Here is a 57,034-nt window from a genome sequence, read left to right on the forward strand (position 1 = left end):
CGTCGTCCTGGTCAACATCAACCCGGCCTACCGCACGCACGAGCTGTCCTACGTGCTCAAGCAGGCCGGCATCTCCGTGCTGGTCGCGGCACCGGCGTTCAAGACCAGCGACTACCGGGCGATGGTCGCCGAGGTCCGCGGCGACTGCCCGGACCTCCGCGAGGTGCTCTTCCTCGGCGACCCGGCCTGGGACCGCCTGATGGACACCGGGCGGGCCGCCGACCGCGCGCTGCTGGCCGAGCGCGAGACGCAGCTGTCCGCCGACGACCCGGTCAACATCCAGTACACGTCGGGGACGACGGGCTTCCCCAAGGGCGCCACGCTCACCCACCACAACCTGCTCAACAACGGGTTCTTCGTGGGCGAGGGCTGCAGCTACACCGAGGCCGACCGGGTGTGCATCCCGGTGCCGTACTACCACTGCTTCGGCATGGGCATGGGCAACCTGGGCTGCACCTCGCACGGGTCCACCATGGTCATCCCGGCGCCCGGGTTCGACCCCGCGCTGACCCTGCAGGCGGTGCAGGACGAGAGGTGCACGTCGCTGTACGGCGTCCCCACGATGTTCATCGCCGAGCTCGCGCTGCCCGACTTCGCCTCCTACGACCTGTCCAGCCTGCGCACCGGGATCATGGCCGGCTCGCCGTGCCCGGTCGAGGTGATGAAGCGGGTGGTCGACGAGATGGGCATGGCCGAGGTGACGATCTGCTACGGCATGACCGAGACCTCCCCGGTGTCCACCCAGACCGGCGCGGACGACGACCTGGACCGCCGCACCTCCACCGTCGGGCGCACCCACCCGCACCTGGAGAGCAAGGTCGTGGACCCCGAGACCGGCCTGACCGTGCCCCGCGGCACCACCGGCGAGCTGTGCACCCGCGGCTACTCGGTGATGCTCGGCTACTGGGACGAGCCGCAGAAGACCGCCGACGTGCTCGACCCCGCCCGCTGGATGCACACCGGCGACCTCGCGGTCATGGACGCCGAGGGCTACCTCAACATCGTCGGCCGGATCAAGGACATGGTGATCCGCGGCGGGGAGAACGTGTACCCCCGCGAGATCGAGGAGTTCCTCTACTCCCACCCCGACATCGCCGACGTGCAGGTCATCGGCGTGCCGGACCAGAGGTACGGCGAGGAGCTGATGGCCTGGGTGCAGCTGCGGCCCGGCGCGGAGGAGATGACCGCGGCGACGCTCAAGGAGTTCTGCACCGGCAAGCTGGCGCACTACAAGGTGCCCCGCTACGTCAAGGTCGTGGAGAGCTTCCCGATGACCGTGACCGGCAAGGTGCGCAAGGTCGAGATGCGCCAGGTGTCCAGCGCCGAGCTGGGGCTGAGCGAGGTCACGACCGCCTGAGGCGCCTCAGGCCTTCGCGCGGGGGGCCAGGCGGGTGACCGCCTTGGACAGCAGGTTCCCGCCGACGACCCAGACGATCGCCGCGATGAGTGCGTTCACCGTCGCGGCGATCTTCGGGTCGTCGGGGGTGAACAGGTCCCGGGTGAAGCCGCCGAGGTCGTCGCGCACCCCGGCGGTGAACTGCACGATCGGGTTGTCCGGGTTCGCCTCGAAGAGCACGAACACCGCGTAGAGCACGATCAGCCCGCCGACCACCGAGGTGATCAACCGGATCGCCGCGGCGAGGGACGTGACGACGCGGGACGCAGCGGTGCGGGCAGCCATGGGGGCAGCATCCCATCCGCCCCGGAGCGGGGCTACCCGCCGGTAACGTCGTTGCGGGAACTCGGCGGACCGGAACCCGCCCGCGGGCTAGCCTGGGCCGCGGCGACCCGGGTGGGTCGCCGTCCGTGCGTGATGCAGAACGAAGGATCCCCTCGTGCCCAGCGGCAAGGTCAAGTGGTTCAACCCGGAGAAGGGCTTCGGCTTCCTCTCCCAGGAGGACGGGCCCGACGTGTTCGTCCACCGGGACGCGTTGCCGGACGGGACGACGGAGCTCAAGCCGGGCCAGCGGGTGGAGTACGGCGTGGTCGCGGGCCGGCGCGGTGACCAGGCGCTGCAGGTCGTCGTCCTGGACCCGCTGCCCTCGGTCGTGGCCGGCACCCGGAAGAAGCCCGACGACCTGGTGCCGATCATCGAGGACCTGATCCGCCTGCTCGACGGCATCGGCAACGGGCTGCGGCACGGCCGGCACCCCGACAAGCAGGCGGCCGGCAAGGTCGCCTCCGTGCTGCGCGCCGTCGCCAGCGACCTGGAGGGCTGAGCGCTCGGTAGCGCTCAGCTGGTCGGGGCGGCGGCCTCGGCGCGGATGAAGCCGACCGGCCAGGCACCGGACAGCCCACCGCACTCGGAGTCGTCGGAGTCCTCCACGACCACCAGGTAGAACGAGGGCGGGACGACGTCGGAGCTGTTGATGCCGGTGTAGACCGTCGTCCCGTCCTCGACGTCGATCTCCCCGATCGGCGTCTCGAGCTGGTCGTCGTAGACCTGCACGCTCCAGCCCTGGTCGGCGACGGCCTGGCTGACCGTGAGCGCGATCGTGCTGTCCGGTGAGACCTCGACGACCGGCGGCGTGCCCGCGTAGCGCTCGCCGGACCCGTCCAGGCAGTACTGGGTCGGCTGCACCGCGACGTCCTGGGTGCCCGACCGCACGCGCACCGTCGGCGCGCTGTCGGTCGAGCTCTCGGCGTCGCTGCTGCCGCCGGCGTTGCAGCCGGCCAGCAGCGCCAGGACGGCGATGCCCCCGGCGACGGTCGTCCGTGCGCTGCTCATGTCCACTCCTGGGCCGGCGTCGTCCCGCGTCCCCGGGCGGGGCGGCGGTGCCCCAGCCAAGCAAGCAGACCTGTGGCCACCACCAGCAGCCCCGCGGTCACCCCGAAGGCGAGCATCGGCCGGTCGGCGGGCAGCGCGATGCCCAGCGCGCCGCCGAGCACCCAGGCCAGCTGCAGCAGGGTCTCCGAGCGGGCGAACGCCGAGGCGTGCTGGGCGCCGGGCACGTCGCGCTGGATGATCGCGTCCAGCGAGACCTTGCCCAGCCCGGCCGCCAGCGCCGAGACGCCGGCGGTGACCGCGAACAGCGCGATGGAGAAGAACCCGGTCGCCACCGCGGCGGTGGCGACGGCGGCGACGGTGGCCCACAGCACCAGCACGTCGGGGGTGGCCCTGTGCAGCCGGGAGCCGATGCCGGTCCCCAGGAAGCTGCCCAGCCCGGCCGCGCCGGCGATCGCGCCGAGGGCGGCGGTCCGCTCCCAGCCGCCGGGCACCTGCGCCTGGACCAGGAACGCCGCGTAGATGGTGAGGAAGCCGCCGAGCACCCGGAGCAGCGCGGCGCTGCGCAGCGCGTCGACCACGGCCTGGCGCACCGGACGCCGGCGCCGGCCGCCGACCGGGATCTCCATGGTCGTGGTCAGCAGGTCCGAGGACTCCTCACCGGCCGGGACGTCCACGTGCCGCGGCAGGCGCACCGCGAGCACCGCCGCGCCGAGGAAGACCGCCGCGATCGTCCACAGCAGCGGCGGGAAGCCGGCCACCAGCGCGACGCCGGCGCCGACCCCGCCGAACACCCCGGAGGTGACCAGGCCGAAGACCGACGTGCGGGCGTTGGCGCTGGTCAGCGACATCGTCGGGGGAAGCACCCGCGGGATGACCGCGGCCCGCAGCACGTTGAGCGCCTTGGACAGCACCAGCACCCCGAGCGCCGCCGGGTACAGCCACAGCCCGTCGTAGTTGGCCGCCATCACCAGCGCCAGCACCGCACGGCCGGCCAGGCTGGCGGCCATCGCCCACCGGCGGCCGCGCTGCAGGCGGTCCAGCAGCGGACCCAGCAGCGGCGCGACCACCGCGAACGGCGCCATCGTGACCAGCAGGTACAGCGCGACGTTGCCGCGCTGGGCGTCGGAGGAGGCGGCGAAGAACAGCGTGCCGGCCAGCGAGACGGCGATCATCGCGTCGCCCGCGGCGTGCAGCGCGTTCACCCACAGGAGGTGGGACAGCCCGCTGTCCCCGGCGCCGTCGGCCCGGCTGGCCGCGTTCACCCGGCGGACGGCGGCGACCGTCAGCTCGCGGGACCGGCGCGCGGCCACCCGGGTCACGGTGATCTTCGGCGGCCGGGCGCCCAGCCCCGGCGGGGGCACGGGCGCGGTCGGTGCGGCGCCGGCCGGACGGGTGTCCTGCGGGGGCGGTGGTGCCGGGCGCCAGGTCCGCGGGCGCGCCGGGTCCGCCGAGGCGGTCACCACGGTGGGGGAGTCGTCCCCGGCCGGCGCGGACGCCTGCGGCATCGGACGGGTCTGCGAGCGCGGCACGTGCAGCGGACCGGTGCGCTCCCGGTCGGCGTCCGCGCGCCCCGACCGGCCCCAGCGCCGGGCACGGCTCACCGGTGCCGGCCCGCCCGCCCGCTCGACCGCTCGCTCACCCGACCATCGTGCCCCACCCGCGGGTGGCACCCGCGCGCCTGTCGCAGACCCACGGGTGCGATGTGAGGCACCATGGGAGGCGTGTCCGCTCCCGATCCCGCTCCCGTGACCGCACCCGAGACGTCCTCGGTCGACGTCCTGACCGCGGCCGTCGAGACCGCGCGGACCGCCGCGGTCGAGGTCGCCGGGCTCGCCGCCGAGGTCGGGGAGCACCTGGGGACCTCCCGCGAGGCGGTCCCGGACCCCGCCCTGCTGGGCGAGGTCCTCACCCACACGTTCGCCGCCCAGCTGCCCGGCTACGTCGGCTGGCACTGGGCCGTCACCCTGGCCCACGTCCCCGGCGACGAGCACGTCACCGTCGACGAGGTCGTCCTCCTGCCCGGCGAGGACGCGCTGCTCGCGCCGTCCTGGGTGCCGTGGCACGAGCGGATCCGCCCCGGCGACCTGTCGGTCGGCGACGTCCTGCCCGTCACCGAGGACGACCCCCGCCTCGTGCCGTCCTACCTGGCCGACGACGACTCGGCGTCCGACCCCGCAGGCATGGTCGTGGCCCAGGAGATCGGCATCGGCCGCGAGCGCGTGCTGTCCGCCGAGGGACGACGGGAGGCCCTGGCGCGCTGGAGCACCGGCGAGTGGGGCCCCACCGCCGCCATCGCCCGGCACGCCCCCGGGTCCTGCGGCGACTGCGCCTTCCTCATGCCGCTGGCCGGGTCACTGCGCCTCGAGCTCGGCGTCTGCGCCAACGCCTACGCACCCTCCGACGGCCACGTCGTCACCACCGACCACGGCTGCGGCGCGCACAGCGAGGCCAGCGTGGTGCCGGTCGACACCACCGAGATCACGAACATCCCGCTCTACGACACGCAGGCCTACGACAGTATTTGATGTCGTCCTTCGGACTCCCACCGCGGCCAGGGGGGCTGGGCACTCTGCGCTGAGCCCTCCCTTGCACCGCCTCGGGGAGGGGACGCTCGTGCCTCGGCCCCCCCGCCTCGGCGGTGACCCTTCGCTGCGCTCAGGGTCCGTATCCGGGGTGTGGTGTGGGTTGTGCTGCTCTCAGCGCTGGTGCTGCCAGCGCATGAGGGCTATGCCCAGGACGGCCAGGACGAGGCCGCAGAGGCAGGTCCAGGTCCAGACGCGGTCGACGCGGTCGCCGAGGAGGAGGACGACGACCAGACCCAGGGCCCAGAGCGCCGCGCCGACGAGGACGACGCGCCTGGTCTCCACGCGGAGCGGGGGAGGGGACGGGCGGGTCGGGGCGGGCACCGGACGAATGTAATCGAGCAGAGACCTGCGCACGGCCCCGCGCGTGGCACCCTGTCGCAGTGCCGGACGACATCGAGACCACCGACGCGACCCCGACGGGCGCCACCAAGCGCCGCAGCCAGGGGCCGAAGGTGAAGCCCAAGAACGGGCTGGACCGCTACTTCTCCATCAGCGAGCGGCGCTCCACCGTGGGCCGCGAGGTGCGCGGCGGGTTCGTCACGTTCTTCACGATGGCCTACATCGTGGTGCTCAACCCGATCATCCTGTCCGGCGCGGACATCAGCGGGAACACCCTGGACTTCGGGTCCGTCGCCGCGGTCACCGCGCTGGTCGCCGGCGTGCTGACCATCGCGATGGGCATCGTCGGCCGGTACCCCTTCGCCCTCGCCGCCGGGCTCGGCATCAACGCCGTCGTGGCGGCCTACGCGGCCACCCAGCTGAGCTGGCCCGAGGTCATGGGCCTGGTCGTCCTCGAGGGCCTGCTGATCACCGTCCTGGTGCTCACCGGGTTCCGCAAGGCAGTCTTCGAGGCCATCCCCGACCAGCTCAAGACGGCCATCGCGGTCGGCATCGGGTTCTTCATCGCGCTCATCGGGCTGGTCGACTCCGGCTTCGTCCGCCGCGCGCAGACCGGCACCGTGCCGATCACCTTCGGCATCGACGGCAGCCTGGCCAGCTGGCCGCAGCTGGTCTTCGTCGTCGGGCTGCTGCTCACCGCGGTGCTCGTCGTCCGCAAGACCCGCGGCGCCCTGCTGATCGGGCTGGTCGCCACCACCGTCCTGGCCGTCGTCATCGAGGCGATCGCCAAGGTCGGACCGACCTTCCTCGACGACGGCAGCGTCAACCCCAAGGGCTGGGCGCTGCAGGTGCCCACGCTGCCCGACCAGGTCGTCGGCCTGCCCGACTTCTCCCAGATCGGCCAGTTCTCGCTGTTCGGCGGGTTCTCCCGGATCGGCGTCGTCGCCGCGCTGCTCATCGTCTTCGCGCTGATGCTGGCCGACTTCTTCGACACCGTCGGCTCGGTGACCGCCGTCGGCGCCGAGGCCGGGCTGCTCGACGAGCACAACAACCTGCCCCGCTCGCAGCCGGTCCTGCTGGTCGACTCGGTCGCCGCGGCCGCCGGTGGGCTGGCCAGCGTCTCGTCCAACACGACCTACGTGGAGTCCACCGCCGGCGTCGCCGACGGTGCGCGCACCGGCTTGGCCAGCGTGGTGACCGGTGCGTTGTTCCTGGTGGCGACGCTGTTCTCGCCGCTGGTGGACGTCGTCCCCTCCGAGGCGGCCTCGCCGATCCTGGTGATCGTCGGCGCGCTGCTCATCGCCCAGGTGAAGAACCTGCACTGGGACGACCTGACCCTGGCGATCCCGGCGTTCCTGACCATCGCGCTGATGCCGTTCACCTACTCGATCACCAACGGCATCGGTGCCGGCACGGTCAGCTACGTGGTGCTGATGGCGGCCACCGGCAAGGCGCGGCGGGTGCACCCGCTGATGTGGGTGGTCGGCGTGCTCTTCGTGGTCTACTTCGCGATCGAGCCGGTGCAGCAGCTGTTCTGAGCCGCCGGCCCGCGGGAGTATGCTTACCGGGGCTAATCAACGGGTGGAGTGACACGTGGCGCGGACGACGCTGGACACCGCCGCGCTCGCGCACGACCTGCGCCTGGCGGTGATGCGCTTCTCGCGTCGGCTGCGCAACCAGCGGGTGGACACCTCGGTCACGCTGACCCACCTCGCCGCGCTGTCCACGCTCAAGCGGCACGGCGCGATGAGCCCGGGTGAGCTGGCCGGCCACGAGCGGGTCCAGCCACCGTCGATGACCCGGGTGGTCGTCGCGCTCGAGGGCAAGGGGCTGGTCTCCCGGACGCCGCACCCCACCGACCGCCGGCAGGTGGTCATCGACCTGACGCCGGCCGCGGAGGCCCTGCTGACCGAGGAGGCCCGGGCCCGCGAGGCGTGGCTGTCGGGTCAGCTGCACGCCCTCTCGCCCGAGGACCGGGCGACCCTGCGGGAGGCTGCCCGCATCATGGACGACCTCGCCTCCGGGTGAGGGTGGAGGCGACACACCACGGCTGAACCGACCAGCACCGCGCCCCGCCGGGCGGGCATGTTCCGTGCCCTCGCCGTGCACAACTTCCGGCTCTACGTCGGCGCCAACCTGGTCTCGATGACCGGCACCTGGATGCAGCGGATCGGCCAGGACTGGCTGGTGCTGCAGCTGTCGGGGGGCAGCGGCACCGCGCTCGGCGTGGTCACCGCGCTGCAGTTCGCGCCCACCCTGGCGCTGAGCTTCTACGGCGGGCTGCTCGCCGACCGCTACGACAAGCGCCGGATGCTGATGGTCACCCAGGCCGTGCTCGGCGTCCTGGCGCTGGCCCTGGCGGTGCTGGTCGCCACCGGCGGCATCGCGCTGTGGCAGGTGTTCGCCCTCGCCCTCGCGCTGGGGGTGGTGAGCTCGCTGGACACCCCGGCCCGGCAGTCGTTCGTGTCGGAGATGGTCGGCCCCGCGCTGCTGGGCAACGCGGTGAGCCTGAACTCCACGGTGTTCAACGGCGCCCGGCTGGTCGGGCCTGCCGTCGCCGGCGGCGTGATCGCGGCCTCGGGCGGCAACACCGCACCGGCGTTCTTCGTCAACGCCGCCAGCTTCGCGGCGACCATCGTCGCGCTGGCCCTGATGCGGGACGCCGAGCTGCAGCACAGCGTGCCCGTGGCCCGCGCCCGCGGACAGCTGCGGGCCGCGCTGAGCTACACCCGGGCCCACCCGGACCTGCAGCTCGCCATGGTGCTGGCCTTCGTGGTCGGCACCTTCGGCTTCAACTCCCAGATCACCATCGCGCTGATGGCGCGCGAGGTGTTCGGGCTGGGTGCCGGCGCGTTCGGCCTGCTGTCCACGGCGTTCGCGGTGGGCTCGCTGAGCGGGGCGCTGGTGTCCACCCGGCGGGATGCCCGCCCGCTGCAGCGGTTCCTCCTGCTGGCCGCGATCGCGTTCGGCGCGCTCACCGTGGTCAGCGGGCTCATGCCCACGCAGTGGTCCTACGCCCTGCTGCTGGTGCCCTGCGGGGCGGCCGGGCTGGTGTTCAGCGTCGCCTGCAACAGCTTCGTGCAGCTGGGGGTCGAGCCCCAGATGCGCGGCCGGATCCTGGCGCTGTACTTCATGTGCTTCATGGGCGGGACGCCGGTCGGGGCGCCGCTGATCGGGTGGATGTCCCAGCACCTGGGTGCCCGGTGGGGCCTGGTCTCCAGCGGGTTGGTCGTCGTCGTGGTCGCCGCCGCCGTGGGCGCCGTCCTGTCCCGCGGCCGGCACGTGCGGGTCGAGGCGCACGTGGCCCCGCCCAGCGTGCGGCTGCACGTGGACCCGCTGCCGGTCGCCGCCGTCGCCCCCGCGCGGGTGGCGCCCGCGGTGGAGGAGGCCGACGCCGAGGCGCCCGGGGCGTCGACCGCAGCACGGCGCTGACCCGCCGTTGTGGCGGGGGTCACCGGTGTCCTACGGTTCGGGGGTGGCCTCCGCCGTCCTGACCGCCTGGTGGGCCCAGCTCGCCGCCGTCGTCGCCATGACCGTGGGTGCCGCCTGGCTGATGGACCTGAGCCTGCGGGCGTTCACCGGCACGCTGCGCCGCCCGCGCCGCCGCCGGCGCCCGGTGCGCCCGGCCCGGGTCGCGGCCCGTCGTCCGGCGCGTCGTCCGGTCCCCGTCGCGGTGCCTGAGCGCCGGTCGGTGCAGGCGATCGCGGCCGACCTCCGCCGGCTGCGCCGCGAGCTGGCCCTGGTCTCGATCGGGTCCGCCGCCCACCGGGCCGGCGTCCTCGCCGCCTACGACGACGTGCTGGTCGAGGCCGCCCGGTCGCTGGAGGTGGCCCACCGGCTGCCGGAGACGTGCCCCGGCGAGGAGCGCGAGGTCGAGCGGCTGCGGCTGGCCGCCGCCCTGGCCGACACCGGCCTGGTGATCAGCGACCGCCAGGACCGCGGCTGAGCGTCGGTCGGCTCTTCCTCGGCGTCGCCCCGCCCGCTGCGGCGGTCGCGGCGCTGGTCGCCGCGGTGGACCGCGTCCGCGACGACCCGGGAGCGCCGCGCTGGTCCGCGCCGACCGACCTGCACGTGACGCTGGCGTTCCTGGGCGACGTCCCGCGGGCCGGGTTGTCGGGCCTGCTGCCGGCGCTCGGTCCGGCCGTCGCCGGGTCGCCGCCGGTCACGCTGCAGCTCACCGGGGCCGGCCGGTTCGGCAGCCGACGCCCGCGGGTGCTGTGGGCCGGGGTCGGCGGGGACGTCGACGCGCTCACCGTGCTCGCCGACCGGCTGGCCGCGGCCGCCCGGCACGCGGGGGTACCGGTCGACGAGCGGCCCTTCCGGCCGCACCTGACCCTGGGCCGCTGGCCCGGTGCCGGGACGCCGGACGCTGCCCTGGTCGACCGGCTGGCCGGTGACCACGGGCCGGCCTGGCCGGTGACCGAGGTGGTGCTGTGGCGGTCACCGCCCGGCCGGCCCTACGAGCGGGTCACCGGCTGGCCCTCACCTCACCAGGCGTAGTCCTCCGGCGCGGTCTTGTGGCCCGGGAAGACCTCGTCGAGGGCGGCGAGCTGGGCGTCGTCCAGGCTGATCTCCACCGCGGACAGCGAGGACTCGAACTGCTCCATCGTGCGCGGGCCGATGATCGGCGCGGTGACCGCCGGCCGGCTGAGCAGCCAGGCGATGCCGACGTCGGCGGGGGAGAGACCCCACCCGCCGCACAGGTCCTCGTAGCGCTGCAGCTGCGGCCGGACCTCCTCGACCCGCTTCTGGTTCCGCTCGCTGGTCCGCCGGTTGCCCTCCTGCTTGGCCAGCACCCCGGCGAGCAGGCCGCCCTGCAGCGGGCTCCACGGGATGATCCCGATGCCGTAGTGCTCGGCGGCCGGGATCACCTCGCGCTCGATGTCGCGGACCAGCAGGTTGTAGATCGACTGCTCGCTGACCAGGCCGGTGAAGTGCCGGTTGCGGGCGGCCTCCTGCGCGGCGGCGAGCTGCCAGCCGGCGTGGTTGGAGGACCCGACGTAGAGCACCTTGCCCTGGGCGACGAGGGTCTCGCAGGCCTGCCAGATCTCCTCCCACGGCGTCCTCAGGTCGACGTGGTGGAACTGGTAGAGGTCGATCCAGTCGGTCTGCATCCGCTGCAGGGAGGCGTCGCACGCCCGCACCAGGTTGCGGGCGGACAGGAAGGTGTCGTTGGGCCAGTCGGTCATCGAGCCGTAGACCTTGGTGGCCAGCACCGTCTTCTCCCGGCGCTGCCCGCCCTGGGCGAACCAGGTGCCGAGGATCTCCTCGGTGCGGCCCTTGCCGGCGGCGAAGCCGTAGACGTTCGCGGTGTCGAAGAAGTTGACGCCCTCCGCGTGGGCGCGGTCCATGATCGCGTGGGAGTCGGGCTCGGAGGTCTCGGGACCGAAGTTCATCGTGCCGAGGCACAGCCGAGAGACCGACAGTCCGCTGCGGCCGAGGTGGGTCTGTTCCATGCCTCCCACACTGGCACCCTGGGGCGCGTGCCGCAGAGCTTCGAGTCCGCCACCGCCCTGACGCCCGTGGACGGCGGGTTCGCCGTCGACCTGGACCCGGGGTGGGACGTCGGCGGCGGCATCCTCAACGGGGGGTACCTGCTCGCGGTGGTCGCCCGGGCGGCCGTCGAGGCGTCCCCGCACGCGCACCCGGTCGCGCTGTCGGCGAGCTACCTGCGGGCGGCGACGCCGGGCCCGGCCACCCTCGCGGTGACCCCCGGTCCGGCCGGGCGGACCCTGCAGCACGCGGTCGTCGTCCTGTCCGACGCCACCGGGCCGGCGGTCTCGGTCCAGGTGACGACGGCGACGCTGCACGACGTGCCGGCCGACCACCAGGTGCCGCCGCCGGCCGCGACCCCGGTCGAGGACTGCTTCTCCATCGCCGAGAACGCCCACCTGGCGCCGGCGGGGATGCCGGTCCCTGGCATGTCGCAGCGGGTGGAGACCCGGCTGGACCCTCTCACCGCCGGCTGGGCGCTCGGCGAGTTCACCGACGAGCCGGTGATCCGGGCCTGGGTGCGGTTCACCGACGGCCGGGACCCCGACCCGCTGGGCCTGGTCGCGTTCACCGACGTGCTGCCGCCGACGTCCTGGGCGACCGGCCGGCTGGGCTGGGCGCCGACGGTGCAGCTGCAGACGCTCGTCCGCGCGGTCCCGGCGCCGGGCTGGTGCCTGGTGGAGGCCCGCGGCGGGGAGGCCTCCGACGGGTGGGTGGACGAGGACTACCGGGTGTGGGACTCCACCGGCCGCCTGGTCGCCCAGTCGCGCCAGCTGGCCCGGCTGCCGAGGTCCTAGGCGTCCTCCCGGAGGACTGTGGCGGGGTCGGCGCGGTCGGCGGCGTGCTGGGCGTAGAGCGCGGCGACCACGGCCACCGCCAGGGTCGCGACCGCGGTGCCGGCCACCGCGGGCCAGGGGACGTCGAGCAGCGGCGTGGGCGGCCGCACCAGGTCGACGTCCAGCCGCCGGTAGACCGCCGCCACGGCGCCCACCGCGAGCAGCCCGCCGACGGCGACCCCGGCCACGGCGACCCCGCCCAGCTCCAGGACCAGGGACCGCAGGTGCGCCGCGCGGGACAGCCCGAGCCGCCGGGCCATCACGTACCCGCTCACCCGGGCCCGCGACCGCGCCTCCAGGTACAGCAGCAACCCGGCCGCCCCGATCACCCCGCTGAACACCGCCAGCGCCGACAGGTAGCCGAACGTCCAGGTGACGCCCAGGAAGTTCGCCGCGCGCTGGACGTCGGCCGGCTCGGTCTCGGTCACCCGGACGGCGCCGGCGTCCCGCAGCTGCGCGCCCGCCGCGGCGACGTCGCCGTCGGTCCAGCGCTCGACCGACTGGTCCGAGCCGGCCGACGGCGGGACCTCGGGCAGCCGGGACCGGTCCACCAGCACCACGGGGTCGGCGGTGCGGCGGCCGGGCAGCACGTCGGCGGTGCCGACCACCTCGACGTCGACGGGCACGGAACCCAGCCGCAGCTCGTAGCTGCCGGCCGGGACGCCGCTGGCCACCACCGGGACCACCGCCGAGTCCCGGGTCAGCCGCCCCACCAGGTCCTCCAGCGACGACCCGGCGAAGGAGTCGACCCAGGTCGCCGCGCCGGCGAAGGTGGTCGGGTCGATGCCCAGGACCTGCACCGGGGTGCGGTCGGCCGACCCGGTCAGCGTGGCGTCGGAGAACCGCAGCACGGTCGTGCCGTCGGGGCCGGTGATCGCGTCGGGGTCGACCCGGGTGGCGGTGGCCGCGTACGCCCCGGCGCCGAGCTGGACGCCGACCTTGGCGTCGAGGGTGGCCCGGGAGCTCGCCGTCAGCGTCGCGGTGTACCCGAGGACGGCGACCGGGAGCGCGATGGCCACCAGCAGGGTGGCGGTGGCGGCCCGGGCGGCGGTCCAGCGGTTGACGGCCAGGAACAGCGGCGGACGGCGGCGGCCGGCCCAGCGGCGGAGCCGGGGGAGCAGCGCGGTCAGCAGCCGGGCCGCCAGGACGGCGGCACCGGCCACCGCGAGCAGCGGGAAGGCGACCAGCAACCCGTTGACCTGGGCCACCCCGCCCTGCGAGACGACGGCGTCCCGGCCCTCCAGCAGCAGCCAGCAGGCGCCGGCCGCGAGCAGCAGGGCGACCTCCCAGGGCACCTGCGCCGGCCAGCGCGGTGCGGCGCCCAGCGGCCGCTCCACCGTGCCCCGGGCCCGCAGCCCGGCGACGACCGCGGCCGCACCGAGCCCCCCGACGAAGGCCGCCACCCCCGCGCCGACCGCCGCGGCAGCCGCGGCGGGGTCCAGCTCGGGCGCCGGTCCGAGCGCGCCGATCAGCAGCCGGGACGCCGCCCAGCCGACCGCCGCGCCGACCAGCGCCGGCAGCGCCAGCTCCAGGGCGGCCTTGCCGGCCAGCGGGACGGGGCCGACCCCGCGGGCGGCGAGCAGCCGCACCTCGGTGGCCCGGCGGTCGGCCCAGAAGCTGCCCGCGGCGGCGACCAGGACCAGCGCCAGCAGCCCGCCGGCCACCGCCACCGGGATGACCGGCCCGCGCAGGCCGCCCTCCAGCACCTGCGCCCGGTCCGCGGCCTCGGCCAGCCGCGGGTCCCGGGTGGCGCCGGACCCGCGCAGCGGCGTGGCGTCCAGCGCCGCGGTGGTCAGCTCGTCGAGCTCGGTGGCCCGCGAGGTGGTGAGGGTGCTGCCGTCGACCGGCACCGAGGCGGTGGCCGACAGCGACCCCCGGGCGGCCACGGCCAGGTCGACCAGCGTCGTCGCGTCGGTGGTGAGCACCAGCGCCGGCGGCGGGGTGTCCGCGCTGCTCGCGTTGGTGAAGTACGGCTCGTAGTCGCACCAGTAGGCGCCGGGGACGGTGTCGAACAGGTCGGTGTAGACCCCGACGACCGGGGTCGGGGTACCGCCGACGTCGACGGTGCCGCCCGCGGTGGCGCCGGCGGCCTGCGCGTAGGACGCCGGCAACCACACCCCGGTGCCGGCGACCTCGTCCACCACCTCGACGTGGGCCAGGGCGTCCGGCCGCCACAGCAGGGTGGCCGGCTGGCTCAGCCGCGCGCCGTCGGCCGCGGTGACCGGGACGCCCTGCTGCACGTTGCCGCTGGCGTTCGCCGTCGACCCCACGGTCAGGCTCGGCTCCGCGGTGCGGCCGACCGCGGCCCAGGCGTCCACCGGGGCGCCGGCCACCTCCTGGGCGGCGTCGCCGACCGGGGCGTCGGCCGAGGCCGTGACCGCCGGCCAGGCGGCCTCGGCGCACTGCGGGGCGAGCTGCTGCTGCAGGGCCGCCGAGCGGGCCGAGGACAGGAACAGCGGCGCGCTGGCCACCGCGCAGGCCAGGATCGCGGTGGTCACCAGGACGGCGACGACCGCGGCGGGCTGGCGCAGGCCCAGCAGCGGCGCCCGCGACCACGGCGGCAGCAGCCTCACCGCGGTGCTCCCTCGACCAGCAGCCCGTCGCGCATGGACACGACCCGGTCGGCCCGCGACCAGGCCACCTCGTCGTGGGTGGCCAGCAGCACGGCGGTGCCGTCGGACGCGGCGTCCCGCAGCGCGTCGAGCAGCCGGTCGGCGTGGCCGCGGTCCTGGTGCGCGGTGGGCTCGTCGGCCAGCAGCAGCGCCGGTCGCAGCACCAGGGCGCGGGCGACGGCGGCCCGCTGCTGCTCGCCGAGCGAGGCCTGGTGGGGGTAGCGGTCGGCCAGGTGCGCCAGCCCGAAGTCGGCCATGAGCCGCTCGGCCAGCGGAGCGGGGTCGCCGGGCCGGTCGGACCGGCCGCCGCGGAGGCGGGCGGGCAGCAGGACGTTGTCGGCCAGCGACAGGTCCGCGACCAGGCCGAGGGCCTGCGGGACGACGGCGAGCTCGGTCCAGCCCTGGCCGCCCGGGTCGGTGCCCGCGCCGACCTGCAGCGACCCGGCGTCGGGGGTCTCCCAGCCGCACAGCAGGGCCAGCAGGGTGGACTTGCCCGACCCCGACGGGCCGACCAGCGCCACGAACTCCCCGCCGGCCACCGCGAGGTCCACCCCGGCCAGCGCGGTCACCGTCTCCACCCCGCGGCGGAACCGCTTGACCAGCCCGGTGGCGGCGAACCCCGTCACGCGGTGCGGCCCTGGTCGAGGCGGACGAACCCGTCGGCGATCGCCATCACCCGCGGGTCGTGGCTGGAGACCACGAAGCCGACGCCGCCGGCGGCCAGGGACTCCATCGCCTCCAAGACCCGGACCGCGGCGGCGGTGTCCAGCTCGGCGGTCGGCTCGTCGGCCACCACCAGCGCGGGGCCACCCACCACCCCGCAGGCCACCGCCAGCCGCTGCTGCTCCCCGCCGGACAGCTGGGCCGGCCGGTGCCCGGCCCGGTCGGCCAGGCCCAGGCGGTCCAGCAGGTCGAGCAGCTCGTCGGCGGGCACCGGCACGCCGCGCAGGTCGGCGGCCAGCCGCAGCTGCTCGGTGGCGGTCAGGTAGGGCAGCAGGTTCTCCCCGGGCCGCTGGAACAGGTAGGAGACCTGCCGACGGCGGAGCCGCCGCCGGCCCCGGGCGCCCAGGTCGTCCACCCGCTGCCCGCCCACGGTGACCGTGCCGGAGTCGGGGGAGTCGATGCAGGCCAGCAGGCGCAGCAGGGAGCTCTTCCCCGACCCGGACGGGCCCACCACGCAGGTCACCCGGCCGCGCGGGATCTGCACGCTCACCTCGGTCAGCGCGGGCACCGACTCGGTCGCCGTCCGGTAGGTCTTCACCACCCGCTCGCAGGACGCGGCGGGACCGGGTGGGGCGGACGTCATCGCCGGCAGCCTAGGACGGCTCACCCCCGGCGGCGAGGGCGGCCGGCACCCCGGGCGCCGGCGGCGGCACGGGCCCCTCGGTGGGCTCCGGGGCGGGGCTGGTGGCGTAGGCCGCGGACAGCCGCCGGTAGGCCGGGGTCAGGAAGGCCAGCCCGACCGTCAGCAGCCCGAGCGCCCCGGTGACGACGAAGACCAGCGCGATGCCGCGGGCCTGGCCGGTGCCGAACCAGCTGCCGATCGCGTCGGCGCCCGCCCCGCCGGTCATCCACGGGATCACCAGGAACTGGGTGATCGGGGCGATGAGGAACGCGGTGAGCGGCGAGGCGGCCTGCTCCACGCTCTGCGCGAACCCGAACACCCGGCCCTGCCGCTCGTAGGGCACCACCCGCTGCAGCACGGTCTGCTCGGCGGCCTCCGCGAACGGCATGACCAGCATGAACAGGCCCATCGCGACGGTCAGCGTGAGGATCGACGACACCAGCGGGAAGAGCATCGTGCCGGCCCACATGACCACGTTGGCCAGCAGCAGCAGGCGGATCGGCCGGCTGCCCAGGCCGACCTTCGCCACCAGCAGCCCGCCCACGATCAGCAGCGCGGACAGCCCGCCCCACAGCAGCCCCCAGGCCTGCACCGACATCAGCGACAGCCCGTAGGGGTCCATCAGCGCCATGAACCCGCCGCCGAGGAAGTTGTTGAAGCAGGAGAACAGGATCAGCGGCAGCAGCCCGGGCACCCCGCGGACCAGCCGCAGCGTGCCCCGCAGGTCGACGCCGTCCCCGGCGCCGTCGGTGCCCCCGGTGCCCACCACGCGGGGCTCGGGGACGTCCACCCGGGCCAGGTGCCCGACGGCGACGGCCAGCACGGCCAGGGCCAGCACCAGGACGGCGGTCATCCCGCCGTAGGCCACCAGCAGGCCGCTGATCACCGAGGTGACCAGCATGGAGGCGCCGGTGACCGTGCCCACCAGGCCGTTGGCCCGGTCCCGCCGGTCGGCCGGGATCAGCAGGGTCACCAGCGTGGGCAGCGCGATCGACCGCGGGTTGCCGGCGATCACCCCGAGCATCAGCAGGACGACGAGCACCCACAGCGGGACGCTGGCCGCGGTCCGGAAGGACCCTTCCGGCGCCAGCATCAGCACCGCCAGCGACACCGCGTAGAACACCGCCGACGCCACCGCCGAGGCCTGCATGACGGTGTGCGTGCGGTGGTGGTCGACCAGGCTGCCGAACCAGATGCCGGTGGTGGCGGTGGCGACCAGGAAGATGCCGGCGATCAGCCCGGTGGCGAACACCGACCCGGTCTCCAGGAACACCCAGAAGGTCAGCGCGAACCAGACGGTGTAGTTCATGACCGACACCAGCAGGTTGTTGGCCAGCAGGTGGGCGAACACCCGTTGGGTGCCCGACCTCAGGTCCAGGGCGGGGGTGCGGGTCACGGGTTCCTCCTCCGGGGGTGCGTCACGGGTAGGACCGGACCGCTGGGGCAGGATCATCGGTCGCGGGTACGACAATCGCGGCATGACCGCCCCCGGCGCACCCGAATTGCTCGTCGAGCGGGTGCGGGAGCTCGCCCGGACCCGGGACCGGGTGGTGGTCGGCCTGGCCGGGCCGCCCGGGGTGGGCAAGTCGACGCTGGCCGCCGCGCTGGTCCCGGCGCTGACCGCGGCCGGTCTGCCGGCCGTCGGCGTCCCGATGGACGGCTACCACCTCGCCGACGTCGCCCTGGACGCCCTGGGTCGACGGGGCCGCAAGGGCGCACCGGACACCTTCGACGCCGACGGCTACCGGGCGCTGCTGGGTCGGCTGCGGACCGAGACCGACCGCACGGTCTGGGCGCCGGCCTTCGAGCGGGACCTGGAGCAGCCGCTGGCCGGGGCGATCGGCGTGCCGCCGGGCACCCGGGTGGTGGTCACCGAGGGCAACTACCTGCTGCTGCCCGACGACCCGTGGCCGCAGGTGCGGGCGGCCTGCGACGAGGTCTGGTCGCTGCACCTGGACGACGCCGTCCGCACCGCCCGCCTGGTGGCCCGGCACGTGCAGTTCGGCAAGGACCCGGCGCAGGCGCGGGCCTGGGTGGCCGCGGTCGACGAGCCCAACGCCGCCCGGGTGCTGGCCGCCGCCGCCCGGGCCGACCTGAGGGTGGCCGTGGGCTGATGCCCGTCTGACCCGGTGGGGTGAGACGGGGCCCCGGCGGCACCAGGGCCGACCGGTGGGAGCCGATGCGTGCAGCGGACCTCGAGACCGCGGGTCGTTCGTCGACCACCACCCGGAGGACCAGTGCCACCCCACGCGGAGCCCCGCGCCCGACCTGCCGTCGGGCTGCCCACCCCGTGCGCCGCAGCGTTCGTCGCGCTCGCCGTGCTGGCGGTCGGCCGGCTCCTGCTGCCCGCCGGGACGGTCGCCGAGGTCAGCTACCTGGTGGTCGTGCTCGGCGCCGCCGTCCTGGCCTGGTGCGCGGTGGCCCGTGGCTGGCGGGCCGGCACCTGGACCGCGGCGGGGGTGACGCTGTCGGCCGTGGGTGACGTGGTCTGGCAGCTGCGGGCGTGGTCCGGTGCGCCCGTGGCCGACGTGTCGGTGGCCGACGTGGCCTACCTGGCGTCCTACCTGGCGGTCGGGCTGGGCCTGCGCCGCGTCGTCGGCCGGGTCGCCGAGGGGTCCCGGTTCGACCGGTTCGTGGACACCGCCGCGGTCTTCGTCGTGGTGGTCTACCTGGAGTGGGTCCTCGCGCTGGAGGCCACGGTGTCCGACGACGCGCTGTCCCCGCTGGTGCGTACCGTGTGGGCGGCCTACCCGGTGCTCGACGCCTGGCTGCTGGCCCTCGTCGTCCGGCTGTGGTTCGCCCGGGCGGGGCTGCGGGCCGAGGCCGCCTGGATCGCGGTCGGCGCGGCCACCTGGTTCGCCGCGGACCTGGGCTACCTGGTCGCCGCCAGCTCCTCGGCGGTCTTCGACACCGGCTGGACGATCGGCTCGCTGGCCCTCGCGGCGTCCTCGTGGGCGGCCCTGGCCGGTCGGTCGACCGCTGCTGCACCACCGGCGGTGCGCGAGCTGCCGGTCAGCGGTGCCCAGATCGGGCTGGCGCTGTTCCCCCTGGTGCTGCCCGGTGCGGTCGAGGTCTGGGCGTTCGCCCGCGGCACCGACATCGACCCCGCGGCCGGCGTGCTGGTGACCGCGGTCGTCGTGGGGCTCGCGTTCGGCCGGGCCACCCGGCTGGCCCGCCAGCAGGCTCAGCTGCGCCGGGTGCTGGAGCTGCGTGCCCGGCGGGCGGCCGCCCTCGCGGCGGACTCCGCCGACGCGCTGGTCGTCGTCGACGCCGCCGGTCGGCCGCTGCCCGGGGAGCACCCCCGCTCGGCCGTCTGGGACGCCGTCGGGGAGGCCGACCCGGCCGGGCGCCAGGACCTGCTGGACCGGGCGGCCGCCCAGCCCGGGCGGGTCTGCGTCGCCGAGCTGCCCAGCTCGACCGACGGCGGCTGGGTGGAGGTCCGCGCCGTGGACCGCACCGCCCACCCCGACGTCCAGGGCCTCGTCGTCACGATGCAGGACGTCAGCGAGCGGCACCGGGTGCAGGACGAGCTGGCCCACCAGGCCTTCCACGACGGGCTGACCGGGCTGGCCAACCGGGCCCTGTTCGACGACCGGGTCGCCCACGCGCTGACCCGGACCGGTCGCACCGGCCTGGACCCGGCCGTGCTCTCCCTGGACCTGGACGGCTTCAAGACGGTCAACGACACCCTGGGCCACCCGGCCGGCGACGATCTGCTCCGGCAGGTAGCCGGCCGGCTGCGCGACGGGGTCCGCCCCGCGGACACCGTCGCCCGCCTGGGCGGGGACGAGTTCGCCGTGCTGCTGGAACCGGGCCCCGGGGACCACGTGGAGGACCACCTGGCGGTCGCCGAGCGCCTGCGCGCGCTGCTCTGCGCGCCCTACGAGGTGGCCGGCCGGGTGGTCCGGGTCGGTGTGAGCATCGGCCTGGTCTGCGCGGACCTGGACGGGGACGGCACCGCCGCGAGCCTGCTCCGGGACGCCGACACCGCGCTGTACCGGGCCAAGGCGGGCGGCAAGGGCCGGGTGGTCAGCTTCGAGGCGGACATGCGGGCCGAGCTGCTGCTGCGCACCCGGCTGGCCGCCGACCTGCCCGAGGCGCTCGCCGCCGGGCAGCTCCGGCTGGTGTACCAGCCGGTCGTCCACCTGGGCAGCGGGGCGGTCGAGGGCTTCGAGGCGTTGCTGCGCTGGCAGCACCCGCTGCTCGGCGAGGTGTCGCCGGCGGTCTTCGTGCCGATCGCGGAGGAGGACGGCTCGATCGAGTCGATCGGGCGGTGGGCGCTGCGCGAGGCCTGCGGGGCCGCGGCGAGCTGGCGGGACGACGGCGCCGACCCGGCGCCGGGGGTGGCCGTCAACGTCTCGGTCCGCCAGCTGCGCTCCCCGCACCTGGTGGACGACGTCGCCGCAGCGCTCACCGACAGCGGGCTGGACCCGGCCGCGCTGTGCCTGGAGCTCACCGAGACCGCCCTGGTCCACGACACCGAGCAGGCCGCCCGGGCGCTCCATCGACTCCGCGGTCTGGGTGTCCGGCTGGCCGTCGACGACTTCGGGACCGGCTACTCCTCGCTGACCCACCTGCGGCAGTTCCCGGTCGACGTGCTCAAGGTCGACCGGTCCTTCGTCGCGACCATCGGCCGGGACGGCGCCCAGCCGCGGATCGTCGAGGGTCTGCTCGAGCTGGCCCGGGTCATGGGCCTGTCGGTGGTCGCCGAGGGCGTGGAGACCACCGAGCAGCGGGACCTGCTGCGCGACGAGGGATGCCAGTCGGCCCAGGGCTGGCTCTTCGCCCGGGCGCTCGAGCGGGCGGCCGCCGACGAGCTGGCGATCGCCGGTGGCGTCCTGGGGCCGGTCGCCGTCCCGTCCTGACCCGTCGGGTCAGCCGCCCGCCCGGGCGGCCAGCTCGCGGCCCAGCAGGTGCCCCGACGTCCAGGCGCTCTGCACCTTGGACGGCGCCGACCACCCGTCGCCGCACAGGCCGATCCCGTCGGCCAGGTGGAAGGGCTCCTCCCGCGGGTGGGCCGGCTTGGCGAAGGTCCACCGGTGCACGTGGGTCCACTCCGGCTCGGGCAGGTCCAGCATCGCGCACACGGCGGCGGCCACCCCGGGGCCGGCGGCGTCGGGCTCGGCGAGGTGGCCGGCGGCGAAGGCCGCGGAGGTGTGCGCGACCAGCACGGCCGCGCCGTCCCCGCGCCGGGCGCCGTCGTCGGCGATCCACTCGACGGCGGGGTGGTCGTGCACGAAGACACCGTTGAGGTCGGCGTCCCAGCGGCGGTCGGCCCAGCCGAGGACGACGGCCAGGGTGGCCTGCCAGCCGCGGGGGTCCAGGGCCTGCTCGGTCGGCGACCCGGGGGTCAGCAGCCGGCGCGCCTGCGGGTCGGGCAGCGCCAGGACGACGGCGTCCACCGCCTCGGCGTCGACCACCGGGCCCGGGCCGACGTGCTGCACCGTGCGCCCGGTGACCACGTCGAGGTCGCGGGCCAGGTCGAGCACCAGCGACCGCATGCCGCCGGCCGCGCCGTAGCGCATGGGGCCGGTCTTGCGGTCGGTGATCCCGTCGGGACCGGCGACGGAGAAGGTGTCGGTCCACTCCCGGGCCACACCGCGGGCCACCCAGTCGGCGACGACGTCGGCGAACTCGCTGCCCTCGGCCGCGGTGAGGTAGGAGGCACCCAGGTCCACCACCCGGCCGTGCAGCTCGCGCCCGGACATCCGGCCACCCGGGCGGCGACCCCGGTCGAGCACCCGCACCGGCTGGTCGGCGTCGCTCAGGGCTCGGGCGGCGGCGATGCCGGCGATGCCGGCGCCGATCACGGTGGTGGTCACACGGCCCAGCGTGCGGGTCGGGCGGTCGACCTGCAGTCCGAGAAGCGGGCGGACCACCCGGGTCGGGCATGATCGTGAGCCGTGCCCGAGCTGATCACCGACCCGCGTGACCCTCGGGTGGCCGACTTCCACGACCTGCACGCCGGGGACCGCCGGCCGGGGACCGAGCGCCGGTCGGGCCCGGTGGTGGTCGAGGGCGTGACCGCGGTGGAGCGGTTGCTGGAGACCGGCCTGCAGCTGCGGGCCCTCTACGGCGTGGCGGGGCGGCTGGCGGCGCTGGACATCCCGGCCGGGGTGCCCGCATACGAGGCGGACAAGTGGGTGGTCTCGGAGACCATCGGCTTCCGGCTGACCCGCGGGGTGCTGGCGTCGGCGGAGCGACCGGTGCCGCCGTCGCTGGCCGACGTGCTGGTCCGGTCCCGGCGGATCGCCGTGCTCGAGGGGCTCAACGACCACGAGAACATCGGCTCGATCGGCCGCTCGGCCGTGGCGCTGGGCGTGGACGCCCTGCTGCTGGACCCCAGCTGCGCGGACCCCTACTACCGGCGGTCGGTGCGGGTGTCGATGGGGCACCTGCTGACCCTGCCGGTCGTGGCGCTCGAGGACTGGCCCGGCGACCTGGCCACGGTGCGCGCCGCCGGCTTCACGACGGTCGCGCTGACGCCGGACCCGGGGGCGGTCGACCTGCGGTCGCTGGACCCGGTCGACCACCCCCGGACGGCGCTGCTGCTGGGCGCGGAGGGCCCCGGGCTCACCGAGGGGACGATGGCCGCCGTCGACGTCCGGGCCCGGATCCCGATGCGCTCGGGAGTGGACTCCCTGGGCGTCGCGGCGGCTGCCGCCGTCGCGTTCGCTCAGCTCCGCTAGCCGCGCAGGCTCAGCCGGGCCAGGTGGGCGCGGGCCTGCTCGGCGAACTGCGGGTTGCACAGCACGTCGTACCGGCCGGCGACGATCTTCTGGCCGGTGGTGGCGAAGTCGCGGCGGCCGCGGGTGGCGGCGAACCCGGCCAGGCCGAACAGCGCGCCGAACACCAGTCCGATGACCAGGCCGGTCAGCACGGAGCTGATCCAGCTGGAGCCGTCGGGGGCGAAGATACCCAGCAGCAGCCCGACGAACAGACCGAACCAGGCGCCGGAGGCGGCCCCGGCCGCGGCGGCCCGGCCGTAGGTCAGCCGGCCGACGACCTGCTCGACCGAGCGGAGGTCGGTGCCCACGATCTGGACGTTCTCGACCGGGAAGGCCTCGTCGGACAGGTAGTCGACCGCGCGCTGCGCCTGGGCGTAGTCCGCGTAGGTCCCCACCTGGACACCCCCGGCGGGCATGGACACCGATGCGGTCATGGCTGTCGTCCTCCTCGTGCTGCGGCGTTGTTGCCGGAACCAGCACTACCCAGAACGCGCAGGTCGGACACCGAGTGCCCGGTCACCCCTCAGCGGTGGCGGCGGACCCCGAAGACGATGTCCTCCCAGGCGGGGATGGCCGCGCGGGGGTCCTCGGCCTCGCCGTCGACGCGGTCGAAGACCACGGTGTCGTGCTCGGGACCGCCGTCGCCGGACAGCAGCACGTCCACCGGGCTGCCGTCGACGGGCACCACGTTGCGCACCTCGTCGTCCTCGACGGCCGGCTCGTCCTCCGGCTCGGGGGTCCAGGGCTGCTCGACGACCGCGGCGATGGTGCGGCGCGGGGCGGGGGACGCCGGCAGGCCGGCCGGGACGTCGGGGACCACGCGCACGAGCCGGGTGCCCTCGGCGAAGTCCATCGTGGTGGCGTCGACCGGGGTGACGGTGCGGGTGGTGGTGTCGTAGCTCCACTTGGTGGTGCCCGACTTGTGCCCGGCCTTCCAGGCGGCGCGGACCTGCCAGGTGCCGTCGTCGGTGCGGTGGGAGTCCCAGCGGACGGCGTCGAGGTCGGCGCCCAGCAGCCGCAGCCGGTCGGACATGAACTGCTCCAGGGCGACGCCCTGGGTGCCCTCGCTGAGCCGGACCCGGGCGCCCTGGGCCTGCTCGGCCACCCGGGCGCGCTCCTGCAGGACGGGGTGGGCGAAGCGCATGATCCGCTCGACCGGGGTGCCGGAGGCGTGCGCGACCTGCTCGGGGGTCTCGCCGGCGCGGATGCGCGCCTGGATCACCCGGGGGGACAGCGCGTTGGCCGCGTCGAGCTCGATCTGGCCCATCCGCTGAGCGTCGCCCCGCGACGCGGCCTTGAGCCGGTCGTCGATCGGGAGGTAGAAGCGCTCGCCGTTGTCGATCGAGTCGGGCACGTCCGCGGCGAGGACCAGGCTGCGGCCGTCGTCGGAGAGGGCCACGAGGCGCAGGGTGCGCATGGGGAGACGACCTCTCGGATCTTCGACGGCGGACAGGGACCGAGCTGAGGCTAACCGCGCCGGCCGGGCGCCCGCGGCCGGACACGCCCGGTGCCGTCGGGCGGTCGAGTTCCGGTCGCGACATGCCGGTGCAACACGGACCGGGCAGGGTGGGTGCTTCGACGGACCCGGCGCGCCGGGGCGAGGGGAGTCGCTCGTGTGCGGCATATCGGCCGAGATCCGGTTCGACGGCGGGGTGGCCGACGTCGGCGCCGTGGCCGCCATGTGCGACCAGCTGGCCCCGCGCGGTCCCGACGGGTCGGGGGTGTGGCAGTCCGGCCCGGTCGCCCTGGGGCACCGGCGGTTGAAGATCATCGACCTGACCGACGCCGGTGCGCAGCCGATGGTGGACATCGAGCTGGGCCTGACCTGCGTGTTCAACGGGATCATCTACAACTACCGGGAACTGCGCGAGGAGCTGCGGGCCGCCGGCTACCGGTTCGCCTCCACCAGCGACACCGAGGTCGTGCTCAAGGCCTACCACCGCTGGGGCACGGCGTTCGTGGAGAAGTTCCTCGGCATGTTCGCCGTGGTCGTCGTCGAGCGCGGCACTGGCCGGGTGGTCGTCGCCCGCGACCGGCTGGGCATCAAGCCGGTCTACGTGAGCCGCGGGCCCGGCCGGGTGCGGATCGCCTCCAGCCTGCCGGCGCTGGTCCGGGCCGGCGGGGTGGACACGAGCATCGACCCGGTGGCCCTGCACCACTACCTGTCCTTCCACTCCGTCGTCCCGGCGCCGCGGACGATCCTGGCCGGCGTCGGCAAGCTGCCCCCGGCCACCGTGCGCACCTACGAGGCCGACGGCCGGGAGTCCGACCACGTCTACTGGACGCCGGTCCACGAGCGCCGCGCCGACCTGGCCGGGCTGTCGCCGCGGGACTGGCAGGACGCGGTGCTGGACAGCCTGCGGACGGCGGTGCGCCGGCGGATGGTCGCCGACGTCCCGGTCGGCGTCCTGCTCTCCGGCGGCCTGGACTCCTCGCTGATCGTCGGCCTGCTCGCCGAGGAGGGGCAGCGCGACCTGGCCACCTTCTCCATCGGCTTCGAGGCCGTCGGCGGCCGGGAGGGCGACGAGTTCGCCTACTCCGACGTCATCGCCGAGCACTTCGGCACCGACCACCACCGGTTGCTGGTGCCCACCGCCGACGTGCACGCGGGGCTCGACGGCGCGATCGGGGCGATGAGCGAGCCGATGGTCAGCCACGACTGCGTGGCGTTCTACCTGCTCTCCCAGCAGGTCAGCCAGCACGTGAAGGTGGTGCAGAGCGGGCAGGGCGCCGACGAGGTGCTGGCCGGGTACGACTGGTACCCGCCGCTGGACGGCGTGCCGGTCGACCGCGCGGTCGACGCCTACGCCTCGGTGTTCGTGGACCGCCCGCACGCCGAGCTGGCCGGCATCCTCACCGAGCGCTGGCTGACCACCGAGGACGTCAGCCGGGCCTTCGTGGCCGACCACTTCGCCCGGCCGGGCGCGGACACCACGCTGGACCGGGCGCTGCGGCTGGACTCCACGATCATGCTGGTCGACGACCCGGTCAAGCGGGTGGACAACATGACGATGGCCTGGGGCCTGGAGGCCCGGGTGCCGTTCCTGGACCACGAGTTCGTCGAGCTGGTGGCCGCGGTCCCGCCGGAGCTCAAGCTGGCCCAGGGCGGGAAGGGCGTGCTGAAGGAGGCCGCCCGGGCGGTCATCCCGGCGCACGTGATCGACCGGCCCAAGGGGTACTTCCCGGTGCCGGCGATCATCCACCTGGAGGGCGAGTACCTGGCCAGCGTCGCCCAGGCGCTGCGGGCGCCCGAGGCGAAGGAGCGCGGGCTGTTCCGCACCGACTACGCCGAGCGGCTGCTGGCCGACCCCAACACCCACCGCACGACGCTGGGCAGCAACCAGCTGTGGCAGGTGGGGCTGCTGGAGCTGTGGCTGCAGCGGCACGGCATCCGCTGACCCCTCCCGCCGATAACCCCTGGAACAACCCGGGGGCGCTCCCCGCTGCACCCCCGAGATGCCCGCGACCCCTGGAGGTGGCATGACCCGGCCCGAGACCGCCCTGCAGACCTCACCCGGTCTGCCCACCGAGGTGCGGCTGGCGCTCACCCAGATCGCGGCCGCGCCCGGCGCCTGGTGCCCGGCGCTGGCCGCCGACGGGGAGCGGGTCGCCTACGTGGCCGACCGGTCCGGCCGCCCGCGGCTGGAGGTCGCCACGCTGGACCAGCGGACGCCGCCCGCGGTGGTCTCCGGCCCCGAGCAGGAGGTCGTCTCGGTCGCCTGGTCGCCCGACGGCGAGTGGCTGGCCTACCTGGTCAGCCCGGGCGGCTCGATCTGCGCCGAGCTGTGGGTGGTCCGCCCGGACGGCACCGACCGCCGGCTGGTCGCCGGCGAGGACCCGCGGTGCACCGTGTTCGCCGGTGGCTGGACCGCCCGACCGGGCCACTACGCGTGCACGATCGCCGACGGCCCGGGCGCCGACGTCGTCCTGGTGGACGTCGTCTCCGGCGCGCGCCGGACGCTGGCCACCGGGGGGTTCCTGGCCGTGACCGCGGTGGCCGCCGACGAGTCCCGGCTGCTGGCCCGGCGGGGCCCGCGCGGGTGGCGGCACGTGGTGCTCGTCGACGTGGCGACCGGTGAGCAGCAGCGGGTGATCCCGGCCGACGACCCCGGCGGCCGGCAGAGCGAGGACGGCCGCTTCGGCCCGGACGGGCGGTCGGTCTACCTGCGGGCCGCGCAGCCCGGCCCGGCGGGGGAGGACCGCACCGCGCTGGTCGTCGTCCCGCTGTCGGAGGCCGGCGAGCCCGGTCCGGCGCGGGTCCTCGTCCGCCGCCGGGACGCCGACCTGGACGGCTACGCGGTGCGGGCCGACGGCACCGTGCTGTGCGTCTGGAACGCCGAGGGCAGCACCGAGCTCGACGTCCGGCGGGTGGACGACGGCGAGGTCGTCGCCCGCGTGCCGCTGCCGCAGCCGGTCATGCCGGGCTGGTCGCTGGCCGCCGACGGCCGGTCGCTGGTCGCCGAGCTGACCGGCCCGGGCGCCCCGCGCAGCCTGCACACCGTGGACCTGGCGGCCGGGGCCGTCGTCCGGCTGCCGAGCTCGCCGCGGCTGCCCGACCACGACCTGCTGGTCACCCCGGTCCGCCACCACTACCGGGCCACCGACGGGCTGGAGCTGGACGGCTGGCTCTACACCCCGCCGGGCCTGCCCGGGCCGCACCGCACGGTGGTCAGCTTCCACGGCGGACCGGAGGGCCAGGAGCGGCCGGCCTGGTCGCCGGTCGCCCAGGCGCTCGTCGCCGCCGGCTTCGCGGTCTTCGCGCCCAACGTGCGCGGGTCCGGCGGCCGCGGGACGGCGTTCATGGGCCTGGACGACGTCGACGCGCGGGAGGCGTCCTTCACCGACGTCGCCGACACCGTCGCGCACCTGGTCGACGCCGGCATCGCGCTGCCCGGCCGGGTCGGGGCGCACGGCTGGTCCTACGGCGGCTACCTGACCATGGTCGCGCTGACCCGGTGGCCCGACCTGTTCGCCGCCGGCGCCTCGCTGGCCGGCATGAGCGACCTGCGCAGCTTCTTCGCCGGTACCGAGCCGTGGATGGCCGCCGCATCGGTGACCGAGTACGGCGATCCGGTCACCGACCGCGAGATGTTGGCCACGATCAGTCCGATGACGGCATTGAACCGCTTGCGCTCACCGGTCCTGCTGGCGCACGGTGACCGGGACACCAACGTCCCCGTCGCGGAGTCCGTCCAGGCCCACCAGGCGTGTGCGGCCCTCGGCAAGCCGGCGGAGCTGCTCCTGCTCCCCGGCGAGGGCCACACCGTCGTGGGCCGGGAGAACCTGGTGACGCTGACCGAGGCGATCGCGGAGTGGTTCGACCGCTGGCTGTGAGGTGCAGGTGACCGGCACGACGGGCTTGTTCGAGCACTACCGCTCGCCGACGGTGGACGAGGCGGTGGACGACGCCGGCGCGGTGCGGTCGGGCTACGGCCCCGTCGTCCCCGCCCTGGAGGAGCTCGGCGGGGTCGGCCTGGCCGCCGCGGTGGGGGAGATGGGCCGCGAGCGCCGGGCCCGCGGCGTCGTGTTCGGCACCTTCGTCGACGGCGAGCTGGTCGAGCACCCGTTCCCGCTGGACCCGCTGCCCCGCCTGGTGCCGGCGGCCGAGTGGGCGCAGCTGGCCCGAGGGGTCGAGCAGCGCACCCGCGCGCTCAACGCCTTCCTCGCCGACGCCTACCGCCCGGCCGGTCGCCGGCGCGGGGACGCCGGCGCCGACCGGCCCGAGGCCGTGCGGGCCGGGGTGCTGCCCGAGTGGCTGGTGACCCGCAGCCCCGGCTACCGGCCCGGCGCGGCGTCGCTGGCCGGCCCCGGCCAGGCGCGGGTGGCGGTGGCCGGGATGGACCTGCTGCGTGCCGCCGACGGGTGGGTCGTGCTGGAGGACAACCTGCGGGTGCCCTCGGGCCTGGGCTACGCCATCGTCAACCGCGACAGCGCCCGCGCCGCCCTGCCGGGCCTGTTCGACGGCGTGCCCGGGCTGGCCGAGCCGCACGACGCGGTGGCCGTGCTGCGGGCCGCGCTGGCCGACGCGGCGCCGCCGGCCTGCGCGGGGACGCCCCGGCTGGCCCTGCTGACCGACGGCCCGGTGAACACCGCCTGGTTCGAGCACCGGCTGCTGGCCGAGGCCATGGGCATCCCGATCGCCACCCCGGACACGCTGTGGGCCCGCGCCGACGGCGGGGTCGAGGTGGCCGTGGACGGCGATCGGGTGCCGGTCGACGTGCTGTACCGGCGCTTCGACGAGGACGACCTGGCCGCGCACCTCAACCCGGTCGGCACCCCGCTGGACGTGCTGCTGGGCGAGGCGGTGCGGGCCGGGCGGCTCGCGCTGGCCAACGTGCCGGGCAACGGCGTCGCCGACGACAAGGCCACCTACTGCCACGTGCCGGCGATGATCCGGTTCTACCTGGGCGAGGAGCCCGTGCTGGACGCCGTCCCGACCTGGGTGCTGGCCGACGAGGCCGACTACGCCGCCGTGCGGGACCGCCTGGGCGAGCTGGTGGTGAAGCCGGTGGACGGCTACGGCGGGCAGGGCGTGGTCTTCGGCCCCACCTGCTCGGCCGCCGAGCTCGCCGAGCTGCAGGCGGAGGTGGCCGCGACACCGCACCGGTTCGTGGCGCAGGAGCCGGTCGACTTCTCCACGGTGCCGACCCTGGTCGACGGCGTGGTGCAGCCGCGGCGGGCCGACCTGCGGGTGTTCGCCGTCGCCGGCGCGGTGACCCGGGCGGTGCCGGCGCCGCTGACCCGGGTGGCGCTGGAGGAGGGCTCGCTGCTGGTCAACTCCAGCCGCGGCGGCGGCAGCAAGGACACCTGGCTGCTGCCGTGAGCGCCGGTGGAGTCGCAGCGCACCGGGAACCGTGGCGCTGCCACTCCGCTAGAGCTGGCCGACGACGTGGTCGATGCAGGCGGTCAGCGCGGTGACGTCGTCGGGGTCGACGGCGGGGAACATGCCCACCCGCAGCTGGTTGCGGCCCAGCTTGCGGTAGGGCTCGGTGTCCACGACGCCGTGGGCCCGCAGCGCCTTGGCGATGGCCGCGGCGTCGACGGACTCGGCGAAGTCGACCGTGCCCACGACGTAGGACCGGTGCGCCGGGTCGGTCACGAACGGGGTGGCGTACTCGCTCTTCTCGGCCCAGTCGTACAGCCGGGACGACGAGTCGCGGGTGCGGGCGACGGCACCGGACAGCCCGCCCAGGCCGTTGAGCCAGTCGAGCTGGTCGGCCAGCAGGAACAGCGTGGCCACCGCCGGGGTGTTGTACGTCTGGTCCTTGCTGGAGTTGTCCACCGCGATGGACAGGTCGAGGAACCCGGGGATCCAGCGGTCGGAGGCCTTGATCTCGGCCACCCGCTCCAGGGCCTTCGGGCTCATCAGCGCGAGCCAGATGCCGCCGTCGGCCGCGAAGCACTTCTGCGGCGCGAAGTAGTAGACGTCGGTCTCCAGCACGTCGACGGGCAGCCCACCGGCACCCGACGTGGCGTCGACCAGCACGAGGGCGTCCTCGTCGGCGCCCTCGGGACGGCGCACCGGCGCCATGGCACCGGTCGAGGTCTCGTTGTGCGCCCAGCCGTAGGCGTCCACCCCGGCCACGGCCTCGGGCAGCGCGACCGAGCCCGGCGCCGCCTTGGTGATCACCGGGTCGGCCAGGAACGGCGCGTCGGCGACCCCGGAGGCGAACTTCGCGGAGAACTCGCCGTAGGTGCCGAAGGCCGCGCGGTCGCGGACCAGCCCGATCGCGGCGGCGTCCCAGAACGCGGTGGTGCCGCCGTTGCCGAGCACCACCTGGTAGCCCTCGGGCAGGTCGAACAGCTGGGACAGGCCCTCACGGACCCGCCCCACCAGGTTCTTGACCGGTGCCTGCCGGTGCGAGGTGCCCATGAGCGCAGCACCTTCGGCGGCGAGCGCGGCCATGGCCTCGGGGCGGACCTTGGACGGGCCGCAGCCGAAGCGGCCGTCGGCGGGGAGCAGCTCGGCGGGGATCTGGATCGTCATGCAGGGGTCCTCGGGGGAGTGGGGAGTGGACGACGGCCCGGTCGCAGGGTCTGCGCCGGGCCGTCGGTCGTGCGGTGTGCGGCTCGCTCAGGCGGGCGCGGACTCGCTGATCTCCTTGGTCTGCACCGTCTCCCAGCCCTCGACGGCGTCGGGCTTGCGGGGGTCGGGGCCGACGTAGCGGGCCGACGGGCGGACGAGCCGGCCGGTCTGCTTCTGCTCCAGGATGTGCGCGCTCCAGCCCGCGGTGCGGGCGCAGGTGAACATCGAGGTGAACATGTGGCTGGGCACCTCGGCGAAGTCCAGGACGATCGCGGCCCAGAACTCGACGTTGGTCTCGACCGGCCGGTCCGGACGGCGCTCGCGGAGCTCCTTGAGCGCAGCGTTCTCCAGGGCGAGCGCGGCGTCGAAGCGGGGCGCGCCGAGCTCCTTGGCGGCGCGGCGCAGCGTGCGGGCGCGGGGGTCCTCGGCGCGGTAGACCCGGTGGCCGAAGCCCATCAACCGCTCCTTGCGGTCGAGCAGGTCCTTGACGTACTTCTCCGCGTCGCCGGTGCCCTCGACCTCGTCGAGCATGTGCAGCACCCGGGACGGCGCACCGCCGTGCAGCGGGCCGCTCATCGCGCCGATCGCGCCGGACATCGCCGCCGCCACGTCGGCGCCGGTGGAGGCGATGACCCGGGCGGTGAAGGTGGAGGCGTTCATGCCGTGCTCGGCGGCCGAGGTCCAGTAGGCGTCGACCGCGGCGACGTGCCTGGGGTCGGGCTCGCCGCGCCAGCGCACCATGAAGCGCTCGACGATGGTCGAGGCCTCGTCGACGCGCCGCTGCGGCACGGCCGGGACCCCGATGCCGCGGGCGGACTGCGCCACGTAGGACAGCGCCATGACCGCGGCGCGGGCCAGCTCGTCGCGGGCCTCCTCGTCGGTGATGTCCAGCAGCGGGCGGTAGCCCCAGATCGGGGTCAGCATCGCCAGCGCCGCCTGGACGTCGACCCGGACGTCGCCGGTGTGCACCGGGATCGGGAAGGGCTCGGCGGGCGGGAGGCCCTGGCCGAAGCGACCGTCGACCAGCAGGCCGAAGACGTCGCCGAACGTCACCTTGCCGACGAGGTCCTCGATGTCGACGCCGCGGTAGCGGAGGGAACCGCCGTCCTTGTCCGGCTCGGCGATGGTGGTCTCGAAGGCGATGACGCCTTCCAGGCCGGGTACGAAGTCGTCCGCCATCCTGCATGCTCCTCTGCGCGCGGGACCCGTGCGCCACTGGGCGCACGACTGGCCACAACCTAGGGGAACCCCCCGACCTGGTCGCACCCGGACCGCCCGCCCAGTGGGAGCTGCGACCGGCGTCACACCTGGTCGTGGACTGGTTGCAGGGTGGGAGCATGGGCCGGTGCCCGACCTGACGACGATGCGCCGCGACTACGACGAGGGCAGCTTCTCCGAGGACACGCTCGCCGAGACCTGGCTGGCCCAGTTCCAGCGGTGGTTCGACGACGCCGTGGCCGCCGAGCTGCCCGAGCCCAACGCGATGGTGCTGGCCACGGCCGCGCCCGACGGCGCACCGGATGCCCGGGTGGTGCTGCTCAAGGGGCTGTCGGCGGACGGCTTCGTGTTCGTCACCAACGGTGGCTCGGCCAAGGGCGCGCAGCTCGCCGCCGACGACCGGGTCGCGCTGGTCTTCCCCTGGCACGCCCTGCAGCGCCAGGTGCGGGTGACCGGGACGGCGACCCGGCTGGACGACGCCGGCTCCGACGCGCTGTGGGACCCCCGCCCCCGCGGTGCCCAGCTGGCCGCGGCGGCCACCGTGCAGTCCTCGGTCGTGGCCTCCCGCGAGGAGCTGGTGGCCGCCTTCCGCGAGCTCGGTGACCGGACAGAGGGGAAGCTGCCCCGCCCGGCCGACTGGGGCGGCTACCGCGTGCACCCGCGCACGGTGGAGTTCTGGCAGGGCGGCCACGACCGGCTGCACGACCGGCTGCGGTTCACCCGGACCGACGCCGGCTGGACCGTCGAGCGACTGGCCCCATGAAGGACCCTGCTGCCCCCCAGGACTCGCAAGCTCGCCCCGGGCCCCTGCAGCAGGGCCGTTCCAGCGGGCGGCGGGGCCGGGGCTTCGCGATCGACACCACGCCGCTGCGGAACCCGGCCTACCGGCGGCTGTTCGGCGGCATCACCGTCACCATGCTCGGTCAGCAGATGACGCTGGTCGCCGTCCCGTTCCAGGTCTACGCGATGACCGGGTCCTCGCTGCTGGTCGGCGTGACGTCGGTGGTCGCGCTGGTCCCGCTGGTGGTCTTCGGCCTGCTCGGCGGGGCGATCGCCGACGCGATGGACCGGCGCCGGCTGATGCTCATCACCTCGATCGGCGCGGCCGTGACCAGCGCGCTGCTGGCGGTGCAGGCCGGCCTCGGGATGGAGTCCCTCGCCGTCCTGTGGGTGCTCACCGCGCTGGTGTCGGCCTTCGCCGCGGTCAACCAGCCCACCCGCAGCGCCGCGATCCCGGCCATCGTCGGGGCGGAGCTGGTGCCCGCCGCCAACGCGCTGGCGATGACCGTCCGCCAGGTAGGGGTCATCGTCGGACCGCTGCTGGCCGGGGTGCTGATCGGCCAGGGCGAGCTGTTCCTGACCTACGTCGTGGACGCGGTCGGCTTCGCCGTCGCCGTCCTGCTGGTCCGCGGGCTCCCGCCGCTGCCGGTGGCCGGGGCGGCGGCGAAGCTGCGGCTGGGCGCGGCCGTGCGCGGGGTGGGCGAGGGCTTCACCTTCCTGCGGACCCAGCCGGTGCTGCTGATGACCTTCGTCGTGGACATCATCGCGATGCTCTTCGCCTGGCCGCAGGCGGTCTTCCCGCAGCTGGCCGCCACCGAGTTCAGCGGCGACGCCAACAGCCTGGGCTGGCTCTACGCCGGCATCTCGATCGGCTCGCTGGTCATGGGGCTGACGTCGGGCTGGGTCTCGCGCGTGGACCGGCAGGGCGCGGTGGTGCTGGTCGCGATCGCGGTGTGGGGCGTGGCGATCATCGGGTTCGGCTTCGCCGGCTCGCTGTGGTTCGCCGTCCTGTGCCTGGCCGTCGCCGGCGCCGGGGACATGGTCAGCGCGGTGCTGCGCTCGTCGATGCTGCAGCTGGCCGCCCCCGACGACATGCGCGGGCGGATGCAGGGCGTGTTCATCGTGGTCGTGGCCGGCGGGCCGCGGCTGGGTGACCTGCGGTCCGGCGCGCTGGCGAGCGCGTTCGGCGTCTCGGTGGCGATGTGGACCGGCGGGGTGGTCATCGTGGTGGCGATGGCGGTCGTCGCGGTCGCCGTCCCCTCGTTCTGGCTGTTCCGGGCCTCCCGCGAGGCGCGTACGTCCTGACCGACCGGGGCACAGGGGGTGCATGGCCCTCACCAAGATCCTCGTGCTCGTGCTGGCCGGCGGCGCCGGCGGCCGCCTCGAACTGCTCACCGAGCGGCGGGCCAAGCCGGCGGTCCCGTTCGCGGGGGTCTACCGGCTGATCGACTTCCCGCTGTCGAACTGCCAGCACTCGGGGATCGCCGACGTCCGGGTGGCCGTGCAGTTCCACCCGACGTCGCTGGCCGACCACCTGGCCAACGGCCGGCCCTGGGACCTGGACCGCACCACCGGCGGGCTCATGACGCTGCCGCCGTTCCGCGGCACCGACCGCGGCGGCTGGGCGACCGGGACGGCGGACGTGCTCTGGCGGCAGGCCGACCTGGTCCGCGAGGCGGCCCCGGACGCGCTGGTCGTGGTGAGCGCGGACGCGGTCTACAAGCTGGACTACCGGGAGGTCGTCGAGGAGCACCGGCAGTCCGGCGCCGAGGTCACGATGGTGACCACCGAGGTCGCCGCGGACGACGCCGCCCGCTACGGGATCGTGCAGGTCGACGGCGACCGGGTGACCGACTACGCCTACAAGCCCGACGAGCCGGCCACCACCACGGCCACCAACGAGGTCTTCGTGTTCACCCCCGGCGCCACGCTGGACCGGCTCGAGGCGCTGGCCGCCGACGCCGGGGAGGACGGCCTGGCCGACCTCGGCGACGCGCTGCTGCCGGCGCAGACCGCCGACGGGCTGGCCCGGGCGCACCGGTTCGCCGGCTACTGGCGCGACGTGGGCACCGTGCCGGCCTACTGGCAGGCGCACATGGACTTCCTCGCCGCCGACCCGCCGATCGACCTGGACGACACCGCCTGGCCGGTGCACACCCGCGGCGGCCGGCACTCCGCGGCCCGCCTGCTGCCGGGTGCTGCGGTCGAGTCCTCGCTGGTGTCCGGGGGCACCCGGGTGGCCGGGACGGTGCGCGGCTCCGTGCTCTCCCCGGGCGTCGTCGTCGAGGAGGGGGCCACGGTGACCGACTCGGTGCTGCTGCCCGGTGCCCGGGTGCGGGCCGGTGCGCGGGTGCACCGGGCCGTGCTGGACGACGGCGTGGACGTCGGCCGGGACGCCGTGGTCGGCGGGGACGGCTCGGCCGACGGCGACATCGCGCTGGTCGGCCGGGCGGCGCGGCTGGAGGCCGGTGCGGTGGTGCCGGCCGGTGGGCGGTTGCCGGAGCCCGAGCGGAACTGATCCGGGGGCGTCCGCAGCCGGTGCAGGTCGCCGAGCGTTCACCGGGTGGTCATCCGCAGCACAGCTCGCCGGCCCGTGACCTGCGGAAGTGTGGGGTGACGACCGCGCCGGACCAGGACGGGGACCACCATGACGCACGAGCACCAGCACGACGGGCACAGCCACAGCCACCCGCACGACCACGACCACGAGCACCCGGTGACCGACACCGGTGCCGCGGTCGACCTGCAGATCCCCGACGCGGAGCTGTCGCCCGGCGAGCTGGGACGCCGGTCGTTCCTCCGCCGGGCTGGTCTGCTCGGCGTCGGCGCCGCGGCGGCCGCGGGCATGGGTGCCCTCGGTGGCCTCGGCACGGGCACGGCCCAGGCGCGTCGGCCGGGCGGCGCGGGCCCCGGCGCCCCGGCGTCGCTGATGTGGCTGGCCGGCGACCACCACATCCACACGCAGTACAGCCCCGATGCCCAGTACCTGGTCTCCCAGCAGGTCGGGCAGGGGGCGCGGTACGGGCTGGACTGGATGGTCATCACCGACCACGGCGGGGCTGCCCACCAGAAGTTCGACGTGGAGGTCACCCACGCCGACGTCGTCGCGGCGCGGGCGCAGAACGCCCGGACGCTGGTGTTCCAGGGCGTGGAGTGGAACATCCCCGCCGCCGAGCACGGCACCGTCTTCGTCGCGCCCGGGGACGGCGACGTGGCCCTGCTCAAGGAGTTCGAGGGCAGCTACGACGGATCGGTCAAGGGCGCCACGGCCTCGAACGCCGCCAACGAGGCCCTGGCCCGCGACGGGCTGGCGTTCCTGGGCACCGCCGTGCAGCAGGGTCGGGTCGCCGACGCGCTGATGCTGGCCAACCACCCCGCACGCAAGGGCCTGGACAGCCCGCACGAGATCCGCGGCTGGCGGGACACCGCCCCCACGATCGCGGTGGGCATGGAGGGCGCACCGGGTCACCAGGCCGCCGCCATCCCCGGCCCCGGCCACGCGACCAACGGCCGGGGCTACTACGACAGCTCACCGTCGGCCGACAGCTTCGCCGCGTACCCGCGGGAGTCCTACCTGACCTACGGCGGGTTCGACTGGATGACGGCGACGGTGGGCGGGCTCTGGGACTCCCTGCTGGCCGAGGGGAAGCCGTGGTGGATCACCGCCAACTCCGACTCGCACCAGGTCTACCAGGACACCTTCGCCCCCGGCCCCGGCGTCCACGCCACCACGGGCAGCCGTGGCGCCCCGGTCGACACCGGTGCCCCGATCCCCTCCTACGGCGACTTCTGGCCCGGCTACTACAGCCGCACCGTCGTCGGGGCGACCGACTTCTCCTACGGCGCCGTCATGGCCGGCATCCGGGCGGGCCGGATGTACGTGGTGCACGGCGGGCTGATCGGCGGGCTGTCCGCCCAGGTGACCGGAGGTGGGGCCGCCCCGGCCACCCTCGGCGGGACGACCATGGTCAACGGCGGCAACGACGTCGAGCTGCAGGTCGACGTCCAGCTGGCCCGGCGGCCCAACCAGCACGGCGACGTGCCCCGCCTGCGCAAGGTCGACGTGGTCGTCGGCAGCATCACCGGCGCGGTGGGGGACCAGGACTCCTTCCTCGCCCCGGACACCACGGTGACGGCCAGCTACGAGGTGCCGGCGAACGCCAGCGGCACCTTCACCATCCGGCACCGCTTCGGCCGGCGCAGGCGTCCGTTCTATGTGCGGCTGCGCGGCAGCGACGGCAACCGGACGGCGCCCGGGCTGCTCGGTGCCGCGGTCGACCCCGCGGGTCCGGCGGTCGACGCGCTGGGCAACGCCGACCCGTGGACCGACCTGTGGTTCTACACGAACCCGATCTTCGTGCTGCCCCGGTGACCCTGCACCACCTCGGCCTGGACGCGGGCCAGCGGGAGCGCGCCGACCTGGAGCACCTGCTGGCCCGCGCCGGCCACCTCGTGGTCGCGGCGGGCCAGGTGGTCCGGCTGGCCGGCACGCACGTGGTGGGCACGGACGAGCGGCACTGGGCGGGCGCCCTGGAGCTGGTGGGTGACCGCCCGGACGCCGGGCTCGTCGACCGGCTGGCGGCGCAGCTCCCGGCGTCGGTCGTCCTGCTGCCGGGCGGGGCCGACGGCGGCGCCCGGGAGGCCGCTACCCAGTTGCGGGACCGCTCCGCCGGTCGGCTGGTGCAGTTCCCGGGCCAGGACCGGCTGGTGGGCACCGTGCCCGCCGACGACGTCCCCCGGCTGTCCGCCGTCGAGCAGGTGGTCGGTCTGGCCGGCACCGCCACCGTGGGCGCAGCACTGCAGACCAGGGGCTTCGTCCGGCCCGAGCTGAGCGGGGGGCGGATCGTGCTCCTCGTGCGCCCGTTCGTCGAGGACGGCACGGTCGCGCCGTTCGAGACCGAGCACCCGACCCCGTGCTGCGCCGCCCACGACCCGCGCCCGGTCCCGGGGACGGCCCCCGTCGGGGGGTGAGACGGGGGCGTACCGGTCATCGCCTACGGTCGGGGCCAGGCCACCCCCGAGCGAGGAGCTGACGTGCTGGAGTTCGACGGGCTGCACAAGGCCTACGGCGGGAACCGGGTGCTGCAGGGGGTCGGGTTCACCGTCGCGCCCGGCCAGATGTGCGGGTTCTGCGGGTCCAACGGCGCCGGAAAGACCACGACGATGCGGATCGCGATGGGCCTGGCCCGGGCCGACGCCGGGCAGGTGCGCTGGCGCGGGCAGCCGCTGGACGAGGCCAGCCGGCAGCGGATCGGCTACATGCCCGAGGAGCGCGGGCTGTACCCGAAGATGAAGGTCGCCCAGCAGCTCGCCTACTTCGCCCGGCTGCACGGGCTGACCGCCGCCGACGCCGCCGCGGCCGCCGAGCACTGGACCGAGCGGCTGGGTCTGGGTGACCGCCGCGACGAGCGGGTGGAGAAGCTGTCGCTGGGCAACCAGCAGCGGGTGCAGCTCGCCGCGGCCCTGGTCGGCCGGCCCGAGGTGCTGATCCTGGACGAGCCGTTCTCCGGCCTGGACCCGGTCGGCGTCGACTCCCTCGCCGAGGCGCTGCTCGAGCAGTGCCGCAACGGGGTGCCCGTGGTGTTCTCCAGCCACCAGCTCGACCTGGTCGAGCGGCTCTGCGACGCCGTCGGCATCCTCGCCCGTGGCACCATCGTGGCCAGCGGCACGGTCCCCGAGCTGCGCGCCGCCGAGGGTGGCCGCCAGCTGCGGGTCGTCGCCCCCGACGCCCCGCACGGCTGGGCCGGTGCCCTCCCCGGGGTCCGGGTGGTGAGCGAGCAGCGCGGGGACACCCTGCTCGAGCTGGGCCCGGGCACCGATGACCAGGCCGTGCTGGCCGCCGCCCTGCGGACCGGCCGGGTCACCCACTTCGGCTGGCGGGAACCCACGCTCGTCGAGCTGTTCCGCGAGGCCGTCGCGGCGCCGGCGGTGGCGGCGTGACCGGCATCGCGAGTCCCAGCACGGCGGCCCGGATCCGGCTGGTCGCGGGCCGGGAGATCACCACCCGCGCCCGGGACAAGGGCTTCCTGATCAGCTCGGCGGTCATCGTGCTGCTGGTGCTCGGGGTCATGGTCTTCCAGCTGCTCGCCGGCGGGTCGGGGTCCTCGACCACCATCGGCACCGTCGACGGCGGCCCGCAGGTCGAGCAGGCCTTGGTCCGCTCCGGCGAGCAGGTCGGCACCGACGTCACCGTCACCGAGTTCGCCGACGTCGCCGCCGCGCGGCAGGCGGTCGCCGACGGCGACGTGGACGCCGTCCTGGTCGGCGGTGCCGGCGACGACCCGCAGGTCGTCGTGGAGTCCAGCCGCGACGACGCCGCCTCCGGGATAGCCGGGACGGCGGTCGGCGCGCTGTCGGTCGCCCGCCAGCTCGGCGAGCAGGGCGTGCAGCTGACCCCGCCGCCGGCCATCTCCTACGACGTGCTGGACCCCGCCACCGAGGGCAACGGCCAGCAGGTCGTCGTCGCGCTGCTCGGGGTCGTCGTCCTCTACGCCCTCTACATCCTCTTCGGGCAGTTCGTCGCCCAGGGCGTGGTGGAGGAGAAGTCCTCCCGGGTGGTCGAGCTGCTGCTGGCGACGATGAAGCCGTGGCAGCTGCTGGCCGGCAAGATGCTCGGGCTCGGGGTGCTGGGGCTGATCCAGATCGTGCTGATCGCGGTGATCGGGGTGACCGGCGCGCTGGCGCTGGACGTCGTCGACCTGCCCGGCCAGCTCATCGGCACCGTGCTGACCGTCATCGCCTGGTTCGTCCTCGGCTACGCCCTCTACGCCTCGATCTTCGCCGCGGCCGCCTCCCTGGTCAGCCGGCAGGAGGACCTGGGCAGCGTCCTCACGCCCACCACCCTGCTGCTGGTCGTCGGGTTCATCGTGTCGATCCAGGCCGCCCAGGACCCCGGCTCGACGGTGGCCACGGTGACCTCGTTCATCCCGGGCATGTCGCCGCTGGTGATGCCGGTGCGGATCGCCGCCGGGGAGGCCGCGGGCTGGGAGATCGCCATCTCGGTGGCGCTCATGCTGGTCGCGATCGCGCTCGTCGTCCGGATCGGCGGCCGGGTGTACGCCGGGGCGCTGCTGCGCACCGGCAGCAAGGTCAAGCTCCGCGAGGCCCTGCGCGCCGAGCGCGCCTGAGCGCCTGCGCCCGCCTCTGCTGCCCCTCGCGCCGAGGCAAGGGATCCCTTCCGCAACGTTTCTCGCTGATCCGTTGCGCAAGGGCTCCCGTGCTTCGGCGCAGCGAGGGCCCGAGCACATCCGGGCGCTGAGTGCCAGTGGTTCCGGGCATCTGTGGACGGCGGTGCGTCGTCCACAGGGACGGCGGCGGGGACGGTGATACCCCCGGCAGGGTGCGGGCGTGCCCGGGAAGAAGGACCTCCTCACCGCCGTCGCCGCCCACGGCGGCATCGCCACTCGGCAGCAGCTGCTGCAGGCCGTCGACGCCGCGACGCTGGACGCCGGGACCCGTCTGCGATGGGTCACGCGCGTCCATCCGCACACCTATGTGCCGGCCTCGGCGACGGTGACCGATCTGGTCCGGGCGCGCGCGGCGCTCCGGTACGCGGTCCGCGGGGCCGCGGTGAGCCACCTGAGTGCGTTGTCCTGGTACGCCGGGGAGGCGATGGACGGCGTCGTCCACATCACCGTGGATCACGGACGCCGGCTCGCCGGGAGTCCGGCCTTGCGGGTCCACCGCCGGGTGGGCTTCCGAGCCGAGGCGCCCCACTGCCGTTCGGTGCGAGGGTTGCTGGTGACCGAACCCGCCCGCACGGTCGTCGACTCGTGGCCATTGCTCCCGGCGCGCGACCGACGGCCGGCCGCGATCGACGTCGTCCGGCGGGGCACCACGACAGCTGCGGAGCTGGCAGCCGCTCTGGCGACGCGGTCCAACGTGGCCGGGCACGTCGAGCTCCGCCGCACGATCGCGCTCATCGCGGACGGCGTTCGCAGTGAGCTCGAGGCGCTCGGGGTGCTGGGCGTGTTCCAGCACCCCGATCTCCCGACGAGCCAGGGACAGCGACGGGTGGAGGTCGCCGGTCGGCGCTTCTACCTGGATCGGTGCTGGTCCGAGGCCGGACTCGTCGTGGAGCTGGACGGCAAGGCGCACCACACGTCTCCCGAGGACCGCCGGGCCGACCTCGAGCGGGATCGGTTGCTCGCCTCTGCCGGGTGGCTGGTGCTGCGGTTCACCTACGCCGACGTCGTGCGGGACCCGGCAGGGGTCCGGGCCCAGGTGCTGGCCGTCTACCGCGCGCGCCTCGGCCGCTGCGCGATCGCCTGACCTGTCCCGGGCCGGGGCAAGGGAGCCCCTCCCGAATGCAATCGGCCCATGCGTTGTGCAAGGGCTCCCTTGCCAGGACGGGCGGCGGTGATGGGCGAGCCCCGGTGGGCGGTTGGGGGTCCCCGGGGCGGGGGTAGCGCAGCCGCATGAGCATGCAGCTGGGCTACACGATGATGACCGAGCAGGCGGGTCCCAAGGACCTCGTCTCGCACGTGGTCGGGGCCGAGGAGGTCGGGTTCGACTTCGCGGTCAGCAGCGACCACTTCTTCCCGTGGCTGGACTCGATGGGCCACGCGCCCAACGCCTGGGTCACCCTCGGCGCGGCCGCGCAGGCCACCAGCCGGATCGACCTGATGACCTACGTGACCTGCCCGACCTTCCGGTACCGGCCGGCCGTCGTCGCCCAGCAGGCGGCGACGCTGCAGATCCTGGCCGACGGGCGCTTCACCCTCGGGCTGGGCTCGGGGGAGAACCTCAACGAGCACGTCGCCGGCGAGGGCTGGCCGGCGGTCTCGGTCCGGCAGGAGATGTTCGCCGAGGCGGTGCAGCTGATCAAGGAGCTGCTCGCCGGCGACGGCTACACCACCTTCCACGGTGACTACTTCGAGGCCGACGGCGCCAAGATCTGGGACCTGCCCGAGGGCGGCGTCCCGATCGGCATCGCGGTCTCCGGGCCCAGCAGCTGCGAGCTGGCCGGTGAGTACGCCGACGTCATGATCGGCACGGAGCCCAAGCCGGAGCTCGGCGAGATGTTCGACGCCGCCGGTGGCGCCGGGAAGAACCGGGTCGGCCAGATGCCGATCAGCTACGGCACCGACAAGGCTGCCGCGGTCACCCGCGCGCACGACCTGTTCCGCTGGTTCGGCCTGGGCTGGAAGGTCAACGCCGACCTGCCCGGGACGGCGGGCTTCGAGGCGGCCAGCCAGTTCGTCCGCGCGGAGGACGTCGAGGGCTCCATCCCGTGCGGGGACGACGTGGACGCCGTCATCGAGGCCGCGAAGGCCTACGCCGACGCCGGCTTCACCCACCTGGCGCTGGTCCAGATCGGCGGCGACCAGCAGCAGCCCTACCTGGAGTGGACTCAGCGCGAGCTCATGCCCGCCTGGCGTGCCGCCTTCGGGTCCTGAGACCCATCCCGACACCGGAGACGACATGACCCTGATCGACCCCCGCAGCAAGCACACCTCCGACATCCCCGGCCTGCAGGTGGAGCACCCGGGCACGACGGCGGAGCTCACCCCCGCGCCCGACCACGGCGAGGAGTCCTACCGCGGCTCCGGCCGGCTCGAGGGACGCCGGGCGCTGATCACCGGCGCCGACTCCGGCATCGGCCGCGCCGTGGCCCTGGCCTACGCCCGGGAGGGCGCCGACGTGGCGATCTCCTACCTGTCCGAGGACGCCGACGCGGAGGAGACCGCGCGGCTGGTCCGCGAGGCCGGCCGGACGGCGGTGCTGCTGCCCGGCGACATCTCGGACGAGGCCGTCGCCAAGGGCCTGGTCGCCCAGACCGTCGAGGGCCTGGGCGGGCTGGACCTGCTGGTGCACAACGCCGCGTTCCAGAACGTCGTCACCGACGTCCTGGAGTTCTCCACCGAGGAGATCGACCGGACCTTCCGCACCAACGTCTACGCGTTCTTCTGGCTGCTGCAGGCCGCCAAGCCCGAGCTGGCCCCCGGCTCGTCGGTGATCGTGACCAGCTCGGTGCAGGCGTTCACGCCGTCGCCCAACCTGGCCGCCTACGCCGCGACCAAGGCCGCGCTGGTCAACCTCACCAAGTCGATGGCCGACGAGTTCGCGCAGGTCGGCGTGCGGGTCAACTGCGTCGCGCCCGGACCGGTGTGGACACCGCTGATCCCGGCGACGATGCCCGAGGACCAGGTGCAGGGGTTCGGCGAGCAGGCCCTGCTGGGCCGGGCCGCGCAGCCCGCCGAGCTGGCCGGTGCGTTCGTGTACCTGGCCAGCGAGGACGCCAGCTTCACCAGCGGCGAGGTCATCGGCGTGACAGGCGGCTCGCCCATCAACTGACGGGTGTCGGCGAAGGAACCTCTGCACCCCACTTCGGGCCGAGAAGGGGGTGCAGAGGTTCCTTCGCCGTGCTGGGGCGAGGTCAGGGCTGGCGGAGGGCGTCGACCGGGCCGCGGTAGGTGCCCGCGGGGCGTCCGGTCACGCCCGGGCGGACGGCGAACAGGCGGCCGGCGTCGGGCTCGGCGGCGCGGGCGGCGTCGTCCAGGTCCTGGGTGGACGTGCTGATCACCAGCAGGTCGCGGCCCGGGCCGGTGAACGCGCAGCTCGAGGTGTTGCGGGCCGGCACCCGGACCTCGGCCACCAGCTCGCCGGCGGGGGAGTAGCGGCGCACCCGGCCGGCCCCCCACAGGGCGACCCAGACGTGGTCCTCGTCGTCCATGGTCAGCCCGTCGGCCGGGCCGGCGTCGGAGCTGAGGTCCAGGAACACCCGGTCGGCGCCGAACGCCCCGGTGGCCACGTCGTAGTCGTAGGCCCGCACCGTCGACGTGCCCGAGTCGGCCAGGTAGACGGTGCGTCCGTCGGCGGTCCACTCGATCCCGTTGCTGATCGTCAGCCCGGTCAGCACGGTGTGCACCGAGCCGTCTAGGTCCACCCGGTACAGCGACCCGGCGCCGGGGGATCCGTCGAAGGCCATGGTGCCGCCGAACAACCGGCCCGCGGGGTCGACGGCCCCGTCGTTCATCCGGGTGCCGGCGGCCGGTCCCTCGCCGTCCAGCGCGACCAGCACGGTGGCCCGCCCGGTCGGGTCCAGGTGGGTGAAGCCGCCGTCGGCGCCGAGCAGCCACCCGCCGTCGGACGCCGGGACGACGAAGCCCACCGTCTCCCCGCCGGTGTGCACCGCCACCTCGGCCACCTCGCCGCCGGCGGACACCGTCGCGCGGCGCACCTGACCGGCGTCGATGTCCACCCAGAGCAGCTCCTGGCGGGCGGCGTCCCAGGTCGGTCCCTCCCCGTGGATGGCGGGCGGGACGCTCCGGACGGGGGTCGCGGTGGGTGTCTGCACCCCGTGATCCTCCCCGGGACACGAGCCCGTCACACCCGCTCGGCACAATGCGCCCGTGTCTGAAGCCACCGTGGACGTCGCCGACCTGGGCCGCACCGACCCCGACGGGCCGGAGGACGAGGCCCCGCTGAGGGAGGACATCCGGCTGCTGGGCCGGGTGCTGGGCGAGGTGGTCCGGGAGCAGGCCGGCGAGGAGGTCTTCGACGTCGTCGAGGCCGCCCGCGTCGAGGCCTTCCGGATCCGCCGTTCCGAGGTGGGCCGCGGCGGGCTCGCCGAGACCCTCGCCGGCCTCGACGTCCGCAGCGCCAACCACGTCATCCGCGCGTTCAGCCACTTCTCCCTGCTGGCCAACCTGGCCGAGGACGTGCACCACGAGCGCCGCCGCCGGCACCACCGCCGCGAGGGCTCCCCGCCGCAGAAGGGCACCCTGGCGGCCAGCTTCCAGCTGCTGGACGCCGCGGGCCTCGACGTCGCCGACGTGCAGCGCGAGCTGGCCGGGGCGCAGGTGGTGCCGGTGGTCACCGCGCACCCGACCGAGGTCCGGCGGCGCACCGTCTCCCAGGTGCAGCGGCAGGTCACCGAGCTGATCCGCACCCGCGAGACCGCCCCCGACGAGGCGCAGTGGTCGGCGCACCTGTGGCGCGAGGTCCTCACGCTCTGGCAGACCGCGCTGCTGCGGCTGTCCCGGCTGCGGCTCGAGGACGAGATCGACGAGGCGCTGCGCTACTACGACCTGTCGCTGTTCGCCGTCGTCCCGGCGATCAACGCCGACCTGCGGGCCGCGCTGCACGAGCGCTGGCCCGACGCCGACCTGCTGCCCACCCCGATGCTGCGCACCGGGTCCTGGATCGGCGGCGACCGCGACGGCAACCCCTTCGTGACCGCCACCGCCGTCCGCCGGGCCACCACCCGGGCGGCCGAGACCGCGCTGGGCCACCACCTGGCCGAGCTGGTCTGCCTGGCCGACGAGCTGTCGATGTCCGAGCGGCTGGTCACCCCCACCGCCGAGCTCGAGGCCCTCGCCGACGCCGCCCTGGACGAGTCGCCGTTCCGCGCCGACGAGCCCTACCGGCGGGCGCTGCGCGGCATCTACCGGCGGCTCGCCGCCACCGCGGAGCGCGTGCTCGGGCACGTGCCGGGCCCGCTGCCCGACGTCGAGCTCGAGCCCTACGACGAGCCCGCGCAGCTGATCGCCGACCTGGACGTCGTCGACGCCTCGCTGCGCACCCACGGGGCCGGCGCGCTGGCCGACGACCGGCTGCGCCGCCTGCGGGACGCCGTCGAGGTGTTCGGCTTCCACCTGTCCGGGCTGGACATGCGGCAGAACTCCTCGGTGCACGAGGAGGTGCTCGCCGAGCTGCTGGCCTGGGCCGGGGTGTGCGCGGACTACACCGCCCTGGACGAGACCGCCCGGAGCGAGCTGCTGCTGGGTGAGCTGCGGCTGCGCCGTCCGCTGGTCCGGGCCGACGCCGAGCTGTCCGAGCTGGCCCGTGGCGAGCTGGACCTGCTGGTGGCCGCGGCCGACCAGGTGCGGTTGCTGGGCGCGCGGGCGATCCCGAACTACGTGATCAGCATGTGCGAGTCGGTGTCCGACGTGCTGGAGGTCGCCGTCCTGCTCAAGGAGGTCGGCCTGGTCACCTTGGACGACGAGGGCCTGCCGGCGTCCCCGATCATGATCGCCCCGCTGTTCGAGACGATCGGTGACCTGCAGGGCGGCGGGGAGACCCTGGCCGCGATGCTCGCCGAGCCGCTCTACCGCTCGATGGTCGACGGTCGCGGCGGCACCCAGGAGGTCATGCTCGGCTACTCCGACTCCAACAAGGACGGCGGCTACCTGGCTGCGAACTGGGCGCTCTACCGGGCCGAGCTCGCGCTGGTCGAGGTCGCCCGCGAGGCCGGGGTGAAGCTGCGGCTGTTCCACGGCCGGGGCGGCACCGTCGGGCGCGGTGGCGGTCCCTCCTACGAGGCCATCCGGGCGCAGCCGCCGGGATCGGTGGCCGGGCAGCTGCGGATCACCGAGCAGGGCGAGGTCATCGCGGCCAAGTACGCCGAGCCGCACCTGGCCCGCCGCAACCTGGAGGCGCTGGTCGCGGCCACCCTGGAGTCCTCGCTGCTCTCGCTGGAGGGCCTGGACGGCGACGCCGAGGAGGTCTATGCGCTCTTCGACGACCTCGCCGCCCGCGCGCAGGCCGCCTACCGGGCGCTGGTGCACGACACCCCGGGGTTCGTGGAGTGGTTCCGGGCGGCGACGCCGATCCGCGAGCTGGCCGAGCTGAACATCGGGTCGCGGCCGCCGTCGCGCAAGGCCGGGGACAAGATCGCCGACCTGCGGGCGATCCCGTGGGTGTTCAGCTGGTCGCAGGCCCGGATCATGCTGCCGGGCTGGTTCGGCACCGGGACGGCGCTGGAGTCCTGGATCGACGGCTCGCCCGAGCGGCTGGCGAAGCTGCAGGAGCTGCACGGCCGGTGGCCGTTCTTCCGCACGGTGCTGTCCAACATGGGCATGGTGCTGGCCAAGACCGACCTGGAGCTGGCCGCCCGCTACGCCTCGCTGGTGCCCGACGAGGAGCTGCGGCACCGGGTGTTCGACGTGATCACCGCGGAGCACGAGCGGACCGTCGCGGTGCTGCTGGCGATCACCGGCGACGACCACCTGCTGGCCGACAACCCCTCGCTGGCCCGCTCGATCCGCAACCGGTTCCCCTACCTGGAGCCGTTGCACCACCTGCAGGTCGAGATGCTCCGCCGCCGGCGCGAGGGCGACGACGACGAGCTGGTCCGCCGCTGCATCCAGCTCACCATCAACGGCGTCGCCACCGCCCTCCGCAACTCCGGCTGACCCCGCCGTCGCGGCAGTGAGCAGCTGGGTTCACCGGCGTGCGTCCTGGCTCACCGACGCCGGTGAGCCTGGACGGCCGCTGCTGCACCCGGCTGATCAACGCTGCGGGTCGGCGGGGTGGGCGGCGGCGCGGAGGTCGGCGCGGTCGTGCATCGTCGTGCGGGCCCGGCCCTTCGTCGCGCCCAAGGCGTGCTCCGCGTCGTCGATGGCCCGCCAGTTGTCCAGCAGGACCGGTCGGCAGCCGCGGGCGCGCAGGGTCTCCACCAGGTCGGGGCCCTCGACCCGGGGCAGCGTCGGGGCGTCGGCGAGCAGGGCGGCGACGGTCTCCCGGGCGTCGTGCTTGTTGGTGCCGACGACGCCGGTCGGACCGCGCTTGATCCACCCCGCGACGTACTCGCCGGGGCTGACCGCGCCGTCCCGCAGCACCCGGCCGCCGTCGTTGGGCACCGTGCCGCCGTCGACCTCGAGCCCGGGCAGGTCGTGGCCGACGTAGCCGATCGCGGCGACCACCAGGTCGGCGGGCAGCAGGTCGGTCTCCCGGGTGCCGCTCAACCGGTCCGCGGGGTCGACCGCGGTGCGCTCCACGACGACGCCGGTCACCGCGTCGTCGCCGAGGATCCGCACCGGCCGGGCGAAGAACCGCAGCCGCACGCTGGCCTTGCCCTCCTCGGGCACGTGGTCGGCCCAGTCGCGCAGCGCGGCCAGGTTGCGGGCCACCGCGCGCACCTCCGACTCCTCGTCCAGGCCGTCGGGGTCCACCAGGGCGACCGCCGCGGCCAGGTGCCCGAGCTCGCGCAGCTCCTGGGTGGTGAACGTGGCCTGCGCCGGACCGCGCCGCCCCAGCAGCGTGATCCGCTCGACCGGCGCGGCGGCCAGCACGTCGAGCACGTGCTGGGGCATGTCGGTGTGCTCCAGCTCGGCGGGGGAGCGGGCCAGCACCCGGGCGACGTCGAGCGCCACGTTGCCGACCCCCACCAGGACGACGTCCCGGGCCCGGGCCAGCGCCGCCTCCACCCGCGGCCGGTCGGCGTCCGGGTGGCCGGTGTACCAGGCGACCACGTCGGTGGCGGCCAGGCTGCCGGGCAGGTCCTCGCCCTCGATGCCCAGCCGGCGGGCCCCGGACGCGCCGTGGGTGAAGACGACGGCGTCGGCGTGCGCGCGCAGGTCGGCCACCGACAGGTCCCGGCCCACCTCGACGTCACCGACGAAGCGCACACCCGGGTGGTCCAGGGTGTGCCGCAGCGTGTCGGCCAGCGCCCGCATCTTCAGGTGGTCGGGGGCGATGCCGTGCCGGACCAGCCCGAACGGCGTGGGCAGCCGGTCCAGCAGGTCGACCACCACCGGGACGTCGTCCTGGTTCGCCAGCGCCTCGGCGGCGTAGATGCCCGCCGGACCGGCACCGACGACGGCCACCCGCAACGGTCGGTCCATGGCCGCACCATGCCCGACGGTCGACGGCGGCGCCAGACCCCGGCAGGCTGGCGGGCATGCGCACGGTCGCGGAGTTCGACGTCACCGGTCCGGTCGTGGAGTGGCGCGGGCCCGCGCCGCACCACTTCGTCGAGGTCGCCGGGGAGCCGGCGGACCTGGTGCACGAGCTGGCCCGGGAGGTCACCTACGGCTGGGGCATGGTGCCGGTGCGCGTGCGGATCGGGGCCACCAGCTCGACCACCGCGCTGTGGCCCCGGCAGGGCAACTACGTCGTCCCGCTCAAGGCTGCGCTGCGCCGGACCGAGCTGGTCGAGCTGGGCGACGTCGTCACCGTGCACGTCGAGGTGCTCGGACAGGCGTGAGCCCGGCCCCCAGCGGGCAGGGCAGGGGCATGCCCATCACCGTCGTCGCCACCATCACCCCCAAGCCCGACCGCTTCGACGCCGTCCGCGACTCGTTCGCGGAGGCGATCCCCGCCGTCCACGAGGAGGACGGCTGCGAGCTCTACGCCCTGCACGCCGGGAAGGGCGTGCTGGTCATGGTCGAGCGCTGGCGGGACGGCGCAGCCCTGGAGGCCCACGGCGCCGGGACGACGTTCAACCAGCTCAGCGAGGGCGTGAAGGACGACCTGGCCGAGCCGCTGGTCGTGCACATCCTGGAGCCGGTGCCCGCCGGCGACCCGGCCAAGGGCGCGCTCAGCTGAGCCGCAGCTCCAGGAACTGGTTGTCCGGGCCGGCCACGTAGTCGCCGAAGGGCCGGCGGTCGGTGAACCCGTGCCGGCGGTACAGGGCCACCGCGGGCCCGAAGGCGGGGGCCGTGCCGGTCTCCAGCACCACCCGGTCCAGGCCCCGGGCGCGGGCCTGGTCCAGCACGTGCACCAGCAGCGTCGCGGCCACCCCGCGGCGCAGGTGGTCGGGGTGGGTGCGCATCGACTTCAGCTCGCCGGCGTCGGACAGCGCGACCAGGCCGGCGAGCCCGTCGTCGTCGGTCCACGCCGTCCAGGCCGTCATGCCCGGGCCGGTCAGCCCGGTCAGGTCCAGGGCGAAGGACGTGCCGGGCGGGGAGTCGGCCAGCATCGCGCCCACGTGCAGCGCGACCAGCTCGCGCACCCGCGGGTCGGTGAGGTCGTCGACCCGGATGCTCAGACCGCCTGGCACGTGGGGCACCAGAACAGGTTGCGGGTGGCCATCACCTCGGTGCGCACCGGGGTGCCGCAGATCCGGCACGGCAGGCCGGTGCGGCGGTACACGTAGCTGGCGTCGGTCCGGGTGGGGGCGCCGCGCTTGCGGTCCCGGTCCTCGGGCCGGGTGGTGATGATCCGGCCGGAGCGGACGCCGGCCTTCATCAGCACGACCAGGTCGGTCCACATCGCCAGCCACTCGGTCTCGGTGAGCTGCTTGCCCGGGCGGAACGGCGAGATCCCGTGCCGGAAGAGGATCTCGGCCCGGTAGACGTTGCCCACGCCGGCCAGCACGGCCTGGTCCATGAGCAGCGCGCCGACGGTGACCCGGGAGCGGGAGATCCGGGCGTAGGCCTTCGCCGGGTCGGACCTGCGCAGCGGGTCGGGGCCCAGCCGGTCGAGGATCAGGCCCATCTCGCCGTCGGTGATCAGCTCGCAGGCGGTGGCGCCGCGCAGGTCGGTCCAGGCGCCCGCGCCGTCGGTGCCCGGGCCCTCCCAGCGCATCCGCAGCGCACCGCGCGGCTCGGGCGGCAGGCCGGTGCCCGACGTGTACTTGCCGTAGAGACCCAGGTGCACGTGGACGACGTCCGGACCGAACAGCGCGAACAGGTGCTTGCCGTAGCTGGTGACCTCGTCGACCACCCGGCCGTCGACCAGCTCGGCCTCGGCGGCGAACCGGCCCTGCGGGCTGGTCACGTGCACCTCGCGGCCGGCGAACGCGGCCTGCTGGTCACGGGCGAGACGGAACAGGGTGTGGCCCTCAGGCACCAGCAGTCACGCCCGCCATTGTCCCCCGGGTGCAGGATCGCGGCATGACCGTCACCCCCGCCCTGGCCCGCCGCGCCTGGGGAACCCTGGAGACCCTGCACGTCACCGGCTTCTTCGCCCCCGAGGTCACCGCGGCCTACGACCGGTTCGGCGTCCCGGCCACCCGGGCCGGCTACTTCGCGGCACGGGGCTCGGCGTTCGGGCCGTGCGCCCCCGAGCTGGTGATCTCGACCTTCTACGTGTTCGCCCCGAAGCTGGTCCGGGCCGCGGTGCCCGCGGTCTGGGCGGCCGGGACGCCGGAGGAGTGGGCGACCGCCCGGCGGGACGGCGTCGCGGCCCGGCTGCACGACGTGCTCGGCGAGCCCGACGTGGCCGAGGCGGTCGAGCTCGCCCGCGAGGCCTGCGCCGGCCTGACGCCCGCCGGCCGGCCGGTCTACGCGGCCTGGTCGGCGCAGCCGTGGCCCGAGGACCCGCTGCTGCAGCTCTGGCACGCCGGGCTGCTGCTGCGCGAGCACCGCGGCGACGGCCACGTGACGGCGCTGCTGTCGGCCGGTCTGGACCCGGTCGAGGCCCTGGTCACCGGCGGACTCGCGTCGGACTCGACCGAGTTCGTGCGCACCACCCGCGGCTGGACCGACGAGGAGTGGGCCGCCGGCGTCGAGCGCCTGCGGGCCCGTGGGCTGGTCGACGACGACGGGCTGACCCAGGCCGGACGGGACCTGCGGGACGACGTCGAGACCGTCACCGACTTCCTCGCCGTCGAGGGGTGGGCGCACCTGGGGGAGGACGGGATCGGCCGGCTGGTCGAGCTGGTCACCCCGCTGCGCGAGCAGGTGCTGGCCAGCGGCGTCCTGCCCGACTGGATCCGCTCCCGCGGCTGAGGACCCACCACGGCGCGGGCCGGTGTGCCCGGTCGCACAAGGGGTGTGGCCGCTCGGGCAAGCCTGCGCGCGGTCGGTGGGGCACGCTGGGGGCAGGACGACGTGAGGAGGGGATCGTGGAGGGACCTTGCCGCGGGGGCGTGACCCGCGGGGCGACCGTGGCCTCCGCCCTCCTCGCCCACCCCCGCACCAGCCCGCCGGCCACCACGGTCGCGCAGGCCCGCGCCTTCTTCGCCGACGACCACGTGCACGCCCTGCTGGTGGTCGACGGCGACCGCCTGCTCGCCGTGGTCGAGCGCGCCGACCTGGTCGGGGCCGCACCCACCGACCCGGCCGCGCCGCGGGGCACGCTGGTGGGCCGGACCGTGCGCCCGGACGCCGACCTGGCCGTCGTCCACCGCCGGCTGCTGGCCGAGGGCGGCCGTCGCTCGGCCGTCGTCGACGCCGACGGCCGGCTGCTCGGCCTGCTCTGCCTCAAGCGCAGCGGCCGCGGGTTCTGCTGCGACTCCGACGTCGGGGCGCGTGCGGCGGAGCGGCTGGCGCTGGCCGGCTGAGCCGTGCGTCACACCCGTGTGATGACAACGTCACACGGATGGGCCACGATCGGGCATGGCCATCACCAGCATCGACACCGCGACGGTGGCCGCACCCGACCGGCTGGACTTCTGGCGCGAGGCGGTCTGCGACCAGTTCGTCACCCTCGACGTCCGGCCGCTGGAGGACGTGCCCAGCCGCGGACGGGCGACCGCCGCGCACGTCGGCGAGACGCTGGTCCGCCGGATCGAGGCCGGCCCGCACCGGTTCGCCCGCACCCAGTCGCTGGTCCGCCGGGCCGACGAGGAGTACCTGCAGATCGCCCTGGCCCGCCAGGGCAGCACCCTGGTCGCCCAGGACGGCCGGGAGGCGGTGATCGGTCCGGGTGACTTCGTGCTCTACGACAGCAGCCGGCCCTTCGTCTTCGAGACGAGCGGGTCCTTCGCCTACTCGGTGTGCCTGCACCCCAAGCGGTTGCTGCCGCTGTCGGCCGCGGAGATGCAGCAGGTCACCGCCGTCCGGTTCGACGGCCGGTACGGGATCGCCGCCACCGTGCCGCCGTTCCTCTCCGCGCTGCACCGGCTGGACGGCGACGAGCTGGCCGGCCCGGCCGCGGCGGCCATGACGCAGACCGTCGGCGACCTCATCGTCGCCCTGGTGCGCAGCGAGGCCCCGGCCGCCCGCAGCACCGACCTGCACCTGCACCGAGCCCAGCGGTTCGTCGAGGCCCACCTCGGCGAGGCCGACCTCAGCCCGCAGGACGTCGCCGACGCCTGCGCCATCTCGCTGAGCTACCTGAACCGGATCTTCCGGGCCTCCGGGACGACGCCGGTGGAGCACCTGCGGGAGCAGCGCTTGCAGCGCTGCTGGCGCGCGCTGGTGGACCCCGCCGCCGCGGCGCTGCCGATCGGGGCGGTCGCGGCCCGGCACGGCCTGCCCGACCACGCGCACTTCTGCCGGGTGTTCCGCGCCCGGTTCGGCATGACCCCCAGCGCGCGGCGGGCCCAGCTCGGCGGCTGAGCCCGCGGCGCGTCAGCCGCGCAGGTCGGGGAAGTCGGTGTCGCTGAACTCGGTCGCCCCGCCGTCGCCGGCCTCCTCGCGCTGGCGCAGCTCGACCCGGCGGATCTTGCCGGAGATGGTCTTGGGCAGCTCGTGGAACTCGACCTTGCGGACCCGCAGGAACGGGGCCAGGTTCGCCCGGGCGTGCGCCAGGATCGACCGGGCGGTCTCCGCGGTCGGCTCGTACCCGGCGGCCAGGGCGATGTAGGCCTTGGGGACGGCGGCCCGGACCGGGTCGGGGGCGGGGACGACGGCGGCCTCGGCGACGGCCGGGTGCTCGATCAGCACGCTCTCCAGCTCGAACGGGCTGATCTTGTAGTCGCTGGCCTTGAAGACGTCGTCGGTGCGCCCGACGTAGGTGATGTAGCCCTCGGCGTCCCGGGTCGCGACGTCCCCGGTGTGGTAATACCCGCCGGCCATGGCGTCGGCGTTGCGCACCGGGTCCCCGGCGTAGCCGGTCATCAGCGGCAGCGGTCGCGCCGACAGGTCCAGGCAGATCTCGCCCTCGTCGCCGACCTCGCCGGTGACCGGGTCGACGAGCACCACCGGGCAGCCCGGCAGCGGCCGCCCCATGGAGCCTGGCTTGACGGGGGAGCCGGGGGTGTTGCCGACGACGGCGGTCATCTCTGTCTGGCCGAACCCGTCCCGCAGCGTGAGCCCCCACGCCTTCTCGACCTGGGAGATGACCTCGGGGTTGAGCGGTTCGCCGGCCGCGATGACCTCGCGCAGCGCGCCCGGGCCGCCGGACAGGTCGGCCTGGATGAGCATCCGCCACACCGTGGGCGGGGCGCAGAACGTGGTGACCCCGGCCGAGCGGATCCGGTCGAGCAGGGCCGGGGCGTCGAAGCGCGCGTAGTTGTAGAGGTAGATCGTGGCGCCGGTGATCCACGGGGCGAAGAAGCACGACCAGGCGTGCTTGGCCCACCCGGGCGAGCTGATGTTCAGGTGCACGTCGCCGGGCTGCAGGCCCAGCCAGTACACCGTGGACAGGTGGCCCAGGGGGTAGCTGACCTGGGTGTGCTCGACCAGCTTGGGCCGCGACGTCGTCCCGGAGGTGAAGTACAGCAGCAGCGGGTCACCCGGCGCGGTCCCCGGGTGCTCGACGGGGGCGTCGTCCACCTCGTCGGCGGCGGCGTAGGGCAGCCAGCCCTCGACCGGGTCGCCGACGGCGATGCAGGTGTAGTCCCCGGGCACGTCGGCGAACTTGGGCGTGTCCGCGGCGTTGGCGACCACGTGGGCCGCGCCGCCGCGCTCGATCCGGTCGACCAGGTCGGCCGGGCCCAGCGCGGTGGTCGTGGGCATGATGACCGCGCCGAGCTTCATCACCGCCAGCATCGACTCCCACAGCTGGACCTGGTTGCCCAGCATCAGCACGACCCGGTCGCCCCGGCCGACCCCGACCGAGGACAGCCAGCGGGCCACCTGGTCCGACCGGCGGACCACCTCGGCGAAGGTGTACCTCGCCTCGCTGCCGTCGGCCTCGGCGATCCACAGCGCAGTGCCCTGGTCGTCGCGGGCGTAGGCGTCGAACCAGTCGTGCGCCCAGTTGAACCGGTCGCCCAGGTCGGGCCAGGCGAACTCGGCGACCGCGCGCGCGTGCTCACCCCGCAGCGCCAGCAGCTGGTCCCGGGCGGCGCGGTAGGCGTCGGTGGCCGTGGTCGTCATGCAGCTCCTCCTCGATGAGGTGCGTGGGTCAGGGGGCCATCGTGCACCGGGTCAGGCGGAGTCGCTGGAGTGCCCCGGGACGACGGCCAGGTCCGGGCGGACCAGCGGGGCCAGGTTGTTCACGGCCAGGGCGGCCTCGCCGAACCCGACGGAGATCAGCCGCACCTTGCCGGGGAAGTCGGTGATGTCCCCGGCGGCGAACACCCGGGCGCGGTTGGTGCGCATCGACCGGTCGACCGGGATGTGCCGGCCGGTCAGCTCGATGCCCCAGCCGGCCAGCGCCTTCAGGTCGGCCTGGAAGCCGAGCGCGGCGACCACCTCGTCCACCGCGACGGTCAGCCCGCCGGCCGGGCCGAGCAGGTCCACCTCGGCGACGGTGTCCCCGCCCCGGACGGCGGACACCTCGAACGGCGTCAGCAGCCGGACCGACGACGCCCGCAGCTGGGCGACGCTGTGCTCGTGCGCCCGGAAGGCGTCCCGCCGGTGGGCCACGGTCACGCTGGCGGCCAGCGGCTCCAGCACCAGCGCCCAGTCGACGGCGGAGTCCCCGCCGCCGACGACCAGCACGTGCTTGCCCGCCAGGTCCGCGGGCCGGGGCACGGTGTACCGCAGCCCGCGGCCCTCGAACTCCCCGCCGGCCGGCAGCGGTCGGGGCCGGAACCCGCCCATGCCGCCGGTGATCAGCATCGCCCGGGCCCGCACCTCGGCGCCCCGGTCGGTGCGCACCGTGACGCCGTCCGCGTCCTCCTCCAGCTCCAGCGCGCGGTGGCCCAGGAGGTAGGTCGGCTCGGCCAGCGCGGCCTGGGCGACCAGGTCGTCGACCAGGTCCTGGGCGCGCACCCGGGGGAAGCCGGCGACGTCGAACACCGGCTTCTCCGGGTACAGCGCGGTCATCTGGCCACCGGGCTGGGCCAGGGCGTCGACCACCACGACCGACATGCCGCGGAAGCCCGCGTAGTAGGTGGCGTACAGCCCGGCCGGACCCGCGCCGACCACCACCAGGTCCGCGGTGAGGACCTCGCTCACGCCGGCTTCCGCTGCGACACGACCGGGTGGTCGGCGTCGGTGGCGTCGTCCCCGGCGCCCCCGGAGAGCCCGTGCTCGGCGACGAACTCGGCGTTGACGGCCACGAAGAGCTCCAGCTCCGGGGGCATCTTGTACTCCCAGTGGATCGCGTCGCTCGGGCACGCCGGCAGGCACTTGCCGCAGTCCACGCACTCGTCGGGGTGGATGTAGGCCATCCGGGCGCCGGGGTAGATGCAGTCGACCGGGCACTCCTCCACGCAGGACCGGTCCAGCACGTCGACGCAGGCGTCGGTGATCACGTAGCTCATGCGATCTCGACCTCCACCAGGGTGTCGGAGAACGTGGGCGCGTTGCCCAGGTCGGCGAACGCCGTCGGGTTCACCGCGGCCAGCGTCGCGCCGGCCCGGGAGTGCTTGCGCCACGAGCCCATCGCGCTGACCACCACCCCGGGCAGCAGGGTGGCGTCGAGCTTGGCGACCAGGGTGAACCGGCCGCGGTCGTTGAACACCTGCACCTGGGCGCCCTCGGTGATGCCGCGGGCCGCCGCGTCGTCGGGGTGCAGGACGAGCGTGGCCTCCTTCTGCACCCTCCGGTGGAACTCGTGGTTGCCGAAGCTGGAGTTCAGGTAGGCGTGCGACTTCGGGGTCAGCAGGTTGAGCGGGTACCGGCCGGCCAGCGACGGGTCGCCGGCGGCGTTCTCCCGCGGCGGGATGTAGTGCGGCAACGGGTCGACCGGTTGCCCGGGCTGGTGGTCGTTCGAGCCCTGCCGGAACAGCGGGACGACGAAGTTCCCGCCGGCCGCGGCCGAGGCGACGAACTCGACCTTGCCCGACCCGGTCGGGAAGCCGCCCTGCGCGTGCGGGGCGTACTCGTCGGGCGAGGGCACGGCCAGCCGCTGCCAGCCCTTCTCCTGCAGCGACTCCACGGTGATGCCGGCCATGTTCGGGTGCGACCAGTCGAAGGCCTCGGCGACCATCTCGGCGTCCGTGCGCCGGAAGACCGGCTCGTCGAAGCCCATCGCCGCGGCCAGCCGGCGGAACATCTCGGTGTTGGGCACCGCCTCGCCCAGCGGGTCGATGGACCGGTGGTTGTAGGTCACGAACAGGTGGCCCCAGCTGAACATGATGTCGTCCTGCTCGAGCTGGGTGGTCGCGGGCAGCACGATGTCGGCGTAGTCCGCGGTGTCGGTCATGAACTGCTCGCTGACCACGGTGAACAGGTCCTCGCGCTGCAGCCCGGCGACCAGCTTGTCCTGGTCGGGGCAGACCACGACCGGGTTGGAGTTGTAGACGAACAGGGCCTTGAGCGGTAGCCCGTCCAGCTCGCCGGCCAGGGCCGAGCCCAACCGGTACTGGTTGATCACCCGGGTGCCCGGGGTGAGCATCTCCGGGTGCATGAACGCACCCCAGTTGACCGGGAAGGCCCACAGCGGCAGCTGCAGGATGCCGCCGCCGGGCTTGCGCCACGCGCCGACCAGCCCGGGCAGGCAGGACAGCGCCCGGACCGCCTGGCCACCGCCGGCGTGCCGCTCGACGGCGACGCCGATCCGGATGACCGAGGGCTGGGCGGTGGCGTACTCCCGGGCCAGGGTGCGGATGGTCTCGGCGGGGACGCCGGTCTCCGCCTCGGCCCACTCCGGGGTGTACTGCTCGACCCGCTCGG

At 75.0% G+C, this 57,034-nt stretch carries 53 protein-coding genes (2 of these 53 cut by a window edge); 31 read left to right on the forward strand and 22 right to left on the reverse strand.

From position 1 onward, the window contains the following. Positions 1–1,357, forward strand: partial view of an AMP-binding protein gene (locus UXQ13_RS01125; protein WP_336391643.1) — the 3' portion only. 290 nt of this gene lie to the left of the window's left edge; the window shows 1,357 of its 1,647 coding nt (coding positions 291–1,647); its start codon lies off the left edge, out of view; its stop codon occupies positions 1,355–1,357. 6 nt (positions 1,358–1,363) lie between these two features. On the opposite strand, the gene UXQ13_RS01130 is transcribed toward UXQ13_RS01125, so the two are convergent. Continuing rightward, positions 1,364–1,681 (reverse strand): hypothetical protein, encoded by a 318-nt coding sequence (locus tag UXQ13_RS01130; protein ID WP_225234489.1) that lies wholly within the window; start codon positions 1,679–1,681, stop codon positions 1,364–1,366. 154 nt (positions 1,682–1,835) lie between these two features. On the opposite strand from UXQ13_RS01130, the gene UXQ13_RS23730 reads away from it, so the two are divergent. Continuing rightward, positions 1,836–2,219: a cold-shock protein gene (locus UXQ13_RS23730; protein ID WP_455428460.1), complete on the forward strand. Its 384-nt coding sequence runs from the start codon at positions 1,836–1,838 to the stop codon at positions 2,217–2,219. A gap of 14 nt (positions 2,220–2,233) precedes the next feature. Here the strand turns inward: UXQ13_RS23730 and UXQ13_RS01140 are convergent, their stop codons facing one another. Beyond that, positions 2,234–2,728, reverse strand: coding sequence for a DUF2771 family protein (locus UXQ13_RS01140; protein ID WP_336391644.1), 495 nt, complete (start codon positions 2,726–2,728; stop codon positions 2,234–2,236). After that, positions 2,725–4,329 (reverse strand): MFS transporter, encoded by a 1,605-nt coding sequence (locus tag UXQ13_RS01145; protein ID WP_336391645.1) that lies wholly within the window; start codon positions 4,327–4,329, stop codon positions 2,725–2,727. Before UXQ13_RS01145 ends, UXQ13_RS01140 begins: the two co-directional genes overlap by 4 nt. 144 nt (positions 4,330–4,473) lie before the next feature. Here UXQ13_RS01145 and UXQ13_RS01150 point away from each other — a divergent pair, with 144 nt between their 5' ends. Further along, positions 4,474–5,253, forward strand: coding sequence for a DUF3027 domain-containing protein (locus UXQ13_RS01150; RefSeq protein WP_336391646.1), 780 nt, complete (start codon positions 4,474–4,476; stop codon positions 5,251–5,253). Positions 5,254–5,424: 171 nt separating this feature from the next. Here UXQ13_RS01150 and UXQ13_RS01155 read toward each other — a convergent pair whose 3' ends face one another. Continuing rightward, on the reverse strand, positions 5,425–5,634 hold the full coding sequence (locus UXQ13_RS01155; RefSeq protein WP_336391647.1) for a DUF2530 domain-containing protein: 210 nt from the start codon (positions 5,632–5,634) through the stop codon (positions 5,425–5,427). A gap of 59 nt (positions 5,635–5,693) precedes the next feature. Between UXQ13_RS01155 and UXQ13_RS01160 the strand changes: the two genes are divergently transcribed. From UXQ13_RS01160 to thpR, 5 genes are read left to right on the forward strand one after another with little or no spacing between them, the layout of a single operon-like run. After that, positions 5,694–7,190 (forward strand): NCS2 family permease, encoded by a 1,497-nt coding sequence (locus UXQ13_RS01160; RefSeq protein WP_225234494.1) that lies wholly within the window; start codon positions 5,694–5,696, stop codon positions 7,188–7,190. 55 nt (positions 7,191–7,245) lie between these two features. Then, complete coding sequence (locus UXQ13_RS01165) at positions 7,246–7,680, forward strand: MarR family winged helix-turn-helix transcriptional regulator (protein WP_225234495.1); 435 nt, start codon at positions 7,246–7,248, stop codon at positions 7,678–7,680. Between the two features lie 57 nt (positions 7,681–7,737). Then, positions 7,738–9,084, forward strand: coding sequence for an MFS transporter (locus tag UXQ13_RS01170; RefSeq protein ID WP_336391648.1), 1,347 nt, complete (start codon positions 7,738–7,740; stop codon positions 9,082–9,084). A 43-nt stretch (positions 9,085–9,127) separates the two neighbouring features. Further along, complete coding sequence (locus tag UXQ13_RS01175) at positions 9,128–9,598, forward strand: hypothetical protein (protein ID WP_336391649.1); 471 nt, start codon at positions 9,128–9,130, stop codon at positions 9,596–9,598. After that, positions 9,595–10,152, forward strand: a complete 558-nt coding sequence (gene thpR, locus UXQ13_RS01180; RefSeq protein WP_380095868.1) for an RNA 2',3'-cyclic phosphodiesterase — start codon at positions 9,595–9,597, stop codon at positions 10,150–10,152. Before UXQ13_RS01175 ends, thpR begins: the two co-directional genes overlap by 4 nt. Here thpR and UXQ13_RS01185 read toward each other — a convergent pair. Next, entirely contained in the window at positions 10,140–11,108 is a 969-nt protein-coding gene (locus tag UXQ13_RS01185; protein ID WP_225234499.1) for an aldo/keto reductase, read from the reverse strand. The two genes, thpR and UXQ13_RS01185, sit on opposite strands and share 13 nt — an antisense overlap. A gap of 27 nt (positions 11,109–11,135) precedes the next feature. Here UXQ13_RS01185 and UXQ13_RS01190 point away from each other — a divergent pair, with 27 nt between their 5' ends. Continuing rightward, the gene (locus UXQ13_RS01190; RefSeq protein WP_336391650.1) at positions 11,136–11,942 is read left to right on the forward strand and encodes an acyl-CoA thioesterase; all 807 of its coding nucleotides are present in this window, start codon (positions 11,136–11,138) and stop codon (positions 11,940–11,942) included. Here UXQ13_RS01190 and UXQ13_RS01195 read toward each other — a convergent pair. The 4 genes from UXQ13_RS01195 to UXQ13_RS01210 are packed head-to-tail and all read right to left on the reverse strand — an operon-like array spanning position 11,939 to position 17,334. Further along, positions 11,939–14,554: a hypothetical protein gene (locus UXQ13_RS01195; RefSeq protein WP_336391651.1), complete on the reverse strand. Its 2,616-nt coding sequence runs from the start codon at positions 14,552–14,554 to the stop codon at positions 11,939–11,941. The two genes, UXQ13_RS01190 and UXQ13_RS01195, sit on opposite strands and share 4 nt — an antisense overlap. After that, a complete protein-coding gene (locus tag UXQ13_RS01200) occupies positions 14,551–15,219 on the reverse strand; it encodes an ABC transporter ATP-binding protein (RefSeq protein ID WP_225234502.1) in 669 nt (222 codons plus the stop codon). Before UXQ13_RS01200 ends, UXQ13_RS01195 begins: the two co-directional genes overlap by 4 nt. Beyond that, the gene (locus tag UXQ13_RS01205) at positions 15,216–15,899 is read right to left on the reverse strand and encodes an ABC transporter ATP-binding protein (RefSeq protein ID WP_336391652.1); all 684 of its coding nucleotides are present in this window, start codon (positions 15,897–15,899) and stop codon (positions 15,216–15,218) included. Before UXQ13_RS01205 ends, UXQ13_RS01200 begins: the two co-directional genes overlap by 4 nt. Before the next feature lie 10 nt (positions 15,900–15,909). After that, positions 15,910–17,334, reverse strand: a complete 1,425-nt coding sequence (locus tag UXQ13_RS01210) for an MFS transporter (RefSeq protein ID WP_336391653.1) — start codon at positions 17,332–17,334, stop codon at positions 15,910–15,912. Between the two features lie 82 nt (positions 17,335–17,416). On the opposite strand from UXQ13_RS01210, the gene UXQ13_RS01215 reads away from it, so the two are divergent. Both UXQ13_RS01215 and UXQ13_RS01220 read left to right on the forward strand, forming a co-directional pair. Then, positions 17,417–18,052 (forward strand): nucleoside/nucleotide kinase family protein, encoded by a 636-nt coding sequence (locus tag UXQ13_RS01215; protein WP_336391654.1) that lies wholly within the window; start codon positions 17,417–17,419, stop codon positions 18,050–18,052. Positions 18,053–18,175: 123 nt separating this feature from the next. After that, positions 18,176–20,803 (forward strand): putative bifunctional diguanylate cyclase/phosphodiesterase, encoded by a 2,628-nt coding sequence (locus UXQ13_RS01220; protein ID WP_336391655.1) that lies wholly within the window; start codon positions 18,176–18,178, stop codon positions 20,801–20,803. A gap of 9 nt (positions 20,804–20,812) precedes the next feature. Here the strand turns inward: UXQ13_RS01220 and UXQ13_RS01225 are convergent, their stop codons facing one another. Next, the gene (locus UXQ13_RS01225; protein ID WP_336391656.1) at positions 20,813–21,760 is read right to left on the reverse strand and encodes an NAD(P)/FAD-dependent oxidoreductase; all 948 of its coding nucleotides are present in this window, start codon (positions 21,758–21,760) and stop codon (positions 20,813–20,815) included. A gap of 81 nt (positions 21,761–21,841) precedes the next feature. Here UXQ13_RS01225 and UXQ13_RS01230 point away from each other — a divergent pair, with 81 nt between their 5' ends. After that, a complete protein-coding gene (locus tag UXQ13_RS01230) occupies positions 21,842–22,627 on the forward strand; it encodes a TrmH family RNA methyltransferase (RefSeq protein ID WP_336391657.1) in 786 nt (261 codons plus the stop codon). Here UXQ13_RS01230 and UXQ13_RS01235 read toward each other — a convergent pair. Continuing rightward, on the reverse strand, positions 22,624–23,100 hold the full coding sequence (locus tag UXQ13_RS01235) for a YflT domain-containing protein (protein WP_336391658.1): 477 nt from the start codon (positions 23,098–23,100) through the stop codon (positions 22,624–22,626). The two genes, UXQ13_RS01230 and UXQ13_RS01235, sit on opposite strands and share 4 nt — an antisense overlap. Before the next feature lie 89 nt (positions 23,101–23,189). Next, a complete protein-coding gene (sepH, locus tag UXQ13_RS01240; protein WP_336391659.1) occupies positions 23,190–24,083 on the reverse strand; it encodes a septation protein SepH in 894 nt (297 codons plus the stop codon). A 196-nt stretch (positions 24,084–24,279) separates the two neighbouring features. Between sepH and UXQ13_RS01245 the strand changes: the two genes are divergently transcribed. From UXQ13_RS01245 to UXQ13_RS01255, 3 genes are all read left to right on the forward strand, one after another. Further along, complete coding sequence (locus UXQ13_RS01245) at positions 24,280–26,064, forward strand: N-acetylglutaminylglutamine amidotransferase (RefSeq protein ID WP_336391660.1); 1,785 nt, start codon at positions 24,280–24,282, stop codon at positions 26,062–26,064. 82 nt (positions 26,065–26,146) lie between these two features. After that, a complete protein-coding gene (locus tag UXQ13_RS01250; RefSeq protein ID WP_336391661.1) occupies positions 26,147–28,000 on the forward strand; it encodes a S9 family peptidase in 1,854 nt (617 codons plus the stop codon). A gap of 7 nt (positions 28,001–28,007) precedes the next feature. Further along, positions 28,008–29,489 carry a circularly permuted type 2 ATP-grasp protein gene (locus UXQ13_RS01255; protein ID WP_336391662.1) on the forward strand — a complete coding sequence of 494 codons (1,482 nt, stop codon included), beginning with the start codon at positions 28,008–28,010 and terminating at the stop codon, positions 29,487–29,489. A 48-nt stretch (positions 29,490–29,537) separates the two neighbouring features. Here the strand turns inward: UXQ13_RS01255 and serC are convergent, their stop codons facing one another. Both serC and UXQ13_RS01265 read right to left on the reverse strand, forming a co-directional pair. After that, positions 29,538–30,653: a phosphoserine transaminase gene (gene serC, locus UXQ13_RS01260; protein WP_336391663.1), complete on the reverse strand. Its 1,116-nt coding sequence runs from the start codon at positions 30,651–30,653 to the stop codon at positions 29,538–29,540. A gap of 87 nt (positions 30,654–30,740) precedes the next feature. Beyond that, the gene (locus tag UXQ13_RS01265) at positions 30,741–31,871 is read right to left on the reverse strand and encodes a citrate synthase 2 (protein ID WP_225234515.1); all 1,131 of its coding nucleotides are present in this window, start codon (positions 31,869–31,871) and stop codon (positions 30,741–30,743) included. A 166-nt stretch (positions 31,872–32,037) separates the two neighbouring features. On the opposite strand from UXQ13_RS01265, the gene pdxH reads away from it, so the two are divergent. The 10 genes from pdxH (at position 32,038) to UXQ13_RS01315 (ending at position 42,986) form a co-directional block, all read left to right on the forward strand. Further along, a complete protein-coding gene (pdxH, locus tag UXQ13_RS01270) occupies positions 32,038–32,673 on the forward strand; it encodes a pyridoxamine 5'-phosphate oxidase (protein ID WP_336391664.1) in 636 nt (211 codons plus the stop codon). Then, positions 32,670–33,995 carry an MFS transporter gene (locus UXQ13_RS01275; protein ID WP_336391665.1) on the forward strand — a complete coding sequence of 442 codons (1,326 nt, stop codon included), beginning with the start codon at positions 32,670–32,672 and terminating at the stop codon, positions 33,993–33,995. Before pdxH ends, UXQ13_RS01275 begins: the two co-directional genes overlap by 4 nt. A gap of 22 nt (positions 33,996–34,017) precedes the next feature. Continuing rightward, complete coding sequence (locus UXQ13_RS01280; protein WP_336391666.1) at positions 34,018–35,208, forward strand: glucose-1-phosphate adenylyltransferase family protein; 1,191 nt, start codon at positions 34,018–34,020, stop codon at positions 35,206–35,208. 129 nt (positions 35,209–35,337) lie between these two features. Then, a complete protein-coding gene (locus UXQ13_RS01285) occupies positions 35,338–37,062 on the forward strand; it encodes a PHP domain-containing protein (RefSeq protein ID WP_336391667.1) in 1,725 nt (574 codons plus the stop codon). After that, a complete protein-coding gene (locus UXQ13_RS01290; protein ID WP_336391668.1) occupies positions 37,059–37,661 on the forward strand; it encodes a hypothetical protein in 603 nt (200 codons plus the stop codon). Before UXQ13_RS01285 ends, UXQ13_RS01290 begins: the two co-directional genes overlap by 4 nt. Positions 37,662–37,724: 63 nt before the next feature. Next, a complete protein-coding gene (locus UXQ13_RS01295) occupies positions 37,725–38,630 on the forward strand; it encodes an ABC transporter ATP-binding protein (RefSeq protein ID WP_336391669.1) in 906 nt (301 codons plus the stop codon). Beyond that, a complete protein-coding gene (locus UXQ13_RS01300) occupies positions 38,627–39,817 on the forward strand; it encodes an ABC transporter permease (RefSeq protein WP_336391670.1) in 1,191 nt (396 codons plus the stop codon). The genes UXQ13_RS01295 and UXQ13_RS01300 overlap by 4 nt, the downstream gene beginning before the upstream one ends. A gap of 220 nt (positions 39,818–40,037) precedes the next feature. Continuing rightward, a complete protein-coding gene (locus UXQ13_RS01305) occupies positions 40,038–40,961 on the forward strand; it encodes a DUF559 domain-containing protein (protein ID WP_336391671.1) in 924 nt (307 codons plus the stop codon). A gap of 146 nt (positions 40,962–41,107) precedes the next feature. Further along, positions 41,108–42,088 carry a TIGR03557 family F420-dependent LLM class oxidoreductase gene (locus UXQ13_RS01310; RefSeq protein WP_336391672.1) on the forward strand — a complete coding sequence of 327 codons (981 nt, stop codon included), beginning with the start codon at positions 41,108–41,110 and terminating at the stop codon, positions 42,086–42,088. 25 nt (positions 42,089–42,113) lie between these two features. Continuing rightward, on the forward strand, positions 42,114–42,986 hold the full coding sequence (locus UXQ13_RS01315; RefSeq protein ID WP_336391673.1) for an SDR family oxidoreductase: 873 nt from the start codon (positions 42,114–42,116) through the stop codon (positions 42,984–42,986). A gap of 82 nt (positions 42,987–43,068) precedes the next feature. Here UXQ13_RS01315 and UXQ13_RS01320 read toward each other — a convergent pair whose 3' ends face one another. After that, positions 43,069–43,989: an SMP-30/gluconolactonase/LRE family protein gene (locus UXQ13_RS01320; protein WP_336391674.1), complete on the reverse strand. Its 921-nt coding sequence runs from the start codon at positions 43,987–43,989 to the stop codon at positions 43,069–43,071. A gap of 55 nt (positions 43,990–44,044) precedes the next feature. Between UXQ13_RS01320 and ppc the strand changes: the two genes are divergently transcribed. Continuing rightward, complete coding sequence (gene ppc, locus UXQ13_RS01325) at positions 44,045–46,828, forward strand: phosphoenolpyruvate carboxylase (RefSeq protein ID WP_336391675.1); 2,784 nt, start codon at positions 44,045–44,047, stop codon at positions 46,826–46,828. A gap of 96 nt (positions 46,829–46,924) precedes the next feature. On the opposite strand, the gene UXQ13_RS01330 is transcribed toward ppc, so the two are convergent. Then, positions 46,925–48,259 carry an FAD-dependent oxidoreductase gene (locus UXQ13_RS01330; protein ID WP_225234527.1) on the reverse strand — a complete coding sequence of 445 codons (1,335 nt, stop codon included), beginning with the start codon at positions 48,257–48,259 and terminating at the stop codon, positions 46,925–46,927. 56 nt (positions 48,260–48,315) lie between these two features. Here UXQ13_RS01330 and UXQ13_RS01335 point away from each other — a divergent pair, with 56 nt between their 5' ends. Together UXQ13_RS01335 and UXQ13_RS01340 are read left to right on the forward strand one after the other, a co-directional pair. After that, a complete protein-coding gene (locus tag UXQ13_RS01335; protein ID WP_225234528.1) occupies positions 48,316–48,621 on the forward strand; it encodes a DUF1905 domain-containing protein in 306 nt (101 codons plus the stop codon). 29 nt (positions 48,622–48,650) lie between these two features. Further along, positions 48,651–48,962 (forward strand): putative quinol monooxygenase, encoded by a 312-nt coding sequence (locus UXQ13_RS01340; protein ID WP_225234529.1) that lies wholly within the window; start codon positions 48,651–48,653, stop codon positions 48,960–48,962. Here the strand turns inward: UXQ13_RS01340 and UXQ13_RS01345 are convergent. Then, complete coding sequence (locus UXQ13_RS01345) at positions 48,955–49,425, reverse strand: GNAT family N-acetyltransferase (RefSeq protein WP_225234530.1); 471 nt, start codon at positions 49,423–49,425, stop codon at positions 48,955–48,957. The two genes, UXQ13_RS01340 and UXQ13_RS01345, sit on opposite strands and share 8 nt — an antisense overlap. After that, on the reverse strand, positions 49,401–50,207 hold the full coding sequence (locus UXQ13_RS01350) for an Fpg/Nei family DNA glycosylase (RefSeq protein WP_225234531.1): 807 nt from the start codon (positions 50,205–50,207) through the stop codon (positions 49,401–49,403). Before UXQ13_RS01350 ends, UXQ13_RS01345 begins: the two co-directional genes overlap by 25 nt. A gap of 44 nt (positions 50,208–50,251) precedes the next feature. Between UXQ13_RS01350 and UXQ13_RS01355 the strand changes: the two genes are divergently transcribed. The 3 genes from UXQ13_RS01355 (at position 50,252) to UXQ13_RS01365 (ending at position 52,642) form a co-directional block, all read left to right on the forward strand. Further along, on the forward strand, positions 50,252–51,088 hold the full coding sequence (locus UXQ13_RS01355; RefSeq protein WP_225234532.1) for an SCO6745 family protein: 837 nt from the start codon (positions 50,252–50,254) through the stop codon (positions 51,086–51,088). Positions 51,089–51,228: 140 nt separating this feature from the next. Further along, entirely contained in the window at positions 51,229–51,642 is a 414-nt protein-coding gene (locus UXQ13_RS01360) for a CBS domain-containing protein (RefSeq protein WP_225234533.1), read from the forward strand. A gap of 55 nt (positions 51,643–51,697) precedes the next feature. Then, a complete protein-coding gene (locus tag UXQ13_RS01365; RefSeq protein ID WP_336391676.1) occupies positions 51,698–52,642 on the forward strand; it encodes an AraC-like ligand-binding domain-containing protein in 945 nt (314 codons plus the stop codon). Between the two features lie 12 nt (positions 52,643–52,654). On the opposite strand, the gene UXQ13_RS01370 is transcribed toward UXQ13_RS01365, so the two are convergent. The 4 genes in view from UXQ13_RS01370 to UXQ13_RS01385 are tightly spaced (at most 51 nt apart) and all read right to left on the reverse strand, a layout consistent with a single transcriptional unit that may run on beyond the window. Continuing rightward, positions 52,655–54,346: an AMP-binding protein gene (locus UXQ13_RS01370; protein WP_225234535.1), complete on the reverse strand. Its 1,692-nt coding sequence runs from the start codon at positions 54,344–54,346 to the stop codon at positions 52,655–52,657. Positions 54,347–54,397: 51 nt separating this feature from the next. Continuing rightward, entirely contained in the window at positions 54,398–55,372 is a 975-nt protein-coding gene (locus UXQ13_RS01375; protein ID WP_225234536.1) for an NAD(P)/FAD-dependent oxidoreductase, read from the reverse strand. After that, positions 55,369–55,680, reverse strand: a complete 312-nt coding sequence (gene fdxA / locus UXQ13_RS01380) for a ferredoxin (RefSeq protein ID WP_225236071.1) — start codon at positions 55,678–55,680, stop codon at positions 55,369–55,371. Before fdxA ends, UXQ13_RS01375 begins: the two co-directional genes overlap by 4 nt. Further along, on the reverse strand, positions 55,677–57,034 hold the 3' portion of the coding sequence (locus tag UXQ13_RS01385) for a molybdopterin-containing oxidoreductase family protein (RefSeq protein WP_225234537.1). 292 nt of this gene lie beyond the right edge of the window; 1,358 of the gene's 1,650 nt are visible here — the last part of the coding sequence; the start codon falls outside the window, past its right edge — the gene reads right to left on this strand; it ends in the stop codon at positions 55,677–55,679. The genes fdxA and UXQ13_RS01385 overlap by 4 nt, the downstream gene beginning before the upstream one ends.

It is taken from the genome of Klenkia terrae, assembly GCF_037083865.1.
Taxonomy (GTDB): Bacteria; Actinomycetota; Actinomycetes; order Mycobacteriales; family Geodermatophilaceae; genus Klenkia; species Klenkia terrae.

Coding starts and splice junctions, on each gene's coding strand:
- UXQ13_RS01365 (WP_336391676.1), top strand. CDS start 51,698: ATGGCCATCACCAGCATCGACACCGCGACGGTGGCCGCACCCGACCGG.
- UXQ13_RS01310 (WP_336391672.1), top strand. CDS start 41,108: ATGAGCATGCAGCTGGGCTACACGATGATGACCGAGCAGGCGGGTCCC.
- UXQ13_RS01140 (WP_336391644.1), bottom strand. CDS start 2,728: ATGAGCAGCGCACGGACGACCGTCGCCGGGGGCATCGCCGTCCTGGCG.
- fdxA (WP_225236071.1), bottom strand. CDS start 55,680: ATGAGCTACGTGATCACCGACGCCTGCGTCGACGTGCTGGACCGGTCC.
- UXQ13_RS01170 (WP_336391648.1), top strand. CDS start 7,738: ATGTTCCGTGCCCTCGCCGTGCACAACTTCCGGCTCTACGTCGGCGCC.
- UXQ13_RS01330 (WP_225234527.1), bottom strand. CDS start 48,259: ATGGACCGACCGTTGCGGGTGGCCGTCGTCGGTGCCGGTCCGGCGGGC.
- UXQ13_RS01265 (WP_225234515.1), bottom strand. CDS start 31,871: ATGGCGGACGACTTCGTACCCGGCCTGGAAGGCGTCATCGCCTTCGAG.
- UXQ13_RS01235 (WP_336391658.1), bottom strand. CDS start 23,100: ATGACCGCATCGGTGTCCATGCCCGCCGGGGGTGTCCAGGTGGGGACC.
- UXQ13_RS01355 (WP_225234532.1), top strand. CDS start 50,252: ATGACCGTCACCCCCGCCCTGGCCCGCCGCGCCTGGGGAACCCTGGAG.
- UXQ13_RS01315 (WP_336391673.1), top strand. CDS start 42,114: ATGACCCTGATCGACCCCCGCAGCAAGCACACCTCCGACATCCCCGGC.
- UXQ13_RS01370 (WP_225234535.1), bottom strand. CDS start 54,346: ATGACGACCACGGCCACCGACGCCTACCGCGCCGCCCGGGACCAGCTG.
- sepH (WP_336391659.1), bottom strand. CDS start 24,083: ATGCGCACCCTGCGCCTCGTGGCCCTCTCCGACGACGGCCGCAGCCTG.
- UXQ13_RS01215 (WP_336391654.1), top strand. CDS start 17,417: ATGACCGCCCCCGGCGCACCCGAATTGCTCGTCGAGCGGGTGCGGGAG.
- UXQ13_RS01340 (WP_225234529.1), top strand. CDS start 48,651: ATGCCCATCACCGTCGTCGCCACCATCACCCCCAAGCCCGACCGCTTC.
- UXQ13_RS01280 (WP_336391666.1), top strand. CDS start 34,018: ATGGCCCTCACCAAGATCCTCGTGCTCGTGCTGGCCGGCGGCGCCGGC.
- UXQ13_RS01275 (WP_336391665.1), top strand. CDS start 32,670: ATGAAGGACCCTGCTGCCCCCCAGGACTCGCAAGCTCGCCCCGGGCCC.
- UXQ13_RS01185 (WP_225234499.1), bottom strand. CDS start 11,108: ATGGAACAGACCCACCTCGGCCGCAGCGGACTGTCGGTCTCTCGGCTG.
- serC (WP_336391663.1), bottom strand. CDS start 30,653: ATGACGATCCAGATCCCCGCCGAGCTGCTCCCCGCCGACGGCCGCTTC.
- UXQ13_RS01335 (WP_225234528.1), top strand. CDS start 48,316: ATGCGCACGGTCGCGGAGTTCGACGTCACCGGTCCGGTCGTGGAGTGG.
- UXQ13_RS01250 (WP_336391661.1), top strand. CDS start 26,147: ATGACCCGGCCCGAGACCGCCCTGCAGACCTCACCCGGTCTGCCCACC.
- UXQ13_RS01205 (WP_336391652.1), bottom strand. CDS start 15,899: ATGACGTCCGCCCCACCCGGTCCCGCCGCGTCCTGCGAGCGGGTGGTG.
- UXQ13_RS01130 (WP_225234489.1), bottom strand. CDS start 1,681: ATGGCTGCCCGCACCGCTGCGTCCCGCGTCGTCACGTCCCTCGCCGCG.
- UXQ13_RS01285 (WP_336391667.1), top strand. CDS start 35,338: ATGACGCACGAGCACCAGCACGACGGGCACAGCCACAGCCACCCGCAC.